The organism is Winslowiella toletana, from assembly GCF_032164335.1.
GTDB classification, from domain to species: domain Bacteria; phylum Pseudomonadota; class Gammaproteobacteria; order Enterobacterales; family Enterobacteriaceae; genus Erwinia; species Erwinia toletana_A.
In genome coordinates, this window is the sequence record NZ_CP134152.1 from 4,664,153 (window position 1) to 4,721,823 (window position 57,671).

51 protein-coding genes and 4 tRNA genes (2 of these 55 running past the window's edge) are annotated in these 57,671 nt (G+C 53.8%); 15 read left to right on the plus strand and 40 right to left on the minus strand.

Annotated features, from left to right (window positions below; all coding sequences use genetic code 11):
- The 3 genes from ubiE to udp all read right to left on the minus strand — a co-directional run.
- Positions 1–241: the start of a bifunctional demethylmenaquinone methyltransferase/2-methoxy-6-polyprenyl-1,4-benzoquinol methylase UbiE gene (gene ubiE / locus RIN69_RS21185; RefSeq protein WP_313854359.1), read on the minus strand. It extends 515 nt beyond the left edge of the window; 241 of the gene's 756 nt are visible here — the first part of the coding sequence; its start codon is at positions 239–241; its stop codon lies off the left edge, out of view.
- 76 nt (positions 242–317) lie between these two features.
- Positions 318–1,853 carry a DNA recombination protein RmuC gene (gene rmuC, locus RIN69_RS21190; protein WP_313854361.1) on the minus strand — a complete coding sequence of 512 codons (1,536 nt, stop codon included), beginning with the start codon at positions 1,851–1,853 and terminating at the stop codon, positions 318–320.
- Between the two features lie 143 nt (positions 1,854–1,996).
- A complete protein-coding gene (udp, locus tag RIN69_RS21195) occupies positions 1,997–2,758 on the minus strand; it encodes a uridine phosphorylase (RefSeq protein WP_313854363.1) in 762 nt (253 codons plus the stop codon).
- Between the two features lie 276 nt (positions 2,759–3,034).
- Here udp and RIN69_RS21200 point away from each other — a divergent pair, with 276 nt between their 5' ends.
- Entirely contained in the window at positions 3,035–3,871 is an 837-nt protein-coding gene (locus tag RIN69_RS21200) for a dienelactone hydrolase family protein (RefSeq protein ID WP_313854365.1), read from the plus strand.
- A 56-nt stretch (positions 3,872–3,927) separates the two neighbouring features.
- Here RIN69_RS21200 and metE read toward each other — a convergent pair whose 3' ends face one another.
- Positions 3,928–6,198, minus strand: coding sequence for a 5-methyltetrahydropteroyltriglutamate--homocysteine S-methyltransferase (gene metE, locus RIN69_RS21205; RefSeq protein WP_313854366.1), 2,271 nt, complete (start codon positions 6,196–6,198; stop codon positions 3,928–3,930).
- 138 nt (positions 6,199–6,336) lie between these two features.
- On the opposite strand from metE, the gene metR reads away from it, so the two are divergent.
- Both metR and RIN69_RS21215 read left to right on the plus strand, forming a co-directional pair.
- Positions 6,337–7,278: an HTH-type transcriptional regulator MetR gene (gene metR, locus RIN69_RS21210; protein WP_313854367.1), complete on the plus strand. Its 942-nt coding sequence runs from the start codon at positions 6,337–6,339 to the stop codon at positions 7,276–7,278.
- A gap of 65 nt (positions 7,279–7,343) precedes the next feature.
- Positions 7,344–7,826 carry a YehS family protein gene (locus RIN69_RS21215; RefSeq protein WP_313854368.1) on the plus strand — a complete coding sequence of 161 codons (483 nt, stop codon included), beginning with the start codon at positions 7,344–7,346 and terminating at the stop codon, positions 7,824–7,826.
- A 43-nt stretch (positions 7,827–7,869) separates the two neighbouring features.
- On the opposite strand, the gene RIN69_RS21220 is transcribed toward RIN69_RS21215, so the two are convergent.
- Positions 7,870–8,733 carry a carboxylate/amino acid/amine transporter gene (locus RIN69_RS21220; protein ID WP_313854370.1) on the minus strand — a complete coding sequence of 288 codons (864 nt, stop codon included), beginning with the start codon at positions 8,731–8,733 and terminating at the stop codon, positions 7,870–7,872.
- A gap of 377 nt (positions 8,734–9,110) precedes the next feature.
- Between RIN69_RS21220 and glpT the strand changes: the two genes are divergently transcribed.
- Positions 9,111–10,460 (plus strand): glycerol-3-phosphate transporter, encoded by a 1,350-nt coding sequence (gene glpT / locus RIN69_RS21225; RefSeq protein ID WP_313854371.1) that lies wholly within the window; start codon positions 9,111–9,113, stop codon positions 10,458–10,460.
- Between the two features lie 81 nt (positions 10,461–10,541).
- Here glpT and yigL read toward each other — a convergent pair whose 3' ends face one another.
- Positions 10,542–11,342, minus strand: coding sequence for a sugar/pyridoxal phosphate phosphatase YigL (gene yigL / locus RIN69_RS21230; protein WP_313854373.1), 801 nt, complete (start codon positions 11,340–11,342; stop codon positions 10,542–10,544).
- A gap of 67 nt (positions 11,343–11,409) precedes the next feature.
- Positions 11,410–12,402 carry a lysophospholipase L2 gene (pldB, locus tag RIN69_RS21235; protein WP_313854375.1) on the minus strand — a complete coding sequence of 331 codons (993 nt, stop codon included), beginning with the start codon at positions 12,400–12,402 and terminating at the stop codon, positions 11,410–11,412.
- 114 nt (positions 12,403–12,516) lie between these two features.
- Here pldB and rhtB point away from each other — a divergent pair, with 114 nt between their 5' ends.
- On the plus strand, positions 12,517–13,140 hold the full coding sequence (gene rhtB, locus RIN69_RS21240) for a homoserine/homoserine lactone efflux protein (RefSeq protein ID WP_313854377.1): 624 nt from the start codon (positions 12,517–12,519) through the stop codon (positions 13,138–13,140).
- 45 nt (positions 13,141–13,185) lie between these two features.
- Here rhtB and rhtC read toward each other — a convergent pair whose 3' ends face one another.
- The 3 genes from rhtC to pldA all read right to left on the minus strand — a co-directional run bounded on the left by rhtC (position 13,186) and on the right by pldA (position 16,658).
- Complete coding sequence (rhtC, locus tag RIN69_RS21245; RefSeq protein ID WP_313854380.1) at positions 13,186–13,809, minus strand: threonine export protein RhtC; 624 nt, start codon at positions 13,807–13,809, stop codon at positions 13,186–13,188.
- A 63-nt stretch (positions 13,810–13,872) separates the two neighbouring features.
- Positions 13,873–15,708: an ATP-dependent DNA helicase RecQ gene (gene recQ / locus RIN69_RS21250; RefSeq protein WP_313854382.1), complete on the minus strand. Its 1,836-nt coding sequence runs from the start codon at positions 15,706–15,708 to the stop codon at positions 13,873–13,875.
- Positions 15,709–15,779: 71 nt separating this feature from the next.
- Entirely contained in the window at positions 15,780–16,658 is an 879-nt protein-coding gene (gene pldA / locus RIN69_RS21255) for a phospholipase A (RefSeq protein WP_313854384.1), read from the minus strand.
- Between the two features lie 179 nt (positions 16,659–16,837).
- Here pldA and RIN69_RS21260 point away from each other — a divergent pair, with 179 nt between their 5' ends.
- Both RIN69_RS21260 and rarD read left to right on the plus strand, forming a co-directional pair.
- Positions 16,838–17,308, plus strand: a complete 471-nt coding sequence (locus tag RIN69_RS21260) for a thioesterase family protein (RefSeq protein ID WP_313854385.1) — start codon at positions 16,838–16,840, stop codon at positions 17,306–17,308.
- A gap of 82 nt (positions 17,309–17,390) precedes the next feature.
- Positions 17,391–18,290 (plus strand): EamA family transporter RarD, encoded by a 900-nt coding sequence (rarD, locus tag RIN69_RS21265; RefSeq protein WP_313854387.1) that lies wholly within the window; start codon positions 17,391–17,393, stop codon positions 18,288–18,290.
- Here rarD and RIN69_RS21270 read toward each other — a convergent pair.
- From RIN69_RS21270 to RIN69_RS21310, 9 genes are all read right to left on the minus strand, one after another.
- On the minus strand, positions 18,270–19,316 hold the full coding sequence (locus RIN69_RS21270) for an AbrB family transcriptional regulator (protein ID WP_313854389.1): 1,047 nt from the start codon (positions 19,314–19,316) through the stop codon (positions 18,270–18,272). The two genes, rarD and RIN69_RS21270, sit on opposite strands and share 21 nt — an antisense overlap.
- Before the next feature lie 122 nt (positions 19,317–19,438).
- Entirely contained in the window at positions 19,439–20,392 is a 954-nt protein-coding gene (gene corA / locus RIN69_RS21275; protein WP_313854390.1) for a magnesium/cobalt transporter CorA, read from the minus strand.
- 296 nt (positions 20,393–20,688) lie between these two features.
- Positions 20,689–22,851, minus strand: coding sequence for a DNA helicase II (uvrD, locus tag RIN69_RS21280; RefSeq protein ID WP_313854392.1), 2,163 nt, complete (start codon positions 22,849–22,851; stop codon positions 20,689–20,691).
- A 57-nt stretch (positions 22,852–22,908) separates the two neighbouring features.
- Positions 22,909–23,625 carry a 5-amino-6-(5-phospho-D-ribitylamino)uracil phosphatase YigB gene (gene yigB / locus RIN69_RS21285; protein WP_313854393.1) on the minus strand — a complete coding sequence of 239 codons (717 nt, stop codon included), beginning with the start codon at positions 23,623–23,625 and terminating at the stop codon, positions 22,909–22,911.
- The gene (gene xerC / locus RIN69_RS21290) at positions 23,625–24,533 is read right to left on the minus strand and encodes a tyrosine recombinase XerC (RefSeq protein WP_313854394.1); all 909 of its coding nucleotides are present in this window, start codon (positions 24,531–24,533) and stop codon (positions 23,625–23,627) included. The genes yigB and xerC overlap by 1 nt, the downstream gene beginning before the upstream one ends.
- The gene (locus RIN69_RS21295) at positions 24,530–25,234 is read right to left on the minus strand and encodes a DUF484 domain-containing protein (protein ID WP_313854395.1); all 705 of its coding nucleotides are present in this window, start codon (positions 25,232–25,234) and stop codon (positions 24,530–24,532) included. The genes xerC and RIN69_RS21295 overlap by 4 nt, the downstream gene beginning before the upstream one ends.
- Positions 25,231–26,055, minus strand: coding sequence for a diaminopimelate epimerase (gene dapF, locus RIN69_RS21300; protein ID WP_313854397.1), 825 nt, complete (start codon positions 26,053–26,055; stop codon positions 25,231–25,233). The genes RIN69_RS21295 and dapF overlap by 4 nt, the downstream gene beginning before the upstream one ends.
- 39 nt (positions 26,056–26,094) lie before the next feature.
- The gene (gene lptM, locus RIN69_RS21305; RefSeq protein ID WP_313854399.1) at positions 26,095–26,310 is read right to left on the minus strand and encodes an LPS translocon maturation chaperone LptM; all 216 of its coding nucleotides are present in this window, start codon (positions 26,308–26,310) and stop codon (positions 26,095–26,097) included.
- A 188-nt stretch (positions 26,311–26,498) separates the two neighbouring features.
- A complete protein-coding gene (locus tag RIN69_RS21310; RefSeq protein WP_313854400.1) occupies positions 26,499–29,051 on the minus strand; it encodes a class I adenylate cyclase in 2,553 nt (850 codons plus the stop codon).
- A 286-nt stretch (positions 29,052–29,337) separates the two neighbouring features.
- Here RIN69_RS21310 and hemC point away from each other — a divergent pair, with 286 nt between their 5' ends.
- Genes hemC through hemY form a run of 4 tightly spaced genes read left to right on the plus strand, consistent with a single transcriptional unit; the run spans position 29,338 to position 33,375 of the window.
- Positions 29,338–30,279, plus strand: a complete 942-nt coding sequence (gene hemC, locus RIN69_RS21315; RefSeq protein ID WP_313854401.1) for a hydroxymethylbilane synthase — start codon at positions 29,338–29,340, stop codon at positions 30,277–30,279.
- A complete protein-coding gene (gene hemD / locus RIN69_RS21320) occupies positions 30,276–31,016 on the plus strand; it encodes a uroporphyrinogen-III synthase (protein ID WP_313854402.1) in 741 nt (246 codons plus the stop codon). Before hemC ends, hemD begins: the two co-directional genes overlap by 4 nt.
- Before the next feature lie 23 nt (positions 31,017–31,039).
- Positions 31,040–32,182, plus strand: a complete 1,143-nt coding sequence (hemX, locus tag RIN69_RS21325) for a uroporphyrinogen-III C-methyltransferase (RefSeq protein ID WP_313854403.1) — start codon at positions 31,040–31,042, stop codon at positions 32,180–32,182.
- Positions 32,183–32,184: 2 nt separating this feature from the next.
- On the plus strand, positions 32,185–33,375 hold the full coding sequence (gene hemY / locus RIN69_RS21330) for a protoheme IX biogenesis protein HemY (protein WP_313854404.1): 1,191 nt from the start codon (positions 32,185–32,187) through the stop codon (positions 33,373–33,375).
- A gap of 622 nt (positions 33,376–33,997) precedes the next feature.
- On the opposite strand, the gene RIN69_RS21335 is transcribed toward hemY, so the two are convergent.
- The 18 genes from RIN69_RS21335 to trxA all read right to left on the minus strand — a co-directional run bounded on the left by RIN69_RS21335 (position 33,998) and on the right by trxA (position 49,755).
- Positions 33,998–34,074, minus strand: a tRNA-Pro gene (locus RIN69_RS21335).
- Between the two features lie 32 nt (positions 34,075–34,106).
- Positions 34,107–34,193 (minus strand) — tRNA-Leu (locus RIN69_RS21340).
- Between the two features lie 15 nt (positions 34,194–34,208).
- Positions 34,209–34,284 (minus strand) — tRNA-His (locus RIN69_RS21345).
- A 77-nt stretch (positions 34,285–34,361) separates the two neighbouring features.
- Positions 34,362–34,438 (minus strand) — tRNA-Arg (locus RIN69_RS21350).
- Between the two features lie 169 nt (positions 34,439–34,607).
- The gene (gene wecG / locus RIN69_RS21355; protein ID WP_313854406.1) at positions 34,608–35,348 is read right to left on the minus strand and encodes a lipopolysaccharide N-acetylmannosaminouronosyltransferase; all 741 of its coding nucleotides are present in this window, start codon (positions 35,346–35,348) and stop codon (positions 34,608–34,610) included.
- Between the two features lie 44 nt (positions 35,349–35,392).
- A complete protein-coding gene (wzyE, locus tag RIN69_RS21360) occupies positions 35,393–36,745 on the minus strand; it encodes an ECA oligosaccharide polymerase (protein WP_313854408.1) in 1,353 nt (450 codons plus the stop codon).
- Positions 36,742–37,815 carry a TDP-N-acetylfucosamine:lipid II N-acetylfucosaminyltransferase gene (locus RIN69_RS21365; protein WP_313854409.1) on the minus strand — a complete coding sequence of 358 codons (1,074 nt, stop codon included), beginning with the start codon at positions 37,813–37,815 and terminating at the stop codon, positions 36,742–36,744. Before RIN69_RS21365 ends, wzyE begins: the two co-directional genes overlap by 4 nt.
- Positions 37,812–39,062, minus strand: coding sequence for a lipid III flippase WzxE (wzxE, locus tag RIN69_RS21370; RefSeq protein ID WP_313854411.1), 1,251 nt, complete (start codon positions 39,060–39,062; stop codon positions 37,812–37,814). Before wzxE ends, RIN69_RS21365 begins: the two co-directional genes overlap by 4 nt.
- Before the next feature lies 1 nt (position 39,063).
- Positions 39,064–40,194, minus strand: a complete 1,131-nt coding sequence (gene rffA, locus RIN69_RS21375; protein ID WP_313854413.1) for a dTDP-4-amino-4,6-dideoxygalactose transaminase — start codon at positions 40,192–40,194, stop codon at positions 39,064–39,066.
- A gap of 4 nt (positions 40,195–40,198) precedes the next feature.
- Positions 40,199–40,891, minus strand: a complete 693-nt coding sequence (rffC, locus tag RIN69_RS21380; protein ID WP_313854415.1) for a dTDP-4-amino-4,6-dideoxy-D-galactose acyltransferase — start codon at positions 40,889–40,891, stop codon at positions 40,199–40,201.
- A complete protein-coding gene (rfbA, locus tag RIN69_RS21385; RefSeq protein ID WP_313854417.1) occupies positions 40,869–41,750 on the minus strand; it encodes a glucose-1-phosphate thymidylyltransferase RfbA in 882 nt (293 codons plus the stop codon). Before rfbA ends, rffC begins: the two co-directional genes overlap by 23 nt.
- A 22-nt stretch (positions 41,751–41,772) precedes the next feature.
- Positions 41,773–42,840 carry a dTDP-glucose 4,6-dehydratase gene (gene rffG / locus RIN69_RS21390; protein WP_313854419.1) on the minus strand — a complete coding sequence of 356 codons (1,068 nt, stop codon included), beginning with the start codon at positions 42,838–42,840 and terminating at the stop codon, positions 41,773–41,775.
- On the minus strand, positions 42,837–44,099 hold the full coding sequence (wecC, locus tag RIN69_RS21395) for a UDP-N-acetyl-D-mannosamine dehydrogenase (protein WP_313854421.1): 1,263 nt from the start codon (positions 44,097–44,099) through the stop codon (positions 42,837–42,839). The genes rffG and wecC overlap by 4 nt, the downstream gene beginning before the upstream one ends.
- On the minus strand, positions 44,096–45,226 hold the full coding sequence (gene wecB, locus RIN69_RS21400) for a non-hydrolyzing UDP-N-acetylglucosamine 2-epimerase (RefSeq protein WP_313854424.1): 1,131 nt from the start codon (positions 45,224–45,226) through the stop codon (positions 44,096–44,098). Before wecB ends, wecC begins: the two co-directional genes overlap by 4 nt.
- A 52-nt stretch (positions 45,227–45,278) precedes the next feature.
- Positions 45,279–46,331 (minus strand): ECA polysaccharide chain length modulation protein, encoded by a 1,053-nt coding sequence (gene wzzE / locus RIN69_RS21405; protein WP_313854426.1) that lies wholly within the window; start codon positions 46,329–46,331, stop codon positions 45,279–45,281.
- A gap of 21 nt (positions 46,332–46,352) precedes the next feature.
- Entirely contained in the window at positions 46,353–47,450 is a 1,098-nt protein-coding gene (gene wecA / locus RIN69_RS21410; RefSeq protein WP_313854428.1) for a UDP-N-acetylglucosamine--undecaprenyl-phosphate N-acetylglucosaminephosphotransferase, read from the minus strand.
- A 349-nt stretch (positions 47,451–47,799) separates the two neighbouring features.
- Positions 47,800–49,059, minus strand: coding sequence for a transcription termination factor Rho (gene rho / locus RIN69_RS21415; RefSeq protein WP_052900533.1), 1,260 nt, complete (start codon positions 49,057–49,059; stop codon positions 47,800–47,802).
- A 363-nt stretch (positions 49,060–49,422) separates the two neighbouring features.
- On the minus strand, positions 49,423–49,755 hold the full coding sequence (gene trxA / locus RIN69_RS21420; RefSeq protein ID WP_313854435.1) for a thioredoxin TrxA: 333 nt from the start codon (positions 49,753–49,755) through the stop codon (positions 49,423–49,425).
- Positions 49,756–49,872: 117 nt separating this feature from the next.
- On the opposite strand from trxA, the gene rhlB reads away from it, so the two are divergent.
- Together rhlB and gppA are read left to right on the plus strand one after the other, a co-directional pair.
- Entirely contained in the window at positions 49,873–51,168 is a 1,296-nt protein-coding gene (gene rhlB / locus RIN69_RS21425; protein ID WP_313854438.1) for an ATP-dependent RNA helicase RhlB, read from the plus strand.
- Between the two features lie 7 nt (positions 51,169–51,175).
- Complete coding sequence (gene gppA / locus RIN69_RS21430) at positions 51,176–52,660, plus strand: guanosine-5'-triphosphate,3'-diphosphate diphosphatase (protein WP_313854439.1); 1,485 nt, start codon at positions 51,176–51,178, stop codon at positions 52,658–52,660.
- A gap of 2 nt (positions 52,661–52,662) precedes the next feature.
- Here gppA and rep read toward each other — a convergent pair whose 3' ends face one another.
- Entirely contained in the window at positions 52,663–54,684 is a 2,022-nt protein-coding gene (gene rep, locus RIN69_RS21435) for a DNA helicase Rep (protein ID WP_313854440.1), read from the minus strand.
- 88 nt (positions 54,685–54,772) lie between these two features.
- On the opposite strand from rep, the gene ppiC reads away from it, so the two are divergent.
- Positions 54,773–55,054 (plus strand): peptidylprolyl isomerase PpiC, encoded by a 282-nt coding sequence (ppiC, locus tag RIN69_RS21440; protein WP_052900528.1) that lies wholly within the window; start codon positions 54,773–54,775, stop codon positions 55,052–55,054.
- A 50-nt stretch (positions 55,055–55,104) separates the two neighbouring features.
- Here ppiC and ilvC read toward each other — a convergent pair whose 3' ends face one another.
- Positions 55,105–56,580: a ketol-acid reductoisomerase gene (ilvC, locus tag RIN69_RS21445; protein WP_313854443.1), complete on the minus strand. Its 1,476-nt coding sequence runs from the start codon at positions 56,578–56,580 to the stop codon at positions 55,105–55,107.
- Between the two features lie 166 nt (positions 56,581–56,746).
- Here ilvC and ilvY point away from each other — a divergent pair, with 166 nt between their 5' ends.
- Positions 56,747–57,628, plus strand: coding sequence for an HTH-type transcriptional activator IlvY (ilvY, locus tag RIN69_RS21450; protein WP_313854445.1), 882 nt, complete (start codon positions 56,747–56,749; stop codon positions 57,626–57,628).
- Positions 57,629–57,651: 23 nt separating this feature from the next.
- Here the strand turns inward: ilvY and ilvA are convergent, their stop codons facing one another.
- Positions 57,652–57,671 carry the end of a threonine ammonia-lyase, biosynthetic gene (gene ilvA / locus RIN69_RS21455; protein ID WP_313854447.1) on the minus strand. Its footprint extends 1,528 nt past the window's final position, so the window shows 20 of its 1,548 coding nt (coding positions 1,529–1,548); the start codon falls outside the window, past its right edge; it ends in the stop codon at positions 57,652–57,654.

The following is a 57,671-nucleotide window of genomic DNA, read 5'->3' on the forward strand; positions in this document are numbered from 1 at the left end:
ATTTCGCCGTCAGATCGCCGGTACCACCCGCCAGGTCTAATACGCGTTGCCCACGGCGCACGCCGCTGCAATCAATGGTAAAACGCTTCCAGATGCGATGGATGCCAAAGGACATCAAATCGTTCATCAGGTCATACTTCGCCGCGACGGAATGGAATACATCTGCAACCATGTCAGCTTTTTCAGTTTTCGCGACCGTACGAAAACCAAAATGTGTGGTTTCCTGTGATTCATCTGCCATTTGTTTTGCCTGCTCCACAATCAAATATCCTCGAAGTGTACCAGAGTAAGGGTAGCCAGGCACGCTGCCCCGGCGTTTATTCATTGATACGGCGCAGCATCTCACTCATCGGTGGCGCGGAGGATTCCTGCTGTTCGTCGTCCGGTTCATCGGCATCATTTTCCGCCGATTCTGGTAAAGCCTGCTCGGCCAGTCGCGGATTTATTGGCCGTTTTACTTCTACTCCCAACTGACGAAAGCTTTCACTTTGGGCAATCAGATTACCGCGCCCTTCCGCCAGCTTTTTCATCGCCGAACGATAGCTATCCTGCGCCTTATCCAGGTTCTGCCCGATGCTGGTCATATCATCGACAAACAGCCGCATTTTGTCATACAGCCGCGCGGCGCGGTCGGCGATACGCTGCGCATTGCGGCTCTGATGTTCGTACCGCCAGAGATTATTGATGGTGCGCAGCGCCACCAGCAGCGTGGTCGGGCTGACCAGCATAATATTTTGCTTCAGCGCCTCGCTAATCAGCTCTGGCTGACGGTCAATCGCCAGCAGAAAGGCGGGCTCTATCGGGATAAACATCAACACATAATCCAGCGAGCGTAAACCAGGCAATTGTTGATAATCTTTTCGGCTTAACAAGCGCAGGTGCGAACGAATCGCGGCGATATGCTCGCCAATCGCCTGTTCACGCGTCACTTCATCTTCGCCGTTAAAGTAACGTTCGTAAGCCACCAGCGTCATTTTGGCATCAATCACCACATCTTTACCCTGCGGTAAACGCACGATGACGTCAGGCTGCATCCGGCTGTTCTGATCGAGCTGCACATTGACCTGGGTCTGGTATTCATAGCCTTCGCGCAGCCCGGAAGCTTCCAGCACCCGGCTCAGCACCACCTCCCCCCAGTTGCCCTGCGTTTTATTGTCGCCTTTCAATGCTTTGGTCAGGTTGATTGCTTCCTGCGCCATTTGCGCATTCAGTTGTTGCAGGTTGCGGATCTCATGGGAAAGCGTGTGACGTTCGCGGGCCTCCTGGCCAAAACTTTCCTGTACCTGACGGCGAAAACCATCAAGCTGCTCGCGCAACGGCGTAATCAGCCCGTTGAGACTCTGACGGTTTTGCTCGTCGACCCGGCGGCCGCTGTTTTCAAAGATGCGATTGGCCAGATTTTCAAACTGTGCGGTCAGCCGCTGCTCGCTGTTGGTCAGCAACCGCTGTTTTTCTTCGGCCGCCATGCGCGTCTCTTCCAGACGGATAGTCACTTCGCGCAGTTCTGCTTCCTGAGCGCTGTTGATTTCCAGCTGGTTACGCAGCTCACGACTCAACTGCTCGCTTTCGCTACGCCAGTGATCAAAGTGATGCTGTTTTTCCTGCGCGGCGGCCAGCGCGCCATGCAGCTGCCGCAGCTCTTTTTCAATCAGCTGCTGTTCCTGCTGCTGCGACTGTATTTGCTGTTGCAGGCGTTGCTGCTCATGCTGCGACTGTTGTAACGACTGCGCTAATAACCGGCGCTCGGTTTCCTGACTGGCCTGCTGCTGACTATAACGAAACCAGGCAATAATCCAGCCCACCAGCAAACCTGCCAGCCCCAGACATACGCCAAAAAGATATTGATTGTCCACTGCTCCTCCTGCACACCGCGTCGAACAGTGAAAAGGTAGAGGCGCACTGTATGAATGTCCAGATAAAAAGCAGGGGGAGATGAAGTGCGGTGCTGGCAGGCAATTCGGGCGGCGGGAATGCCACCCGACGTTCGGGGGATCAACTACAGCAGACGACGCGCCGCTTCAACGACGATTTTTACCGCATCGCTTTCAGTTTGCTTCATGGTAACCGCATCCGGAATCTCTTTCTGCGTGCGGTTAACAATCACGCCGGCAACCATACCGGCACGCAGGCCCTGACTGGCACACATGGTCAGCAGAGTGGCGGATTCCATCTCATAGTTAAGTACGCCCATTTGCTGCCACTCTTCCATCGAACCCTGGTAGCGGCTGACAACGCGACCAGAGAAGGTATCGTAACGCTCCTGGCCCGGATAGAAGGTGTCAGATGACGCAGTAATACCGATATGAGTAGTGGCACCTGCCGCTTTCGCCGCTTCAACCAGTGCGGTAGTACAGGTGAAATCGGCCACCGCCGGAAACTCCATTGGCGCGAAATGCAGACTGGCACCGTCAAGACGCACTGAACCGGTCGTCACCAGCACATCACCAACATTGATGCCAGGCTGAATCGCTCCGGTGGTGCCGACACGCAGGAAAGTGCGCACGCCCAGCTGCGCCAGCTCTTCAACCGCAATAGACGTTGACGGTCCACCAATACCCGTTGAGCAGACTACCACCGGCTTGCCATCCAGCTCGGCGCGGTAGCTGGTAAATTCACGGTGTGAGGCCAGATGGACAGGATTATCCATCAGTGCCGCAATTTTTTTCACCCGCTCAGGGTCGCCAGGCACAATCGCCAGCGTCGCGCCTTGCAGGTCGGCTTTAGTGATACCAAGGTGAAAAACGTCAGACTGGGCCATAACAGACTCCTGAATAAAAAAGTTGGGTACGCTAATGCGCTACTGTAATCCACTGCCCGGCAAAATTATGTGATTTAACTCACCGATGAAAATGAAAATTACATTTAAATACATGAGCATCGTGATTAACCTCACATAAATTCACTCTGTGAGGCTATTTAGTCACATCCGACCCTGCGCTTGATGCCTGCTGAGTGTTAAAGATGAGTGTAAATAGCCACGGTGTAATCCTGGCTATAGTTACCTGATTGCGCTAATGCTTGCATGGAGAGGACGATGAAAACCGAAGATAACATGGCTCAAAAGCCAGGCAATAGTGGCTTCGCTCCTGCGGTTTCGCCTACCGCATCGACCACCATTATTACCGACTCTACTGATATTCTGTCTGGTGAAACCTCAATACCGACGCAGGGCGAAAATATGCCCGCCTTTCACGCCAGGCCAAAAAATGCCACCGCCGCTCTGCCGGTGATTATGGTGGTGCAGGAAATTTTTGGCGTGCATGAGCATATTCGTGATGTCTGTCGCCGGCTGGCAGCAGAAGGTTACCTGGCTGTCGCGCCTGAACTCTATTTCCGCCAGGGCGATGCTGCCGACTATGACGATATCCCCACTTTAATTACCGAGCTGGTCAGTAAAGTCCCGGATGCGCAGGTGCTGGCCGATCTCGATCACGTTGCCAACTGGGCATCACGTCACGGCGGTGATATGCGCAATACTGCCATAACCGGATTCTGCTGGGGTGGCCGCATCAGCTGGCTTTATGCCGCGCATAATCCACAGCTCAAAGCGGCGGTAGCCTGGTATGGCAAGCTGGTCGGTGACAAATCGATAAAACAGCCGAAATATCCTGTCGATATTGCGGTTGATCTTAACGCGCCGGTGCTGGGTTTATACGGTGGCCTGGATGACAGCATTCCGCAGGAGAGCATCGAGGTGATGCGTCAGGCACTGCGCGCCGCGAACGCCGATGCCGAGATCGTGGTATATCCCGATGCCGGACACGCGTTTAATGCCGATTACCGCGACAGTTATCACCAGGAGTCGGCGCAGGATGGCTGGCAACGCATGCTCGCCTGGTTTAAACGCTATGGCGTTGCACCTGCTGCGTAAGCATAAAAAGGGGGCGCCGTGCGCCCCAACCACTTCAACACAACAACACAGTAAACTCAGATGGTAGCGTTACGCAGGTTCTGCGCCGCCTTTACCATGTTCGCCAGCGCCTGACGTGTTTCAGCCCAGCCGCGCGTTTTCAGGCCGCAGTCAGGGTTTACCCACAGGCGCTCAACCGGAACACGCTTCGCGGCTTTCAGCAGCAGCGCTTCCATCCACTCAACGCTGGGTACGTTTGGCGAGTGAATGTCATACACGCCCGGGCCGATTTCGTTCGGATACTCGAACTGCTCAAACGACTCCAGCAACTCCATATCTGAACGCGAGGTTTCAATGGTAATCACGTCAGCATCGAGCGCCGCGATGGAGTCCATAATGTCGTTGAATTCGCAGTAACACATATGGGTGTGAATCTGGGTATCGTCCTGTGCCACCGCAGCATTCAGGCGGAAGGCATCCACTGCCCACTCCAGGTAAGCTGCCCAGTCAGACTGATGCAGCGGCAAACCTTCACGCAGGGCAGGTTCATCAATCTGGATAATGCCGATGCCGGCTTTTTCCAGATCTTCCACTTCATCGCGCAGCGCCAGCGCAATCTGCTTAGCGATGGTTTCACGTGACACATCTTCACGCGGGAATGACCAGCAAAGAATCGTCACCGGGCCGGTCAGCATGCCTTTTACTGGCTTGTCGGTCAGCGACTGAGCATATTTCGCCCACTCAACGGTAATTGCTGCCGGACGGCTGACGTCACCAATAATTACCGGTGGCTTTACGCAGCGTGAACCGTAGCTCTGTACCCAGCCATTCTGCGTAAACACGAAGCCATCAAGATGTTCACCAAAGTATTCCACCATGTCATTGCGCTCGGCTTCACCGTGTACCAGCACGTCCAGCCCCAGACGTTCCTGCTCAACAATCGCCTGCTTTATATGTTCAGAGATACCGGTGCGATAGTTTTTACTGTCCAGTCGGCCCTGCTTAAAGTCGAGACGCAGGCCGCGAATCTCGGTGGTTTGCGGAAATGAGCCGATGGTGGTGGTCGGCCATGCTGGCAGGTTAAAGCGATGACGCTGTGCTTCGGCACGCGCCGGATAGCTGCTGTCGCGCTGGCTGTCTTTTGCGGTGATGGCCGCCAGACGCTGACCAACAGCGTCATTGTGCACGCGGGTTGAATGACGACGGGCGCGAATCGGTGCGCTCCATGCTTCCAGTGAAGCGGCATCGTTGTTATTCAGCGCACGAGTCAACAGTGACAGCTCACTACACTTTTGTAGTGCGAAGGAGAACCAACTTTTCACTTCTTCATCAAGGCGAGTTTCAACACTCAGGTCGATAGGACTATGCAGCAGAGAGCAGGAAGAGCCGATCCACAGCTGTTTACGCTGGCCCACCAGCGGCTGCAACCGCTCAAACCAGCTGCTCAGATCGGCACGCCAGACGTTACGGCCGTTAATGACGCCAACAGAAAGCAGCCACTCAACCGGCAATTTGCTGTTCAGTAGCGCCACATCGTCTTTACCGTGAACCAGATCGACATGCAGCCCGTTTACCGGCAGTTGGCGAATAGTTGTCAGGTTCTGGCTGATGCTGTCGAAATAGGTGGTCAGCAGCAGTTTAGTCTGGCCGTGCAGCGCATCGTAGGCCGGTTTAAAGGCATTGAGCCACTCGTCCGGCAGTTCGAGCACCAGCGCCGGCTCGTCTATCTGCACCCATTCAATATCACGTTTTGCCAGTTCAGCCAGTACCTGCTGGTACACCGGCAGAATGTCTTTCAGCAGGCTCAGGCGGTCAAACTGCTCGCCTTTCACTTTTCCCAGCCACAGGTAAGTGACCGGGCCAAGCAGTACTGGTTTGACTTTATGCCCCAGCGCCAGCGCTTCATCGACTTCATCCAGCAACTGAGTCCAGGTCAGTTTGAACTGCTGCCCTTTAACAAACTCAGGCACCATGTAGTGATAGTTGGTGTTAAACCACTTCGTCATTTCAGCCGCAGCAGCCGGCTCACCGCCTGGCGCACGTCCACGACCCAGGCGAAACAGAGTGTCGAGATCGACAGAGCCGTCTTTGTTCTGATGGCGAGCCGGTACGTTACCCAGCAGCAGGCTGGTGGTCAGTACGTGATCGTACCAGGCAAAATCGCCAACCGGCAGCAGATCTACACCGGCATCTTTCTGTTGCTGCCAGTGACGAGCGCGCAGCTCGCTACCCACAGCCAGTAATTCTTGCTGGGTGCTGTTGCCTGCCCAGTAGCTTTCCTGCGCTTTTTTCAGTTCGCGACGCAGACCGACGCGTGGAAATCCGAGTGTGTGATTCAGAATAGTCATGTCTTTGCCCCTCGTTTAAATGCGTTCCGGCGTCGTCGCCAGAGAAGTTTAGCCGTCCAGATGTTTACACCGCTATAATGTGCAGGTACTGTATTCATCACAAGCGCAAATTGTTCATTATCGATGTGAAGGACTCTCATGATCGAACTCAAACACCTACGGACGCTGCAGGCCTTAAGGAATACTGGCTCACTGGCCGCCGCCGCTGCACAGTTGCATCAAACGCAATCGGCGTTATCACACCAGTTCAGCGATCTGGAGCAGCGCCTCGGCTTTCGCCTGTTCGTACGTAAAAGCCAGCCACTGCGCTTTACCCCGCAGGGTGAGATTCTTTTGCAGCTGGCAGAACAGGTATTGCCACAAATTCAGCAGGCGTTGCAGGCATGCCATGAGCCGCGTCAGACCACGCTGCGTATCGCGATTGAGTGTCACAGCTGCATTCAGTGGCTGACTCCGGCACTGGACAATTTCCGTCAGAGCTGGCCGCAAGTGGCGATGGACTTTAAATCGGGCGTAACATTTGATCCGCAACCGGCGCTGCAGCAAGGCGAACTGGACGTGGTGCTGACCTCAGATATTTTGCCGCGCAGCGGCCTGCACTATTCACCGATGTTTGATTTCGAAGTCAGGCTGATACTGGCTCCCGACCATCCGCTGGCGCAGAATGAGACAATTTCACCTGAAGATCTCGCCAGCGAAGTGCTGATGATCTACCCGGTACAGCGTCAGCGTCTGGATATCTGGCGTCACTTCCTGCAACCAGCGGGGGTCAGCCCGGCACTGAAAAACGTCGATAATACTTTGCTGTTGATTCAGATGGTTGCTGCACGGATGGGCATTGCTGCACTGCCACACTGGGTGGTGGAAAGCTTTGAACATCAGGGGCTGGTTGTCACTAAACCTCTGGGTGACGGCTTGTGGAGCCGCCTGTATGCCGCCGTGCGCGATGGAGAACAGCGTCAGCCAGTAGTGGAAGCATTTATCCGCTCCGCACGCCAGCACGCCTGCGATCATCTGCCGTTTGTTCGTGACGCATCGCGTCCCGGCACGGCATTACCGCTGACGGTCAGCCAGTCCTGATGCAACTTCAGGGGCGAAGTGTATAATGCGGCGCAATGCATTCCTTAACCTGAAGAGATTTCAATATGACCAATAACGATGTGTTACGCAGCGTGCGCTACATGCTGGAAATGAGTGACGCTAAAATGGTCAGTACGCTGGCACTGGCGGAGAGTGAAGTCTCTGTCGAAGAGATGCAGGCTTTCCTGAAAAAGGATGATGAAGCGGGCTTTCGTCCGGTTCCGGACGTGCTGATGGGCTATTTCCTGAACGGATTGATTTTCTCTCTGCGCGGCAAGAGCGAAGAAGCGCCGGTGCCCTCCATCGAACGCAAAATGACGAACAACATTATCCTGAAAAAGCTGCGCGTGGCGTTTAATCTGAAAACCACCGACATCACCGAAATTCTGCAGCTGGCTGACTTTGCCGTATCTCAGGCAGAAATCGGCGCGATCTTCCGTAAACCAGGGCATAAAAACTACCGCGAATGCGGCGACCAGATTTTAAGAAACTTTTTGAAAGGACTGACTAAAAAAATCCGTCCTGCAACGCCTGCCGCGAAAGCCTGACCGCGAGCAGAGTGCCGGAGCGGTTTACCCGCTCCGGTTCCGCTTATCCCTTCACGCCTTTACCCACTATCCAGCGTTTATGTACCCACAGTGAAGCGCAGATCACCGTTGCGCCAATCAGGAAGCTCGGCCAGTGCGGCTGCTGCTGCCAGATGGCGAGGTTAACCAGTAATCCGGCCGGGACATGCATATTGTTCATAATGCCCAGCGTGCCCGCATCTACCTGGGTTGCGCCGTAATTCCACATAAAGTAGCCCAGTCCTGATGCCGCAACGCCCAGCCATACCAGAATGCCCCACTGTAGCGAAGTGGTCGGCAGTTTATTCGGATTACCCCACAGGAACCAGGCGACAATCGCCACGCTGACGGCCCCAATATAGAACCACGAGAACGCCGTATGCTGCGGCATCGGACGCGTCTCTTGCAGGCGCTTGTAGCCAACCATACCGATGGCAAAACAGAGATTCGCCAGCTGCACCAACAGCAATCCAAACCAGAAATGGTCACTGACTTTGTCGTAACGAATAATCGCGGCTCCCGCCACTGCCAGCAGCGCACTCAGCGCATAGCCAGGGCGCACGCCACGCCCGCTGATTAAATCGTAAATCAGCGTGACATACAGCGGCGTCATCACGGTAAACAGCAGGAATTCTGAAACGCTGAGATAGAGATAGGCCTGGAAGCTAATCAGATACATGATGCCCAGCTGCAACATACCGACCGCCATATACAGCAGCAGCGTCGACAGCTGATAACCACGCCAGCGCAGAAATGGCAGAAACACCACCGCCGCCAATACCAGCCGCATCAGCACCGAAAACCAGCTATCAACCTGCCCCGCGAGATACTCACCGATCAGACTGAAAGAAAACGCCCAAAGAATGGTGGTGATAATCAGTAATGCCACAGTAATCACTCATCAGAAAAAAGAGGCGTTATTGTAACGAATTGCTGTCAGGGCGAATCAAGTTTCTGGTTGACGAGTGAACAAATAAACACCAGTCATAATGTTGCATCAGGAAAGCAAACGCTCATCAAACGAAACCGAAAAGTCTGAGACGCAGTTGACCAGAAAGGTGATTGATTATGCCTAAAAGCGTCAGAAAGTTGGCTAATTTGTGACACAACAAGCCGCGACTGTAATAAAACTGCAACATTTGTGTGCTTACTCACAGTCATTAACCATATCAGCCACTATGCTATGCGCGAAATGGAACATTTCCATCTGCGTATCCGCGCAGCGCTTCCGTTAACAATCACTAAAAATGCGCCATCGGAGCTTTTATGTTAAGTATTTTTAAACCTGCGCCACACCAGACCCGCGTCGCAGACCATCATGTCGATCCACTCTATCGCCGCCTGCGTTGGCAGATTTTCTTCGGCATCTTCTTCGGTTATGCCGCCTACTATCTGGTGCGCAAAAACTTCGCACTGGCCATGCCTTATTTGATTGAACAGGGCTTCTCACGCGGTGATTTAGGTTTTGCCCTGTCCGGTATTTCCATCGCCTATGGCTTCTCAAAATTTATCATGGGCTCGGTTTCGGATCGTTCCAACCCACGCGTGTTCCTGCCTGCCGGTCTGATTCTGGCGGCCTGCGTCATGCTGATTATGGGCTTTGTCCCTTGGGCAACCTCCAGCATTATGATCATGTTTGTGCTGCTGTTTATCTGTGGCTGGTTCCAGGGTATGGGCTGGCCGCCATGCGGCCGCACTATGGTTCACTGGTGGTCGCAGAAAGAACGCGGCGGCATCGTCTCAGTATGGAACTGCGCGCATAACGTCGGTGGCGGGATCCCACCTCTGCTGTTCCTGCTGGGTATGGCGTGGTTTAACGACTGGAAAGCGGCGCTGTATATGCCTGCATTTGGCGCGATCTTGATTGCGATTATCGCTTTTGCACTGATGCGTGATACTCCGCAATCCTGCGGATTACCGCCGATTGAAGAGTATAAAAACGACTATCCGCCGGATTACACTGACAAGCATGAAGAAGAGCTGACTGCCAAACAGATCTTTATGCAGTACATTTTGCCGAACAAACTGCTGTGGTATATCGCGCTGGCTAACGTCTTCGTTTATCTGCTGCGCTACGGCATTCTCGACTGGTCCCCGACCTATCTGAAAGAGGTGAAACACTTCTCGTTGGATAAGTCCTCATGGGCCTACTTCCTGTACGAATATGCCGGTATTCCGGGAACGCTGCTGTGCGGCTGGATGTCGGATAAAGTGTTTAAAGGCAATCGCGGCGCTACCGGGGTGTTCTTTATGACGCTGGTGACCATCGCCACTATCATTTACTGGATGAATCCGGCCGGAAATCCCGGTGTGGATATGGCCTGCATGATTGTTATCGGCTTCCTGATATATGGCCCGGTGATGTTGATCGGCCTGCACGCGCTGGAACTGGCACCGAAAAAAGCCGCCGGCACCGCCGCAGGCTTTACCGGACTGTTCGGCTATCTCGGCGGATCGGTCGCGGCCAGTGCCATCGTTGGTTATACCGTTGACTACTTCGGCTGGAACGGTGGCTTTATAATTATGGTGGGCGGCTGCGTGCTGGCAGTCATTCTGCTGCTGCTGACCATGTTAAGTGAAAACAAGCATAAACAGCAGATGAACCAGGCCAGCTAACAGCGACCTGAGGATGAAGCGGGTTCAGCGACAGTAATACACCAAAAACGGATGGCCAGCCTGGCGCTGGCCATTTGCCACTTAGTCCAGCAGCAGTTTACGTAAATAATGCGGCACTGCATCATCAGCATTGCTGCCAATCACTTCCAGCTCCGGCAGCAGATCTTTCAGGCGCTGATGAGCGTTACTCATAATGCAGCCCTTCCCGGCCATCGACAGCATCTCTTTATCGTTCAGCCCGTCACCAAACGAGATGCACTCTTTCAGCGAGTAGCCCAGGGTTTTCGACACCGCTTCCAGCGCATGCCCTTTCGACACGCCACCGGCCATCACTTCGAGGCAGGTTGGGAAGGAGAAGCTGACATTAACCCGATCGCCCCAGCGTGCCAGAATCGCCTGCTCCAGCGGCACGAGTTTATCGGCATCATCACAGGTGAAAAACACTTTACTGATACCATCGGTTTCCAGCATGCCAGGTTCGAACAGGCGATAATTAAATACCGACTCGCAGAAGAAACGCTGCTCTTCCGGACGATGGCGGTTGATAAACCACTCATCATCACGATAGACGTTGGTCAGGATATCCGGCTCGTTATATTGGATAGCGAACAGATCGTTAGCGATATCTGCGTCAAGATTATGGCTGAACACCAGCTCACCGGCGCTGTTATGCACCCTTGCACCGTTAGAGGTGATCATATAAGCGTCGATTTCGAGATTATCGCGCATCTGGGAAACGTCCACATGGTGACGACCAGTGGCAAAGACAAAGTGGACACCGCGTTCGGTGAGTAACTTCAGCGTTTCTTTGGTGTAAGGCGTCAGTCTGTGATCGGGTGACAACAGAGTGCCGTCGAGATCGGATGCGACTACGTGATACATAATTCTTTCAAACCTCTGGTTAAATGAGTAAATCAGGCACGCCTGACGTTAAATCTGAGTCATGTGGCTAAACATGCCGCGCGAAAAACTCCACGATGGCATCTAAGGCTTCAGCGCGCATATCGTCTCGTTCAAATAAGATCTCATGACGCGCGCCTGCAATTACGCGAGGCTTACCCCCCTCGCAGGGATGACCCGCTGCGGTCATTGCCTGACAAAACAGATCCTGCGAGCGGTTATCGACAATTTTTTCGGCCCCGGCCTGCAACAACAGCAGTGGAGTGGTGATATCAGCGGCCTTGCTTAAAATATTTTGTCCGGCCAGCAGCCCTTCCCGCACCCAGTGATAGGTGGGGCCACCAACGCGAATTCCCGGATCGTCAGCATAAAAACGCAGATTGCGTCGATAGCGCTCGCGGCTGTGGGTCAGCTCATTAATGCCAAAAGGACGCGCACGCCACTTGCCGGTTCCCAGCGCGTAGCCATCCCGCAGCTCCGGTCGTTTTTCCGTCCAGTCAAGAATGCGGCTGGCCATCCAGGAGGGCATCGGCAGATAGATGCCAAACATCGGTGAGGATAATACTGCGGCATCAAACGCCTGCGGTTGCCGCGCCAGCAGCAGCGTCAGAACTGCGCCCCCCATCGAGTGGGCCAGCGCATAGCGATGGCGATAGTCACTGTTGGCGATTTCCCGCTGCCAGAGCGCTTCCAGATCGTCAACATAGTGACCAAACTCCGCCACGTGGCCGCGATGCGAGTCCTGTAACAGACGTCCGGATCGGCCCTGCCCGCGATGATCGATAATGATCACATCATAACCACAGTGAAACAGATCGTAGGCCAGTTCAGGGTATTTAACGTAGCTTTCAATGCGTCCCGGCACCAGCAAAATCACTTTATCGTGCTGCGGTGAGGTGAAACGAACATAGCGAATCAGTAAGTTATCAACGCCCTCAAACTCGCGCTCTTCCCGGCGGTGCCAGAAATCGAGCAGCGGTCCGGTGGCGAAAGCGGCAAAGGCCTTCTCACGAGTCGGCCAGTCATTTTTATGCTTCGTCATCGGCAAGAATTCCGCAAAAAATCATCGACACTATGACAAGCTTCGCAGGCCATAGCAGATCATTCCACAATGCCGTATTGTGTCATAAATCTGCGCACTCCGGGAGTTTTACCCATGACCATCGAATGGTGGCTGACTTACCTATTGACTACCAGCATCCTCAGCCTGTCGCCAGGTTCCGGTGCGATTAATACCATGAGTACCGGTATCAGCCACGGCTATCGCGGCGCGGTGGCGTCGATCTCCGGCCTGCAAGTGGGGCTTGCCGTGCATATTATGCTGGTCGGTATTGGCCTGGGTGCGCTGTTTTCTCAGTCGTTACTGGCATTCGAAATTCTCAAATGGGCCGGTGCAGCCTATCTGATCTGGCTCGGTATCCAGCAGTGGCGCTCCGCCGGGGCGATAGATTTAGATGCCGTGGCCAAAGCGATGCCGCGTCGACGCCTGTTTAAACGCGCGGTGTTGGTTAACCTGACGAACCCGAAAAGCATCGTGTTTCTTGCCGCGCTGTTCCCACAATTTATTATCCCGCATCAGCCCCAGGCAATGCAGTACCTGGTGCTGGGGGTGACTACCGTGGTGGTCGATATTATTGTGATGATTGGCTATGCGACATTAGCGACACGGATTGCCGGCTGGATTAAAGGGCCGCAGCAGATGAAATTGCTGAACCGCATTTTTGGTGGGTTGTTTATGGCAGTAGGAGCGTTACTGGCTTCGGCTCGTAAGATTGCTTAGCTCTGTGGGCGGCAAAACATGCCGCCTCTACAGCATAATCCGGGGTTAGCGCGATATAATCAGGTGGATACCAAAGCCAGCAAACAGCACCCCTGCGACACCATCAATCCACTTCGCCAAGCGCTGATAGCCACGGCGCATCGCCGGTAAGGCAAAAATACAGGCCACCAGACTAAACCAGCACAGCGTCTCAATAATAATCAGCATAAACAGCCCCCAGCGCTCACCCGCGCCAACGTCATCACCGACAAACAGTGAGAACACGCTGCCAAAGTAGATCACCGCTTTCGGATTGGAGAGGTTGGTCAGAAAACCTTTCAGGAAGCTGCGTCCTTTCTGCGGCAGCGCCACCTTCACTTCATTCTGTACCGGGTGTTTATGCTGTTTACGCGCCGAGCAAAGTAGCTGCCAACCCATCCACAGCAGGTAAAGCCCGCCGCCCACCATAATAATCTCATGCAGCCATGCCATTTTCTGCAGAATCAGGTGTAATCCCATCAGCGCAACGCCCGCCCATACCACAATACCGAGGGTAATCCCCAGCACACCGAGCATCGCCTCTTTCCGGGAGCGACTGACCGCGGTTTGCGAGACAAAAAAGAAGTCCGGCCCCGGACTCATTAAGGCGATTAAATGCACCAGCGCCACAGTAAGAAATAGCATTATCATGATGTTTTACCTGTTTAAAGAAATGCGAGCACTGCCCGGATGAAAAATCGCCAGTAAGCGAGCTTATTCGTCGTCACCATCGACGTGTTCTCTGATCATCACCATAAACGGCTTACCAAAACGCTCCAGCTTACGCTGCCCGATGCCGTTAACGCTGAGCATTTCAGAAGCCGTCAGCGGCATCTGTTCAGCCATTTCGATAAGCGTGGCATCATTGAATACCACATAAGGCGGGATATTCTCTTCATCCGCAATTGCTTTACGCAGCTTGCGCAGTTTAGCGAACAGCTTGCGATCGTAATTGCCGCCATAGGATTTCTGGCTGCTGTTTTTACTTTTAATGGTGACCAGACGCGGAACCGCCAGCATTAGCGGCTCTTCACCGCGCAGAATCGGGCGCGCCGCTTCGGTAAGCTGTAATGCTGAATGCATGGCGATATTTTGCGTTACCAGTCCGAGGTGTATCAGCTGGCGCAACACGCTGACCCAGTGTTCGGTGGTCTGCTCGCGACCAATACCGTAGACCGGTAATTTATCGTGTTGTAACTCGCGAATACGCTGGTTATTGGAACCGCGCAGTACTTCAACAATATACCCCATGCCAAAACGCTGACCGACACGATAAATGCTCGATAACGCTTTTTGCGCTTCGACCAAGCCATCATAGCGCCGTGGCGGGTCGAGACAGATATCGCAGTTACCGCAGGCTTGCTGACGCCCCTCACCAAAATAGTTTAGCAACACCAGGCGACGACAGGTTTGCGCCTCGGCAAACGCTCCCATCGCATTTAATTTGTGACGTTCAATATCTTTCAGCGGACCTGGCGCTTTCTCTTCCAGGCAGCGGCGCAGCCACGCCATATCGGCCGGATCGTAAAACAACAGCGCTTCCGCCGGTAGCCCGTCGCGTCCGGCGCGTCCGGTCTCCTGATAATAGGATTCGATATTGCGGGGGATATCAAAGTGCACCACAAAGCGCACGTTCGGCTTATTAATACCCATGCCAAATGCCACGGTCGCGACCACAATTTGCAGATCGTCACGCTGAAAAGCTTCTTGAACCTGCGCCCGATGCACATTGTCCATTCCGGCATGATAGGCACCGACGCTCAGACCACGGCTTTGCAGCCGCGCAGCGGTATCTTCCACTTTCGCCCGGCTGTTGCAGTAAATAATGCCGCATTTGCCACGCTGATCCTGCACGTAGCGCATTAGCTGATCGGTTGGCTTGAACTTCTCCACCAGCGTGTAACGAATATTCGGTCGGTCAAAACTGCTGATTTGAATCAGCGGATCGTTTAGCTGCAACAGACGCGCAATATCATTGCGGGTGGTTTCATCGGCAGTGGCGGTCAGCGCCATAACCGGCAGCGTCGGGAATCGCTGGCGCAACTGGCCCAGCGCACCATACTCCGGACGGAAATCGTGGCCCCACTGTGAGATACAGTGTGCTTCGTCTACCGCCAGCATCGCCGGATTCCAGTGGCTCAGATTATCGAGGAAGTTGTCCATCATCAGACGCTCAGGCGCGATATACAGCAGACGAATGCGGCCGGTACGACAACCGGCCATCACTTCCTGCTGCTCTTCACGATTTTGCGTCGAATTCAGGCAGGCCGCCGCAACGCCGTTAGCCAGCAGTTGGTCGACCTGATCTTTCATCAAAGAGATCAGCGGCGAAACCACCAGCGTCAGACCCTCGCGCACCAGCGCAGGGATTTGATAGCAGAGCGATTTACCGCCGCCAGTGGGCATAACCACCAGACAGTCACGCCCGTTCAGCGATGCCTGAATGATGGTTTGCTGGCCAGGACGAAACTGCTGATAACCAAAGGTATCCTGTAATACCTTTGCCGCCAGCGCTTCATCATGCTCGTTGATTACTGCAGCCGTTGACACATCTTCCCCGTTTATCTCGTTATGACATGATTTATGGTATGTGGCGGATCGGTTTTCGCCGATCCGGCGCATCAGAACAGGTCGTTCAGGGTCACACCGACACCGACGCGCGTCTGGCGATGGTTGTAGTCGATTAATGACTCGCCGTAGCCGCTGAACACCTGCGTGTAGAAGCGTACGTGCTGGCTGATTGGATAGCTCCAGCCGAGTTCCGCGCCGCCGTAGCCGCTGTTCCAGTTATAGTTACCCTGTACACTAAATATGCTGTCGCCCATCATATAGCCGAGCTTCAGGCGGTAATAGCCCATGTACTTGGTAATATCCGGGTTATCATCATTGCTTGAGCTTTCCGGTAAACGGTACCACGGCTTTACTTCCGCCATAAAGTTACCGTTTTGCGCCATCAGACGAGCGTATACGCGGTTCCAGCTGCGTGAGGTCGGATCGGAACGACCATTAGACTGATGATTCAGCCCCAGTTCAACATCGCGTAACGTCCAGCCAGCAAAGCGGTAATCGGTCGCCCAGCCGAGAAAAATCTGCGGCTCATAGTTGGTTTCGCGGAAAGGTGACGACGCACCACGATTGGAAAGCTGCCACCAGGAGCGCTGGGTATAAGAGGCCGCCAGTACCGAGTTATCACCAAGGATTCCGCTCCACAGCGGGAAAGCCAGGCTGAGCTGGAATTTAACTTCGTCTTTCTTTGCTTTATCGGCCCAGTCATAAGACTGAATAGCTTCTTTATTCAGATCGCTGGTTACGGTATAGAGTAAATAGTTACCCTCATAAGGATACAGCACGAACGGGTTATCATGGTGCTCCAGCAGGTTAGCAATGATGCTGCCACGAACGGCTGGAGTATCATGAACCTCTTTTATGGTCGCTTCCTGCGCCAGTGCCAGTGCTGGCAGTAATGTGACCGCTGCCGGCAATCCTCGAAGCATACGCATAGTGTTCTCCAATAAAGCGAGCGCTGCAAATAGACGTGTAAAAAGCACGCCATTCTACACAGAAATACCGCCCAACATCAGCGCTGATTTCTCAAACTGGAAAGCCTGCCGACAGAAGCATAAAATACACAAATTATTAACATTTAACCTCTCCATAACTGCATTCGGGAAAGCACAATATGTCGGTTACTCTGTTGACTCAGGACGCAGCGCGTCGTCTGATTGGTGAAATTTTTGTCTATGATATGCCGTTTAATCGCGCACTGGGCCTTGAGCTGGAGCGCCTGGAGCCGGACTACGCCGAGCTTAGTTTTAATAATCAGCAGATGCTGGTCGGCAATGCTGCGCAAAAAATTCTGCACGGTGGGGTGATTGCTTCGGTGCTGGATGTCGCCGCCGGGCTGGTATGCGTCAGCAGTACTTTGACGCGTCACGAGAACATTAACGAAGAGGAATTGCGTCAGCGGCTGTCGCGTATGGGTACGATTGATCTGCGGGTCGACTATCTGCGTCCCGGACGCGGCGAGCGCTTTATCGCCAGCAGCAGCCTGCTGCGCGGCGGGAATAAAGTGGCAGTGGCACGCGTAGAGCTGCATAACGATGCCGGCGTATATATTGCCAGTGCCACGGCGACCTACCTGATCGGCTGATAACTTTATCGGGATCGCGTTCTCGCGTTTCCCTTCAACAATTTCCACATAACTTATTTTTATAAAGGGAAAAACTTCGTTAATGGATGCTCAACAAACGCGCCAGGGCGTGCTTTACGCGCTGGGTGCCTATCTGATCTGGGGCATAGCCCCGGCCTATTTCAAACTGATTCAGCAAGTAGCGCCAGGAGAGATTATGACTCACCGGGTGATCTGGTCCGCGCTATTTATGATTGTATTAATCAGCCTCAGCCGCAACTGGCAGCAGGTCAGAAAGACGTTGTATAACCGCAAGAAAGTCCTGCTGCTGGCGGCCTCTGCTATGCTAATCGGCGGCAACTGGCTGCTGTTTATCTGGGCCGTGAACAATCATCATATGCTGGAAGCCAGCCTTGGTTACTTTATCAATCCGCTGCTAAATGTGATTGTCGGCATGCTGTTTCTGGGTGAGCGCTTTCGTCGAATGCAGTGGCTGGCGGTCGGCTTAGCTGCCTGCGGAGTGGTGGTGCAACTGTGGAAATTCGGCTCGCTGCCGATTATTGCGCTTGGGCTGGCCTTCAGCTTTTCGTTTTATGGCCTGCTGCGCAAAAAGATCGCGGTAGACGCGCAAAGCGGGATGCTGATTGAGACGCTGTGGCTGTTCCCGCTGGCGGCCATCTATCTGTTTGGCATCGCCGACAGTAGCACCAGCCGGTTAACCGACAATTCGCTGTCACTTAATCTGCTGCTGATTGCCGCCGGAGTGATTACTACCATCCCGCTGATGCTGTTTACCGCCGCCGCCACTCGCCTGCGTTTGTCGACCGTCGGCTTTTTTCAGTATCTCGGCCCGACGCTGATGTTTCTGCTGGCAGTGGTATTTTATGGCGAGCAGTTAACGGATGATAAAGTGCTGACCTTTGCCTTTATCTGGGCAGCACTGGCGCTGTTCATCCTCGATGCGGTTTATACCCTGCGCGGTTCACGAATGCGCATAGCGTGAAATAAAACGCGCCATTGCCGGGCCGGTAAGCAGAATGGTGAACAGGCGTAACGTCTGCATCGCCATCACAAACGCAATATCGACCCGGCTACCCGCGGCGATTATCGCGACGGTATCCAGCCCGCCAGGGCTGGTCGCCAGATAAGCGGTCAGCAGATCGACGTGCAGCAATCGCGTCAGCATCCATGCCATTCCGCCACAAAGTAGCATCAGGCCGACTATCGACAGTATCATCTGCGGCAGGGTGCGCAGCGCCAGCAGAAAGATCGGCCGGGTAAAACGCAGCCCGACACTCCAGCCAATCAGCGCATAAGCCAGCGCCAGCAGCCATTCCGGTATCTGTAATGCCATAGTGCCGCTGGCATGCAGCGCGGCACCAAACAGCGCCGGTAATAACAGCGCGCCAGAAGGAATGCGAAATCGTTGGCCGATCCAGGCCCCGCCCAACGCTACAGCAATAGTGCCGACAAAGCGCAGCTCCAGCGCAGGAAACCACTCCAGCGGCGTGGCGCTTTGTGCACTGTCGCCCAGTCCGATTCGTGCCACCACCGCTGCTGCCGTCGCAACAAACAGCACCCGCAGATACTGCATAAATGCCACCAGCCGGGCATCGGCTCCATATTCGCCGGCCATCGCCACCATTGCCGACGCGCCGCCCGGCGACGATCCCCAGGCTCCGGTCGCACCGGGTAAACTACTGAAGCGCACCAGCAGGAAGCCGGATAAACCACTGGCGGCAAGCGTCAGTAACAGTACGACGATCACCACCGGCCAGTCGTCAATCAGCGGTTGCAGAATTGAGGGGGATAAACTTTGTGCAATCATGCAGCCCAGTATCGCCTGCGCCAGGATAAACAGGCGTTTATCGATGCGCAGCGTCGCGCCGGATAAGCCCATCAGCACGCCGATAATCATCGGTCCCAGCAGCAGCGCGGCAGGAACATGGAAGTATTGCAGCGCAAAACCCAGCAGCAGCGAAGCGCTGATCAGAATAAGCCATTGCAGCCTGTGTGACAGCCGTTCCATATTGAGAAAACTTGCGTTAAGAAAAGCAGGGGGTATACGTTACGCGGATGTGAATAGATCTGCCAGTACCGATCTCCTCTCGCCCATCCATGGCGGAGGATTACACTGCCGTGGTGGCCGGTTTACAGCCAGTTTTTACGCTTGAAATAGGCGTAAGGTGCCAGACCGGCCAGAATCATCAGGCTGATTGCGGCGGGATAACCAAAGCTCCATTTCAGCTCCGGCATAAATTCAAAGTTCATGCCGTAGCTTGATGCCACCAGCGTTGGCGGCAGGAAGACCACCGATACCACCGAGAAGATTTTGATAATACGGTTCTGCTCGATATTGATAAAGCCCATCGCCGCCTGCATCAGGAAGTTCACCTTCTGGAACAACGATTCGTTATGCGGTAACAGCGACTCGATATCGCGCAGAATTTCACGCGCCTGCTCCAGCTGAGTTCCCGGCAAACGCGCTTTACGCACCAGGAAATTCAGCGCACGCTGGGTATCCATCAGGCACAAACGCACTTTCCAGCCGATATCTTCCAGTTCTGCCAGCGTCGACAGCGCGCGGTCAAACTCGTCGCCCTGCTGCCCTTCCATAATTACCCGGCTGAGTTTTTCCAGATCGCTGTAGACGTTCTCAATCTCATCCGCCAGCTGTTCGATTTTGGTTTCAAACAGGTCCAGCAGTAGCTCAAAGGCATTGCCATCGACCAGCGTCTGATTACGCGCGCGCATGCGATAGAGGCGAAAAGCCGGCAGTTCACGCTCACGCAGCGTGTAAAGCCGTCCTTCACGAATGGTGAAAGCGACGGTGGAGTTACCGGCATGATCTTCGGCATCTTCATAGAAGAAGAAGGAGTGAATATGCAGACCATCTTCGTCCTCAAAAAAACGCGCCGAGGCTTCGATATCTTCCAGCTCCGGGCGGGTGGCGAGGCTCTGGCCTAGTTCACACTGAACACGATCGCGTTCATCTTCTTCTGGCTCGATCAGATCAACCCATACTGACGACGTCAGCTGGTCAGCGGTATCTTCAAGCTCCAGACGAGATAAACGGCTGTTATCCAGTTTAAATGCGCTCAGCATAGCAGTACTCCCAATTGCAGTAACATATGGGACATAGCGCCAGAACACGGGAAACGTTAACGTTTCAGTCAGTTTTCAAAGCTGACTCATGCGACGGGAAAAAAGAGGAAGTCGCTGACAACCACGAAGGCTACCAGCATTTAAGAGGGTAGCCTTAGGCGTTGCACCTGATAAACAGGTTAATGAGCCAGTATCGACTGGGTGTGTCCAAGGCGAATGTCCTCTTAGGGTAATCGTGGGCGCATGTTACGCTGAGTCGAAAAAGGCGTCAAGCGACCCACTTTACCGCTGGGGTATCAGACGGTTTCCAGCCGGGCATACGCCGCCACCAGCCATTTGATACCCTGTCCCTGGAAGGCGACCTGCAGCCGACTGTGCTCGCCGCTGCCTTCCAGATTGATGATGGTGCCTTCGCCAAACTTGGCGTGGCGCACCCGCTGACCAAGGGAAAATCCGCTGTCGTTTTCCGTCACCGGCGTGCCAAGACGCTGGTGATTAACTGGACGACTGACGCTGGCGCGCAGACGCACTTCATCCACGCACTCCACCGGCAGTTCGCCAATAAAGCGCGAGGGGCGATGGTAGACTTCTTTACCATAAAGCCGACGGGTTTCAGCATAGGTCAGGGTCAGCTTTTGCATTGCGCGCGTAACACCGACATAGGCCAGACGACGCTCCTCTTCCAGCCTGCCACCTTCATCCAGCGACATCTGGCTCGGGAACATCCCCTCTTCCATACCGACGATAAACACCTGGCTAAACTCGAGGCCTTTCGCCGCATGCATGGTCATCAGTTGCACCGCATCCTGCCATTTATCCGCCTGCCCTTCACCCGCTTCCAGCGCGGCATGGGAAAGGAACGCCTGCAGTGGCATCAGATCTTCATCTTCATCCTGGTAGCTGTACTGCCGCGTGGCGTTAACCAGCTCCTCTAAGTTTTCGATGCGCGCCTGGCCTTTCTCACCTTTTTCCTGCTCGTACATTATCCACAGACCTGAGTCTTTAATCACCCGGTCAGTCTGTACATGCAGCGGCATTTCGGCGGTTTCCTGCGCCAGCGAATCCACCAGCTCGCAAAACCGTTGCAGCGCCGACGCGGCACGACCGGCCAGCACTTTTTCCTGCAATAATACGCGCGTCGCCTGCCACAGCGTCAGCTGACGCTCGCGCGAGGTCTGGCGCACCACGTCCAGTGTGCGATCGCCAATACCACGCGTTGGCGTATTGATCACTCGCTCAAAAGCAGCATCATCGTTGCGGTTGGCAATCAGGCGCAGGTAGGCCAGCGCATCTTTGATTTCCTGACGTTCGAAGAAGCGCATGCCGCCGTAAATGCGATACGGCATACTGGTTTGCAGCAGCGCCTCTTCCAGTACGCGTGACTGGGCGTTACTGCGATAGAGAATCGCGCAGTCATTTAACGCCCCACCCTTTTCCATCCACACCTTGATGCGGTTCACCACAAAACGCGCTTCATCCAGCTCGTTAAACGCGCAGTAGAGGGAAATGGGCTCACCGTCGCTGCCGTCGGTCCACAGCTGTTTGCCAAGACGACCACTGTTATTGGCGATCAGGGCATTAGCCGCTTTCAGAATATTGTTTGTCGAGCGATAGTTCTGCTCAAGACGGACGGTTTCTGCGCCGTTAAAGTCGTTGAGAAAGCGCTGAATGTTTTCCACCTGCGCGCCACGCCAGCCGTAAATCGACTGATCGTCATCACCAACGATAATCACTCGCCCGGTTTCACCGGCCAGCATGCGAATCCACGCGTACTGAATATTGTTGGTGTCCTGAAACTCATCGACGAGGATATTGGTAAAGCGTTCGCGATAGTGATTGAGAATATGCGGCTTATTCAGCCACAGCTCATGGGCACGCAGCAGCAGTTCGGCAAAGTCGACCAGTCCGGCGCGGTCGCAGGCTTCCTGATACGCCTGATAAACGCGCAGCCAGGTCTGTTCAATTGGATTACCGTAGCTTTCAATATGCTTAGGCCGCAGACCTTCATCTTTTTTGCCGTTGATGTACCACATCGCCTGACGCGCCGGCCACTGCTTCTCATCAAGATTCATCGCTTTAATCAGGCGTTTCAATAACCGCAGCTGATCTTCACTGTCGAGGATCTGAAAATCCTGCGGCAGATTGGCATCAAGATGATGCGCGCGTAGCAGGCGATGAGCGAGGCCATGGAAAGTACCGATCCACATCCCACCCTGGCTGGTGCCGATCAGCTGTTCGATACGGTGGCGCATCTCTGCCGCCGCCTTATTGGTAAAGGTGACCGCCATAATTGAGTATGGCGAACAGTTCTCTACCGTCAGCAACCAGGCAATGCGGTGCACCAGTACGCGCGTTTTACCGCTACCCGCGCCCGCCAGCACCAGCAAATTGCTGCGTGGCGCCGCGACGGCTTCGCGTTGTTTGTCATTCAAACTGTCCAGCAGTTCAGAAACGTCCATAAGCACCATTCAGGCAGGGAAAACGCCGCAGCGTTTAACTGGATATATTAACAGGTATTATATCAGCGCGGTCAGCGATGCCAACTGCGAAATTTCGAGATGCGGCAGCAGGCGGCTGTCGGCGATTTTCATCAGGTTGCCTTGCCGCAGGTTAATCCAGCAGGCTTGCATACCGCAGCGCACGGAACCGGCGACATCGGTGGTCAGATCGTCACCCACATGCAGAATATTTTCCAGTGGGACATCCAGCTTTTCCGCCGCCAGATGATACATATCGTGATATGGCTTGGCGCGGCCGTGTGGCCCGGCGCGCAGGATAAATTTGAAATAACCCTCAAGGCCGAACAGATGCGGCTCGGCGTTACCGTTGGTCACCGCCGCCAGCGGAAAACGTTCGGCCAGCGCTGCCAGCGTCCGGTGCGTCTCTTCCGGTACGCTGATCTGGCTACGCCAGTGGGCAAAATTGGCCATCACTTCACGCGAGCCTTTATTCGCTTCTGCGGTGCTCAGTCCGACATTCAGCATCGCCCGCTCGACCGCCCGACGTCGCCACTCCGACACATCGTGATAAATTTCCGGCTCCTGCTGGCGCAGTTCATCGCGCAGCGCCTGGTAAGCCTGCTGAGTGAAATCATTCAGGCCGGGATGGTAAGCCTGCAAGAAAGCGTGCGACTCCTTCTGGGTACGGCGAATCACGTCGTGATTGTCGTACAAAGTGTCGTCAAGATCGAAGGTAATGGCTTTAATCGGCCGCAGCGTGCGATAAAAATGCATCAGGATTTTCCTCGTTTAGCACGGGGATGTGCAGCATCGTAAACCGATGCAAGATGTTGAAAGTCGAGGTGGGTATAAATTTGCGTGGTCGACAGATTGGCATGCCCCAGCAGCTCCTGCACCGCACGCAGGTCGCCGCTGGACTCCAGCATATGGGTCGCAAAGGAGTGGCGCAACTTATGCGGATGAATATGACTGTTAACACCCTGCTTCACGCCCCATTCAGCAAAACGTTTCTGCACGTTACGCGCCGAAATTCGCTTGCCCTGGTTGGATAAAAACAGCGCGTCATCGTCTGGCGCAAACAGCTCGCGCAGAGCGAGCCAGTGTTCAATCCAGCTGACCGCCGTGCCGCCAATTGGCAGGCGGCGCTCTTTGCTGCCTTTCCCCACCACCCAGACTTCACCGGAAGCCAGATCCAGGTGTCGGCAGTCAATGCCGACTAATTCAGCAAGACGTAAACCGGCACCGTACATAATTTCCAGCATCGCGCGATCGCGTACCGCCAGCGGATCGTTAAGATCGATATCCAGCAGCTGATTCACTTCATCGACATCAATATTTTTCGGCAAATGCCGCGGCGTACGCGGCGTGGCAATTCCTTTCGCCGGATTCGCCTTCAGCAGCCCCTGACTGACCAGCCAGTCGAGAAAACTGCGCAGCGCTGACAGTCGAAGTGCAAGGCTGGCCGGTTGTAGACCGGCGCGGCGGCTGCGGGCCGCCAGTGAACGCACATGAGCAGCATCCAGTTTTGCCCAGTCCGTAATCTTCATTTCATCCGCCAGCGTCACCAGCACCGTAAGCTGATGAGCGTAGCTTTTTTGCGTCAGCGGGCTAAGTTGCCGCTCGACTTTCAGGTAACGCAGAAAGCCCTCTACGGCGGATTGTAGAGGCGACGCGCTGTTCATGCGCGCTCAATCCAGCGCGACAACAGTTCCGGCAGCATCAGCGCCAGATGTTGTAACAGCAAGGTGCCCATGCCTGACTGATAATGCTGACTGTCGCGGCTGCTGAAAATCAGTACCCCGAGATCGCCGCGCTCGCCCATCAGCGACATCGCCACTGAGCCAATGGCTTTCGCCTGCGGCAACAGCAGCAGTAACTCCGGGCCATTCAGGCCGCCGAGATAGTGCTGCTCTTTACCCAATCGCTGAATACGTACCGCTTCAAACGCCTGCGGCGCAAGCGCCAGCTGGGTAAAATCAGAAGGGGCACCAACACGCCATTTGTCACTGAACAGGCGCACATTGGCACCCGCCAGCCCAAGCTCACGCGCCCAGCGATGCAAACGGTTCAGCATCTCTTGCAGGCTGGGAGCCGTCGCCAGATGCCCCTGCAACGCTAACAGCCGATCAAACAGTTGATGGTTAGCGGTGGCCTGCTCCATCAGTAACGTAATCTCTTCTTCCAGCTGGGCGATATGATTGCGCTGACGCGCCATATGCCATTCGACCAGCGAAACGCTCCCGCGCACAGGATGAGGAACTGCCATCTGCTCGACCTGGCGCGCGTTACGAATAAAGAAATCCGGATTTTGCAGCAGGTAATCACTTACCGCCTGATCGTCCAGCATCACATCGCTGGCGGTCTGTTCCCCGACATTTTTCATAGATGAATAAATCCGTCGTAAACGTGAGTGGCCGGTCCGGTCATAAACAGCGGGTGACCCGGCCCTTTCCAGGCGATATGCAAGCTGCCGCCCGGCAAATCAACGCGGACTTTTTCCGCCAGTAATCCTTGTTGAATACCCACCGCCACCGCAGCACAAGCACCGCTACCGCAGGCCTGTGTCTCACCGGCACCGCGCTCATAAACGCGCAGCCGGATATGCTCACGACTGGCCAGCTCCATAAATCCGACGTTAACCCGCTCCGGGAAGCGCTCATGGCTTTCCAGCACCGGCCCGAGCGTTTCTACCGCAGCGGTTTTCACACTGTCGACCTGAATCACGCAGTGCGGGTTCCCCATCGATACCACACCACACATTACCGTCTGTTCGGCGGCGCGCATCAGATAGATGCTTTCAGCTTTATTGGCGCGGAATGGCACCTGCTGCGGCTCGAAGTTCGGCTCGCCCATATTAACCCGCACCAGCTCGTCGCTGTTGACGCTCAGTACCATACGCCCGGTTTGGGTGCTGACATTGATATCGTTTTTATTGGTTAACCCTTTCAGGCGCACAAAGCGCGCGAAGCAGCGCGCACCGTTGCCACACTGGGCCACTTCGCTGCCGTCAGCATTGAAAATGCGGTAATGAAAATCCAGATCGGGATCGTACGGCGGTTCAACGATCAATAGCTGATCGAAGCCGATCCCCAGATGACGATCCGCCAGACGGCGAATCAGCTCTGGTGAGAAATAGACGTTTTGCGTGACGGCATCAACGACCATAAAGTCATTGCCAAGACCGTGCATTTTGGAGAACTGCATTTTCTGCTCCGCCGGATGCGCCATAGGTTATAGAGTCAGTTACATACTCGGCTGAGTAGTGGTTGGATTCTGATCGCGACCATCCGGCGGAGTAACCGCTGAATTCTGCGTGCTCTGCTGCGCAGGCTGCTGCGTTGCTTGCTGATCCTGCTTTGGCTGCTCCTTCGGTGGGAAGTACAGCGGGCCTTTTAAGCCACAGCCAACCAGGCTCGCTAACGCCAGCGCCATCGCCAGCTGGCATATCGTTTTGTTCATTATCATTCTGCTCATGATTGATGCTTACTGGTTGCTTATCATCGCAGGTGAACTCCGAAAAGCAATAGGAATTGGCGATTCGATGTTGCCGTCGCGGTCGCAATTTCGTCAGAAGATTAGCAGATACCGGCCTGCCGTGTGGTTCAGCCAGTTAACAAAAACAGGAAAGCACGATGGGCGATAGCCGATCAATGCATCTGCATACGCTCAGCGTAATCGGTGTGGTCATTGTCCGGGGCGGTAGCGCATAACTGCGTCAGGGTCTGGCTTCTGAATGGAATCACCTGCAGACGATCGTCAGCTTTAATGATGGTATAGAACTGCGGCAGGTTAAAGTTGATAAAACTTGAGCCGTAGGTAAAGCGGTCGTGTGACGACGAGTAGAAGCGGCTGACATCGCGCACCAGCTCCTCTTTGCTGCCTTCACAGTGGTGATAGATCTCAATGCGATTACTTTCATCAAGAATGTAGATATTGAAGCCGTGGTCGTCGTGGGTGTCTTCAAAGAAGAACTGAATAATCCCTTCGCTGGCATAGCCATTCACTACCGCTGGCAGACGTGTCTGATCGGTTTCTACCTTGATCGACAAGCCATGCAGTTTGTTGTTGGAAATCGCGCCGTAAAACTCGACGGCATTTTCCAGTTTCTGCACCGATACGCCAAGACGCTCAAAGAACAGGCCCCAGGTTTGGCCGGCAACACGCAGCGCTTTAAAACGCCCCGGTTCCTGACGGGTACTGGACAGGCGCAGTTCAATGCATTCCGAAACCAGCTGCTGCACGCGGGTGCGGATTAAACCACGCAGATGCTGGCTGTAGCAGAACACTTCTACTGCATCCGGCGGTGCCGCGTCCTGATGCATTTTACCGAGAATGGTTTTCAGCGCTTCAATCATCGCCTGCTCGCCATTAAAGTGCAGGGTACGCACTTCATTCCACGAGTTGCGGTACAGCAAATCGATACTGCCGACTAAACACTGCTGCTGTTGACCAAAGCTGAATACATCCAGCTTACGGAAATCGAAGTGCACAACCTGATTGCGGAAGGCCGCAGTCGGGTCGTACTCCAGGTTAACGATAATCGCCAGATGACGAATTTCACACGGGCTGTAGAGTGCTTTTGGCGTTGGTGACGGCAAACGCAGCGGGAAGTGGTGTGACACATCGGCCACCAGCTCCTGCAAACGCGCCAAATCGCAGGTCTCATTGCCTTTAATATGCAGACGCGTTTTCTCGGTCAGCAAACCATTAAACCACGCCCACGCCACCAGCTTATTCAGATAGCGGTTATATTCCAGCGGTTGATGGCTGATAATCGATCCCATATCCGGCGACTGATTATACAGATACCAGCCAGCGCGATTGGCGCGGCCATTCGGCACATGGATAAAGGTCAGATGCGACTCGGAGAGATCCGGCGAGATCTGCGGGTTAACCAGCGTCACTTTACCCGGCAATGCTTCGAAAGCGGCATACAGCTTACGGGTCAGCACGCCGATATCCTGCGGGCTGGCGCTGACGCTTAAGTTGTTACGGCGGGCGAAACGAATCAGATTGCGATAGCTCTGCATCATCGCATCCAGCAGTTCGTTATGGGCCTCACGTACCCGCTCGATTTTCCAGTCGGCACGGCTGTCGAGCACTGCCAGACGCGCATTGTCCCAACCCCACTCTTTTACCAGCTGGCTGAGAATTTCACGACGCCAGCCTACATTAGCGCCCTCTTGCGACAGCTTTTCACACACCTTCAGATAGAAACAGCGTCGCACCAGATCGAGACGCGCATGGTCGTCAATACTGGTGAGATAGTGGGTGACGCGTTCCAGCATCATGCAGTAAGGATCAAGGCCAAACGAGACGATTTCGCCATCGTGCAAGCGCTGCTTAATGTCCATCGCCAGCAGTTTGGTGTCCGGGTATTCCCAGGAATAGGCTTCCAGCAGCAGGGTTTTTAACACCGCTTTGTAGGGCGAATCGATACTTTTGTATAACTGCCACAGGCTGGCACCAAAGTACTCTTCCGCCGACAGCGTGCCGAGACCACCAAGATCCAGCCATTCATTTGGCGTCAGTACGCCCTTCGAATAGAGCGACATGACATAGTCATCGTAATGCTCTTCTTCTTCGCCCGGCACCATATTCCACAGAATACGCTTACCGGCCATGCGTACCGCAGTACGATAAAATTCATCCAGCAATAAGATATGCTGAGTCGAGCCGCAATCCTCACCGCCAAGATTGCCACTTTCGTTATGGCGAAAACGGTTTTCATCAATCAGGAAGAAGCTGACTTCGACACCCATCGATGCACACCACTTTTGCAGCAGAGTGCATTTTTTTTGCAGGCGCAGGCGCTCTTCATTATCGAGCCACGACTGGTGACACACCCAGATATCAAGATCGGAAGTGAAGTTCTGGCCCACCGACGAGGTGCTGCCCATTGAGTAAACACCGGTTATTGGTCGTTCACCTTTTACGGGCAATGCGGCAGCAGTGCCAGATTTACCTTCTAAATCATTGAGATAGCTTAACTGGCTTTCATCAGGCGTGAAAAAGCTGATGCCATGTGGAACGTTACCTTCAAGGTAACCCGGCATCAACGGGTGATGATAATGTAATAAGGTTGGCAGCAGACTGTATACCTGCTGGAAAGCAGGGCCCATGGCAGCCAGTGCACGATCGACGCGCAGCTGATTGATGGCATCCAGTCTCTGTTTCAGTGTCTCAATGTAGAGGTACAAGACGTCTCGCCTGATTGTCCCAGTGTTTTAAACAAACCCAGTTTCCGGCATCCGCCGCTTGATTTAGAAGTATTCGGGCGAATAATTGCTGGAAACGTGATCAATCTAACACCTGGCAGATTGACCGTAAAGAAAGTTGCGCTACACACAGTTTAGCACGTTTTACAGTCAATTAACCTTACTCATCTTTAGCTCATCCCTGCCCCACGGTTAAAAACCGTTGAAACTGACAGCATTCCCGTATCAATGATAGGATAATCAATGAACGATCAAAACGGTAAGAAGCATGTTAGACAAAATTTTAAGAATTGCCACCAGGCAAAGTCCGCTCGCTTTATGGCAGGCACATTATGTTCAGCAGCGCCTGATGGCTTGCCATCCGGGGCTTAGCGTTGAGCTGGTCCCCATGGTCACCCGCGGCGATGTGATACTGGATACGCCACTTGCTAAAGTAGGTGGTAAAGGATTATTCGTAAAAGAACTTGAGCTGGCGATGCTGGAAGGCCGTGCCGATATTGCGGTGCACTCGATGAAAGATGTGCCGGTCGACTTCCCGGAAGGGCTGGGGCTGGTCAGCATTTGTGAGCGTGACGATCCGCTGGATGCTTTTGTCTCAAATCATTATGACTCGGTTGATGCGCTGCCGCAGGGCGCGATTGTCGGCACTTCCAGCCTGCGTCGTCAGTGTCAGCTTAGCGCGCGTCGCCCGGATCTGGTGATCCGCTCGCTGCGCGGCAACGTCGGTACCCGCCTGTCTAAACTGGATGCGGGCGACTATGACGCGATTATTCTCGCGGTGGCCGGACTTAAGCGCCTGGCATTAACCGATCGGATTCGCCATGCCATGCCGGCAGAAGAGTCACTGCCAGCCGTCGGTCAGGGCGCGGTCGGAATTGAGTGCCGTCTTGACGATCGGCAGACCATCACCCTGCTGGCAGCGCTGAATGATGACGATACCTCGGTACGCGTCAAAGCTGAACGCGCCATGAATACCCGACTGGAAGGTGGCTGTCAGGTGCCAATCGGCAGCTACGCGGTACTGGAAGGCGACGATCTGTGGCTGCGTGGGCTGGTCGGTTCGCCGGATGGCAAACAGATGATTCGCGGTGAGCGTCGTGGCCCGCGAGCGGATGCCGAAAAAATGGGTATCTCACTGGCTGAAGAGCTGCTGGATAACGGCGCACGCGATATTTTAGCTGAAGTTTATCAGGGAAATCCGCCGGTATGACGATTCTGGTAACCCGTCCATCACCTGCTGCCGAAGAGCTGGTCAGCCGCCTGCGCGCGCTGGGACAGGTTGCCTGGAGCCTGCCACTGATTGAATTTACGCCTGGCCGCGATCTCGACCGGCTGCCACAGCTGCTGAGCCAACTGTCAGCGGGTGACCTGCTGTTTATTTTGTCTCAGCATGCGATTCACTATGCTCAGCCAATAATCAGTCAGCACGAATTAACATGGCCTGCCAGCCTGGACTATTATGCTATAGGTCGCACTACTGCACTGCTGATGCATACCGTCAGCGGCTTGCCGGTGGAGTATCCCCATCAGCGTGAAACCAGTGAAGTGCTGATTCAGCTGCCGGCTTTAATGCAGGTTGCTGGCAAGCGGGCGTTAATTTTACGCGGCAATGGCGGGCGTGAGCTGTTAGCTGAAACGCTAACAGAGCGCGGTGCAGAAGTGACGTTCTGCGAATGCTATCAGCGCTGTGCCAAAGTTTACGATGGCCTGAATGAAGGCCGACGCTGGCGCGATCGCGGCATTGATACGCTGGTTGTGACCAGTGGCGAAATGCTGCAACAACTCTATTCACTGTTCCCCGATATCGATCGTCAGGAATGGTTATTACGCTGTCGACTGGTGGTCGTCAGTGAACGTTTGGCTACCCTGGCCAGGGAGTTTGGCTGGCAGGATATTACGGTAGCCGATGGGGCCGATAACGACGCGCTGCTGCGCTCGTTACAATAAACTTTAAAATGGGATGTGCCACAATGACGGAACAAAAAGATTCCTCCGCCATGGTTGAAGAGACCACCCCAGCGGTAGAAGCAACCACGTCACCGGAAGCAAAACCGCCGCGCAAGCCAAAAAACAGCGGTACGGCGTTGGGTGCCGTGGCGATTGTTATCGCGCTTGCCCTGGGCACTGGGCTTTATATTAATGCTAAACACCAGGCTCAGGCCCAGACGGAGACCAATCAGGCACTGGCCGATCAACTGGCCGCACTGCAACAGCAGGCGAATAATGACAAGCAGCAGCTGAGCGAGCAGCTCAAGATGCAAACTGGCGAATTGCAGGCCGCACGCGATCGGCAAGCCACCAGCGATAAGCAGCTGGATGAGCTACAGGAAAAAGTCACCACGATTTCCGGCAACGATGCGCGTACCTGGCTGCTGGCGCAGGCGGACTACCTGGTGAAACTGGCAGGCCGCAAACTGTGGAGCGATCAGGATGTCACCACCGCCGCTGCGCTGCTGAAAAGTGCCGACGCCAGCCTGGCCGATATGAATGATCCGAGCCTGATCGAAGTGCGTCGCGCGCTGACTCAGGATATCAGTAACCTGTCGGCGGTCAGCCAGGTGGATTACGACGGTATCATTCTGAAGCTTAACCAGCTGTCGAACAGCGTGGATGATTTACGTCTGGCGGATAACGATAACGACGACTCACCTATGGATGCCGATGGCGGCGAGCTATCGTCGTCGCTGCGTGAGTGGCGTCAGAATCTGGTGAAAAGCTGGCACAAATTTATGGATGATTTTATTACCGTCCGCCGCCGGGATAATACGGCGGAGCCGCTGCTGGCACCAAATCAGGAGGTCTATCTGCGTGAAAATATTCGCTCGCGCCTGCTGATTGCCGCACAGGCCGTGCCGCGCCATCAGAATGAGATCTACAAACAGTCGATTGATACCGTCTCAGCCTGGGTTCGCGCCTGGTATGACACCAACGATGCCAGTACCAAAGCCTTCCTGAACCAGCTGGACGAATTAAGCCAGCAGACGATTGCAATGGACGTGCCGGACACGCTGGAGAGCCAACCGATGCTGGATAAACTGATGCAAACGCGAGTGCGCAATCTGCTGGCGCAGCCGTCAGGCGATCAGCAGCAGCAGCAGCAGCAGGGAGAATAAGCATGCTTAAAGTACTTTTGCTTTTTCTTCTGCTGATTGCCGGTGTGGTAATTGGCCCGATGATCGCAGGTCATCAGGGATACGTACTGATTCAGACCGATAACTGGAATATTGAAACCAGCGTGACCGGGCTGGCGATCATCCTGATCCTCGCGCTGCTGGTGATCCTCGCGGTGGAATGGCTGTTGCGCCGCATCTTCCGCACCGGTGCCAAAACGCGTGGCTGGTTCCTCGGTCGCAAACGCAACCGGGCGCACAAACAGACACAGGCTGCGCTGCTGAAGCTGGCGGAAGGCGATTACAAACAGGTTGAAAAACTGCTGTCACGTAATGCTGACCATGCCGAGCAACCGGTGGTGAACTATCTGCTGGCGGCGGAAGCGGCCCAGCAACGCGGTGATGAAATGCGAGCCAATCAGCATCTGGAGCGCGCATCAGAACTGGCGGCAGGCGATCAGCTGCCGGTTGAGATCACCCGTGTGCGTATTCAGCTGGCACGAAATGAAGATCATGCGGCGCGTCACGGCATCGATCGTCTGCTGGAAGTGGCTCCACGCCATCCGGAAGTGCTGCGCCTGGCGGAACAGGCTTATCTGCGCACCGGCGCATGGGGCTCTTTGCTGGATATTCTTCATCCGATGGAGAAAGCGCAGGTCAATGATGAAGCGCACCGCAGCGCGCTGCAACAGCAGGCGTGGTTAGGTTTGATGAATCAGGCGATGGCCGATCAGGGCAGTGAAGGCCTGAAGAGCTGGTGGCAAAATCAGAGCCGTAAAACCCGCCATGAAACGGCATTGCAGGTGGCAATGGCAGATCATCTGATCGAGTGCGACGATCATGACACTGCGCAGGCCATTGTACTGGAAGGACTGAAACGCCAGTATGACGAGCGTCTGGTGCTGTTGATGCCGCGTCTGAAAACCGGCAATCCGGAGCAGCTGGAAAAAGCGCTGCGCCAGCAGATCAAACAACACGGTGCAACGCCTTTGCTGCACAGCACGCTGGGACAGCTACTGATGAAGCATGGTGAGTGGCAACAGGCCAGTGAAGCGTTCCGTGAAGCGCTGAAACAGCGTCCTGATGCTTTTGATTATGCATGGCTGGCTGACAGCCTTGATCGCCAGCATAAGCCGGAAGAAGCGGCAGAGATGCGACGTGACGGGCTACTGCTGACGTTGAAGAATAATCCTTGAGCGCGTAAACGGCGTTAATACCGCCGTTTCGATAGCAGACCCTGAGGGGCGGCGTTTTTCGCCGCCCCTTTTTTTATCCTACTACCCCGGTTTCAGGCAAAAAAAAACACCTGCCAAAATGGCAGGTGTAAATATCAGATCGGTAAGACAACCGATTGGTACCAGACTCAACGTGATGTCCTGTGAATCCAATAAGGTGAAACACGATATTGGCTGGCTGGACAACTGGCACCGTAAAATGGCTCCGCGTCATTCCCAGGTTTATGAAGCATAAGCAAACATAAGAGGTGGAATGAGCATCTACATCGTCAGTATTGCACATTCCGTGCCAGAACTAAAAATTACTTAATAACTGACTAATTTTAATCGTATAAATAATTTTTATGCTGCCAGAACATCCTCTGCAGCTGTTGCTAAATCGCTACAACAGAGCGGATTCTTGTCGCCAAATAACGACATCGAGAGCAAAAAGTAAAAAAAAACATGAATAAACAGTAAGTTAAACGTCTCCGAATTGAGACAATAAAGGTTTTTTATCGCAGAGCCAGGAATATTCCCGGTGGGAAGCGCCGGACGAACGCCAGACGCAAAAAACCCCGCTAAAAAGCGGGGTTTCGAAATATGGTCGGCGAGAGAGGATTCGAACCTCCGACCCACTGGTCCCAAACCAGTTGCGCTACCAAGCTGCGCTACTCGCCGAAATGTACTGCTCACAACTCAAAGATTTTGTGTGGTGCGAAGAGAGGGACTTGAACCCTCACGTCCGTTAAGACACTAACACCTGAAGCTAGCGCGTCTACCAATTCCGCCACCTTCGCATACCTTACAAAATCTGGGGTGGCTAATGGGACTCGAACCCACGACAACTGGAATCACAATCCAGGGCTCTACCAACTGAGCTATAGCCACCACATCTTACTGCCTGTACTACTTAACTACCGGAAACGCGATAATAATACCACCGCAGCTCTTGCGCACAAAGTAAATGGCGCGCCCGACAGGATTCGAACCTGAGACCTCTGCCTCCGGAGGGCAGCGCTCTATCCAGCTGAGCTACGGGCGCGTAGCGCCGTTGCGGATGTGCATACTACGGATGTGAGCCGATACTGTCCAGTGCTTTTTCACAAAAAAAACGCGTTTGCTTACGCTTTGTGCATTCCGTCGAAACAACAGCCGTTTTTAACGCTTTTTGCCGGTTAATTAAGCGTGATTCAGCCAGGCAGATGAAAAAATCACAGCTGACCACGATAATGATAGTTGAGATATTTCAGCAGTCTGAGCTGACGACGTAATCTGCTCGGCTGCAGAATCAGGCGATACAGCCACTCTAAGCCCAGATTCTGCCAAACCTGTGGCGCACGCTTCACGTGACCGGTAAACACGTCGTAGGTGCCCCCCACCCCCATATACAACGCCTCAGGCCAAAACGCTTTGCAATCGCGCATCAGTATTTCCTGCTTTGGCGACCCCATGGCGACGGTGACAATTTTTGCGCCACTGTCGCGAATACGCTGAAACAGCGCCTCGCGGTCGGACGGGGCAAAGTATCCATCCTGACTGCCAACAATATTGACGTTCCACTGGCGACGTAACTTCTCTTCAGTTTGCGCCAAAATCTCCGGCTTGCCGCCAATCAGAAATACCGGTGTTGCTTCACGTCCGGCGCGTTCCATCAGCGCTTCCCATAGATTTGCGCCGGGAACGCGCGTGACCTGCGCCTGTGGATACTTTTTGCGGATAGAACGAACAATACTGATGCCATCGGCGTATTTATATTCTGCGTCATCAATCAGCTTGTGCATGTCGACATCGCTTTCCGCAGTCAGCACCTTCTCTGCATTGATAGCAACCAGCGTACCGGTTTTAAGCCGATCATCGCCATAGAGAAAATCCAGGCATTGCGTCATATCGCGAAAACCATACAGCGACAAACCGCGAATTTGATACTGCGGCGCAGCAGAGGTGACGTTCATTACATTTCCCTTACTTCAAACCGGCGACTGCGCCGGAAGAGAATTTATTGTTGTATTACCGGATGAGCCGCAGCACGCATAAAGCGCTGACGAATCAATCCTGCACGATCAAATAACCAGTAAAGCAGTTTCGCTAACACCACGCAGGCACCGAAAATAATGCAGAAAAACACCACGCGTGAGGCAAAGGCATCAACACCTTCACGGGCCAGTACGATCATGTTAAACACTGCGCCAAAACAGAAGCTTTGCAGGATAGCCGCCTTGTAGCGATTACTGTCCGCCTTGCCCAGTTCGTACAACCAGTCGAACCATTTGATAATCATACCGACCGCCACCGCGCCGAGCGGGATAAATGCCGCGCCGCCCATCACCACCAACGAGCCAAGCAGCGTGGGTGAAATCGCCAGCCCGGAATGGTTGTTCAGCACTTCCCAGGTAAAGTAATTGGCACTGTTCAGCACAATGCCCGGACGATCGGGCCATAGCCAGCTGGGTATAAACACGTAAAAGTCGCGCACAATCGGCGCCAGCCCCTGGAAATCAATCTTGTCGTAGTTTTGCAGCAACAGGCCAAGATTTTCCCACGGCGAAAATGTATCGCGAGTCAGATAGAGGAAGGTATAAAACGCTTCAGCGCCGCTGACGTCGAGGTTATAGCGACGCAGCGCCAGCCAGAACATACCGACAATTCCCATCATCCCGGCGACCACCAGCATCCACAGCGTAATCCAGCCGCGAATAATGCCGATAAACAGGAACAGAGCAAAGGCGATGATGATATTGGCACGCGTGCCACCAACTATCACATAGGTCAGCAAGCCAAATGCCACGGTGCTGACGAGGAAAAACAGCCAGGCGCGCGAGTCTTGCCGCAGGAAGTAGACCACCAGCATCGCCGGGATAAAGAAGTAGAAAAAGCGCTTCAGCGCCACACCGGAAACGTCACTGGAGAAGATCTGACTGTAAGCATGCAGCCTGAACAGCAGGAAACCGTTGTGCATAAAGAACACCGCAACGGTGCCCAGTGCGACCAGCGCCAGCAGCATCCAGGTGAGATGGGTTTCAACACGATTCATGCTGAACACCGGCCGCCGTGGTGGACGATCTGCCGCGCGCAAACGGGTTTTATAGCTGACGTAATAGATGCCATAGAAGCAGCTGGCCGCCAGCATCGCCTGCAGCAAGTTTTCTGCCGGCACCACGTTGACGTCAAACTGGAACACCAGAATGCAGGTCAGCGGAAAACCAAAGTAAAAGGTCAGTAAAAATAGCAGCGAGAAGAAGACGTTAAAGTTGAAGCGTACACGGCGAAACTCACGAAAAGTCAGCGTGAGAATGAATCCGACCGACAGCAAATACACCACCAGCAAACCACTAAACTGCATCAGATTCATACGGCTTCCCCTTCAGCCAGGGTTAACGCCTGTTGCCAGCCGGCAATAAACGCCGGATCGAAAAAGGCGATACGGGGCTTATCCAGCAGGCTTAACTGTCGGCGCGCTTCTTTTACCATTCTCTCATCCAGCAGATCTCCGCTGAACAACACCGGTACTTGCTGCTCGGTTAAGTCCTGCCAGAACGGATTTTCACGGCTCAGCACAAAAGGCACGTTGGCCTGAATCAATAAACACAACGTCCCAATTCCCTGCTGCCGGCGGAATATAAAGTAACCGAGATCGCAGCGGGCAATCAGCTGTAAATAGTCGTTAAACTCCAGCTTATCGGTTAACAGCTGCAAGTTATCAGCGCTGAACAGCGCCTCTGCCGCCTGACGCACGCGGTCGATGTACTGCTGATTATTCGCTGGATAGCCCAGCGGCACCACCACTTTTATTCTGTCACCAAACTGCTGATGCAGTGCCTGTAACGCCTCAATATGGCGATTACTGGCATCGCCCGAGTTGCCTACCAGCACGGTAAAAGGCCGCCCGGTTTCATCGTTTTGCGGTGCCTGAGCCTGCATACGCGTCGGGAAGTAGAGCAACGATGAAGGCGTATCGGGATGGCGCTGATGATAATGGTTAATGTCGCCGCGGGTGGCAAACAGATGGCCGACCCTGCCCTGCGCCCAGCGGCGCATCAGGTAAAACAGCCGGAACTTCAGGCTGGATGACTCTTCATACAGGTCAGCGCCCCAGACATGCCAGTACACCTGCGACGAGGTTATTTTCCCACGCAATATCGCCAGCCACAGCTGCGGATTAAACTGACCGTGCAGGAAAAAGCGCGTCTGCCGCTGCTGCGCCCGCTGGATAACCGCCTGAGCCAGCATTTTTTTACTGGCAAACAGCTCGATATTCAGTGCGCTAAACTCAGCGAACGCACTGCTGTCACGGGCAACCACCATAAAGTGACGAGCATCGGCGCTCGGCTGCCTGACGCTTAAAACATCATTAAAGAAGCGCAGCACCGTAAGGTTGTGATGGGGAATATCCGATCCCAATACGTGAATCAGTTTAGTCATACTCGTCGACGATAAATGATGAAAGCACTGCAACACAGCGCAAAATAAACCACATAGGTTGCCAGATAGGCTTGCGCCGCCCCGGTTGCACCCTGTAGCGGAATCAATAAACGTGAAAATGCCGTGAGTAAAATAAACTGGCTGATTTCAGTTAAAATGTAGAAACGCAGTGACGCTTTGGCGATAACCAGATAGCCGAAGACATAAGAAGCGACTTTCAGCACATCACCAGGCAACTGCCAGGCAAACAGATCGCGCATGCCGCTAAACTCACTGGAAAACAGCAGCCAGATGGCAAAATCACGCAACAGCCAGACGCAGAAACTGACCGCCGCCACCGCCGGAATAACAAAGCGCAGCGCACGAAGAATTTCCGCTGAAATTTCCGCTTTATTTGTCAGCCGTGACAGCGTTGGCAACAGCCAGACGCTAAAAGTAGCGGTAATAAATTGCAGATAGGCATCAGAAATGCTGGTCACCCCCTGCCATAACCCCACCTCTTCCCAGCTGTAGTGCGCCGCCAGCAGGTTACGCATCATCACCCAGGCCACCGGTAAGGTTACCGAGGTGATAAGCGCCATCAGGGTGAATTTACCGAGATTACGCGCCAGTTCACCGTGCCATTGTGGTAGCAGATAGCGCATCGGCAGATGATCGCGTTTTGCCAGCAGCAGCGCCGCAGGCACCACCACCAGCGCCGGAACCAGTGCCAGCCCGACCAGCGCACCGCTATAGCCGCCAACCCTGTAGCAGGCGTAATAGGCCACCACTCCAATCAGACTGCCAAGTATCAACGCCAGCGCGTTGCCGCGCGCATCGCGAAAACCTTTCATGATCGCCAGCGACAGGTTGGCCCAGGCAATGCCCATTTGCAGGAACGCTACAATCCGAATCACCTGCTGATAATCCGCATGGCCAAACAGACCGATACTGATCGGTTTTGCCGCCAGCAGAAAAACAACCGCCAGCAGCGTCGAGAAGCCCAGCACCATGGTCGATGCAGTACCGGTAACCGCCCGCAGCTGCTCAGGTTGCTGCTGATATTCGGCAACGTACTTGGTAATACCGTTAAAGATGCCAGCACCCGCCAGCACCCCCAGTACCGTGATCAGCTGACGGAAGTTACCCGCCTGCCCGACGCCGCTCGGCCCGTACGATACCGCCAGCAGTTTTATCACCAGCAATCCGGCAGCGATTTTTACCAGTGTCGACGCTGCGGTCCACACTGAGGCTTTGGCCAGTGACATATCAGGAAAAGAAGCTCAGCAGCGAGTTAATAACCGTATGCTGGTTATTGTCAGACAAATTGTAAAACAGCGGCAGGCGCAACAGGCGCTCACTTTCCACCGTCGTAAAACGATCTTCGCCAGCAAAACGACCAAAGCGCTTGCCCGCCGGTGACGAATGCAGCGGAATATAGTGAAACACCGCCAGGATTTCCGCTTCTTTCAGCCAGTCAATTAACGCCTGACGCTGCTGCTGGTCGCGCAGTTTAATGTAAAACATATGGGCGTTTTGCTGGCAGTCAGCCGGAACGGCAGGTAGCGTAATGCGTCCGCTGTCAGCCAGCGGCTGCAGCGCATCATAGTAGCGCTGCCACAGGCTGAGGCGCTGTTGGTTAATCTGCGTCGCCGCTTCCAGTTGCGCCCACAGCCAGGCGGCCTGTAAGTCCGACATCAGATAGCTCGAACCGATATCGCGCCAGGTGTACTTATCCACCTGACCGCGGAAGAACTGGCTGCGGTTCGTACCTTTTTCACGAATAATTTCAGCGCGCTCAACCAACGCGGCATCATTAATCAGCGTCGCGCCACCTTCACCGCCAGCAGTGTAATTTTTGGTCTCATGGAAGCTAAAGCAACCAATATGGCCGATGCTGCCAAGCGCTTTACCTTTGTAAGTCGACATCACGCCCTGCGCGGCATCCTCAATCACAAACAGCTTATAGCGTTCCGCCAGCGCCATAATCGCGTCCATTTCACAGGCCACGCCAGCGTAATGCACCGGAACGATAGCCCGTGTTTTTTCGGTGATAGCTGCTTCAATCAGCGTCTCATCGATATTCATGGTGTCCGGGCGCACATCGACAAACACGATGGTGGCACCGCGCAGCACAAAGGCATTGGCAGTCGAAACAAAGGTGTAGCTCGGCATAATCACTTCATCGCCGGGCTGGATATTAATTAATATCGCGGCCATCTCCAGCGAAGCGGTACAGGAGGGCGTCAGCAACACTTTTTTGCTGCCGAAATGCTGCTCCATCCACTGCTGACAGCGGCGGGTAAAGCCGCCATCGCCGCACAGTTTGCCGCTGGTCATGGCTGACTGCATATATTCGATTTCGGTTCCGACTATCGGTGGCGCATTAAATGGAATCATGGGGTTACCTGTATAGCCAGTAAGCGGTGCTCTCAACGCTGGCACCGCTGGCAAGATAGAGCCGCAGTGCGGCGAGATTGCTGAGTTGAGTCGCCACGCGCAAACGCGTCAGTCGACGGGCCTGACACCAGTCCGCTGCCGCCTGTACCAGCCGCTTGCCAACACCTTTACCACGCGCTGGTGGCAGGCTGGCCAGCAGGCCGATACGCGCTTCAGCGTCGCCAAGCTCACGCAGTGAAACAAACCCTTCGATTGACCCCGCCTCATCAACTGCCAGCAGACACTGGTGGTCAAAGCTACCGCGTACCGCATTCTCAATCCACTGCGCATAAAAGCGCCCGCTGTCACCCGGTTGATACCAGGGCGCACGAAAACGGCTCTGTGAGAATGCCTCGCTGGCAACATCACGCAGCTGAGCAATATGTTCGGGGCGTGCAATACGAATGCCAGCTTGTCGTTGAGCACCGCTAATGGTCAGCGCTAAATCGACTTCGCCTTCGACTAACTGAAAGCCCAGCGCGCTCAGGGCATCAATTTCTGCCGTCTGATGGCTATAAAGTTTGGCCTGCACTACATCAAAAGCGGACAGCTGTTCAGGGCCGAGCGGCTGCGTGCCGCTCAGATCCAGCAGGCCACTGTTCAGGGCGAAAAAGTTGTTTTCCCACTCAAGGGGTTTAATACTGGCGAGGACGGGCATGAAGCAGATCCAACAGATATTTGCCATAACCGGTTTTCACCAGCGCCTGTGCGGCACGCCGCACGCCCTCATCATCCAGCCAGCCATTACGCCAGCCAATTTCTTCCAGACAGGCAATTTTAAAGCCCTGACGTTTTTCCACCGTCTGCACAAAGGTGCTGGCTTCAATCAGGCTGTCGTGGGTGCCGGTATCCAGCCAGGCAAAGCCCCGTCCCAGCAGCTCAACCGTCAGTTCACCACGCTCAAGGTACATCTGATTGATTGAGGTGATTTCCAGCTCGCCACGTTCGGATGGTTTGACCTGTTTGGCAAACTCCACGACCTGATTGTCATAGAAATAGAGCCCGGTCACGGCCCAGTTGGATTTCGGCTGTTTCGGCTTCTCTTCCAGCGACAACGCGCGGAAGTTGTCATCGAATTCAACCACGCCAAATCGTTCCGGATCCATCACCTGATAACCAAATACCGTCGCGCCCTGGGTACGCGCTGCAACATTGCGCAGTTTCGGACTAAACCCCTGCCCGAAATAGATATTATCGCCGAGCACCAGACAGCAAGCGTCGTCGCCGATAAACTCCTCACCAATAATAAATGCCTGTGCCAGACCATCAGGATTCGGCTGTTCGGCATAGTGCAGATGAATACCAAACTCGTCGCCGTTACCCAGCAGATTCTGATACTGCGCCTTATCCTGCGGCGTGGTGATAATCATGATTTCGCGAATCCCCGCCAGCATCAGCACGGACAGCGGGTAATAAATCATCGGCTTATCATAGACCGGCAACAGCTGCTTCGAGATTCCCCGGGTGATGGGATGCAGACGCGTACCCGAACCGCCTGCCAGAATGATACCTTTCATCGCCAGCTCCTCACTGTTGCGTCTACCGGGACAAGCCAAGCCGTTCGAGCTTGTAACTGCCATTCAAAATGTTTTGCCACCAGCTTTCGTTAGTTAAAAACCAGCTGACGGTTTTACGCATCCCGCTTTCGAATGTTTCCTGAGGTCGCCAGCCCAGTTCGCGATCGATTTTGCTGGCGTCAATCGCATAGCGTAAATCATGGCCCGGACGGTCGGTAACAAAGGTGATCAAATCACGGTAATGACTGATGCCCGCCGGTTTTTCCGGTGCCAGCTCTTCCAGCAGCGCGCACAGTGTTTCAACCACTTCAATATTACGGCGTTCATTATGCCCACCGATATTGTAGGTCTCGCCAACCCGGCCCTGCGTGACGACCAGATAGAGCGCCCGCGCATGATCTTCAACATACAGCCAGTCACGAATTTGTCCGCCGTTGCCATACACCGGCAGCGCTTTACCCGCCAGCGCGTTGATGATCATCAGTGGAATCAATTTTTCCGGGAAGTGATACGGCCCGTAATTATTCGAGCAGTTGGTGATCACCACCGGCAAACCGTAAGTGCGCAGCCAGGCACGAACCAAATGGTCGCTGCTGGCTTTGCTGGCGGAATAGGGACTGCTTGGCGCGTAAGGTGTGCTTTCAGTAAACAGCGCGTCGCCATCGTGCAGATCGCCAAACACTTCATCGGTCGAGATATGATGGAAGATAAACGCGTCTTTTTTTTCCGCGTCCAGGGCCGACCAGTAGTGGCGCGCCGCTTCTAACAGTTGGTAGGTACCGATAATATTGGTTTCAATAAAGGCCACCGGGCCATCAATTGAACGGTCTACATGGCTTTCAGCAGCCAGGTGCATAATCGCATCCGGCTGATACTGAGCCATAACCCGATCCAGCGCCGCGCGGTCGCATATATCAACCTGTTCGAAGGCAAAACGCGGATCATCAGCAACCGGAGCCAGTGAAGCCAGGTTACCGGCATAGCTGAGTTTATCGACGACCACCACGCTATCATCGGTTGCAGTGAGAATATGCCTCACCACGGCTGAACCGATAAATCCGGCACCGCCGGTTACAAGGATGCGTTTCAACGCCAGACCCCTTTAGTATCAACAATCCACTGCTGGCTAATCTGCGCGCTATCAATCGCTTTAAATTGTTGATGGTCGACTAGCATCACCAGTACATCAGCCTGCTGCAACGCGGTCTCTACCGATACCAGCGTTGCTTCATTTGCCAGTTTGTCCGGAATACTTTCTACATTCGGCTCCACCACCCAGGTTTCACCGGCATTCCAGCCGGCTATCAGATGGGCGACGGTCATCGCCGGGCTTTCACGCAGATCGTCGATATTCGGTTTGAAGGCCAGACCAAAACAGGCCACTTTCAGCTCACTGGCACGCTTGTCGCAGTGTGCCAGGCAATCAGCCACCGTGCGCTTCACCTGATCCAGCACCCAATGCGGTTTCGCATCGTTGACTTCACGAGCGGTACGAATCAGTCGCGCCTGCGTCGGGTTTTGTGCCACGATAAACCACGGATCAACCGCGATGCAGTGCCCCCCGACGCCCGGCCCAGGCTGTAAAATATTGACGCGCGGATGGCGGTTCGCCAGCGCAATCAGTTCCCAGACGTTAATCCCCTGATCGGCACAAATTAGTGATAATTCATTGGCAAAAGCAATGTTAACGTCGCGGAAGCTATTTTCTGTCAGCTTACACATCTCGGCGGTGCGCGCATTGGTGATGACGCACTCCCCTTCAAGAAAGATGTTATACAGTTCGCTGGCACGCGCCGAGCAGACCGGCGACATGCCACCGATTACCCGATCGTTTTTGATCAGTTCTACCATCACCTGACCCGGCAATACGCGCTCCGGACAGTAAGCGATGTTGATATCGGCCTGCTCGCCAGCCTGCTGCGGAAAGGTCAGATCGGGGCGGGCTTCCGCCAGCCACTCAGCCATTTGCTCGGTGGCACCGACCGGCGAGGTGGATTCGAGAATCACCAGGTCGCCCTTTTTCAGCACCTCCGCCAGCGACAGCGCCGCAGCCTGCACGTAACGCATATCCGGCTGATGATCGCCCTTAAATGGCGTAGGCACCGCGATCAAAAAGGCGTCGGCGGCTCTCGGCTCAACTGCCGCCTGCAAATAACCCCCTTCCACTGCACTTTTCACCACGCGGTCAAGATCTGGCTCGACAATATGGATTTCGCCGCGATTTATGGTATCCACTGCACGCTGATTAATATCAATGCCGATAACTTTTTTCTGGTGGGAGGCAAAGGCTGCGGCGGTTGGCAGGCCAATATAGCCCAGACCAATAACTGAAATGGTGTCAAAACTCATAGGGTTACTCGATTATTTTTCAGAGCCTGCACGATGCGCTCGCAGGCATGACCATCACCGTAGGGATTGTGCGCGCGACTCATTGCATGATATTCATCTTCATCGGTCAGCAGGCGGTTTACTTCTGACACAATCCGCTCCACATCGGTGCCGACCAGGCGAACCGTTCCAGCCTCAACCGCTTCAGGTCGCTCCGTCGTTTCACGCATTACCAGCACCGGCTTGCCCAGCGATGGCGCTTCTTCCTGAATGCCACCGGAGTCGGTAAGAATCAGCCATGAACGGTGCATCAGCCAGACAAAGGGCAGATACTCCTGCGGCTCTATCAGCGCGATATTGTCGATATCCTTCAGGATACGATTGACCGGTTCACTGACGTTGGGATTAAGATGAACCGGATAGACAATCTGCACGTCCGGATGCAAACGGGCGATTTCCGCCAGCGCGTGGCAGATACGCTCAAAACCCTCACCGAAGCTCTCGCGGCGATGGCCAGTAACCAGAATCATCTTCTTATCGGCCGATAAAAACGGATAGCGGCTGGCCAGCTTTTCACGGAACGAGTTATCTTTCAGCACCTGGTCACGCACCCAGAACAGCGCGTCGATTACCGTATTGCCGGTGACAAAAACACGCTCTCCGGGTACGTTTTCGCGCAGCAAGTTCTGCCGGGAGTTCTCAGTTGGTGTGAAATGTAAGCTGGCTAAATGTCCGGTAAGTTTGCGGTTGCCCTCTTCTGGCCAGGGAGACCAGAGATCGCCAGTGCGCAGACCGGCTTCGACATGACCGACAGGAATACGGTGATAGAACGCGGCGAGGCTGGCCGCCATGGTGGTAGTGGTATCACCATGTACCAGCACCACATCAGGTTTAAAATCAGCAAAAACTGACTTTAATCCTTCCAGAATACGGCAGGTAATTTCGGTCAGCCCCTGCTCGGGACGCATAATATTCAGATCGTAATCCGGCGTCAGCGAAAACAAGCGCAACACCTGGTCCAGCATCTCCCGATGCTGGGCGGTGACGCAGAGACGCGAGTCAATTTGCGGATCCTGAGATAAAGCATGGACCAGCGGCGCCATTTTAATGGCTTCCGGGCGCGTGCCGAAAACAGTCAATACTTTCACTGTAGCTCTCTTAATTCGTCTGCCGTTAGTACGGAATCAGGTAAGCGCGCAATTAAGCGCGTGGTCGACGTACCAGCGCAACGCCTGCGCCAATTAGCGCACCCACTGCACCCCACATAATCATTAAGAACAGGCGACGCGGACTGTCGCGCTTAACAGGCTCCTCAGGCGTCCGCAGATAGCGATACGTCTGGAATTTGGCATCCAGCGTTGGGCCCACATCCAGCGTCGACAGCATCGCCCGGTTTTGATCGTAATCCAGATCGTAGCTTGGGCCGCTGGCCTCAAGATTTTCTAAACGCGCCTGCAACATTGGACGTCCCAGCAGGAACAGTTCGGAATCGGGTAGTTGCTCAGAAGGGGTATCGGTTTTGGTCTGATTAATTCCTTGCTGCTGGGCAATTTTCAGCCCCTGCTGCACCGCATTAACCTGGCGATCGTAAATCGCCTTTGCCACCGCTTCCTGACGTTTCACCTGCGCTTTTAACTGAATAGTTCGCGCCGCCCAGGCCCCACTCAGCTCTTCATTAAGATGGCGCGCTGAACGCTGGCTGGCGAAGGCGACATACTGACGCAGCAGGTTGTTGGCATCTGCCGCAGTTTCAGCCACCAGCTTGACGCTATCACTAATATTTTTCGTCGCATCGGCGGCAGTAAACTGAATATTGTTGACCATTTCATCCAGCAAAGCCGCATCATTTTTGTTGTTACCACTTTTACGATGCTGGTAATAATCGGTCTGCAGCCAGAAGTCGCGGCGCGTGTCATAAGCTGACAACTGCATCACGAATTCCTGATAGGCGTCATCCATCACCGTCGGTTGCGGCGCAACCGCCATCGAACTGGTACGCGCATCAAGATTACGCAGGAACTGTTGCTGGGAGTAGTAACCACCCAGCATATTGACCGTCGGGCGGTCAGTAATCGCGGTAGTGCTCCACTCTTGCTTCACTAACAGTGAATAGATAAAGGCGACAGCGATAAACAGTAACGCCAGACCGATAATCCATGGTTTTCCTCGCCATAACGTGCAGCAAAGACCGCGAATATCTAACTCATTATCCACAGTGGCCGAGCGTGACATATTTTCAGGTTCTGTTTTCATGGCGTCCTTTACCTGGTTTATTCAGGAAATTTTCTTATTGGCACTCGAGTTGCGCATTCTGCGCTTCATACGTTTGATAAAACGAGCCACTCTCCAGGCGCGCTTAATGCAGTAGCCATACAACGCAAATGCAAGCAAGAAGAGTGCCAACATCACCCATTCAGGAATAAATTTGAGATACTCGCCCATCACGCCAATGCCAGCCAACAGCGCGGCTGCCAGCGTGATCAGAACAAAAGCCTGACGAGAGGTAAAACCCGCACGCATGATCAGATGATGAATATGCTGGCGATCGGCAGAGAATGGACTCATCCCCTTACGCAGCCGGCGGTACATGATGGCAATCATGTCCATCAAGGGAATGGCGATCAGCCACAGTGCGGTCACCGGAGTAATCGGGTGTGTCTCGCCCTGAGTTGTTTCCAGTAAAATCCAGATAATGGTGAAACCAATCAGCGTACTGCCTGCGTCACCCATAAACACTTTATAGCGTCTGCCAAAGGTGCCGAGATTAAGCATGATATAGGGCACGATGGCAGCAATCATCGCGAAGCACCACATTGCCAGACTGAGCTGCCCGTCGATAAACAGGATGATGCCGATAGCGGCAAAGGTGACGCACGACAGGCCGCCAAGCAGACCGTCAATGCCGTCTACCATGTTAAAGGCGTTAATCGCCGCCCATACGGCAAACAGCGTCAGCACATAACCAAATGGCCCGACGACCAGCTCCCAGGAGCCAAAGATATGGCCAAGGCTTAGCAGGTAGAGATTACCGTAATACATCATCACAACCGCAATCAGCGCCTGTACCGAGGCGCGCAGCTTCACGCTAATATCATAGCGATCGTCCAGCGCACCGATCAGCACCAACACGCCAGCGCAGCTCAGATAGAGCCAGGCATGCGGAACGTAATAATTGGTGATTGAAAAGGTAAAGCAAATCCCTGCGTAGACTGAAATACCACCAACAAGTGGGATCACACCCTGATGGCGCTTGCGGTAGTTTGGCTTGTCCACCAGTCCAATTTTTTTAGCTACTTTTCGCGCAAAAAACAGAAATACCAGTGAAAACAAAAATATTGAAGCAAGCTCAGTACTCATCGTGAGTAAATTCACATTAACAGCTCTCAGCAAAGAATCTCAGGTCGACCTGCATTATGTATGCAAAAATCATACCCGATTCTGAAATCCTGCAATGGCGAAGGGCAAATACTTTAACGCCATCCTTACCATCATTTTATATGCGGGCCCGGTGCCCATTTGAATAGTTAACCGCTATTCCCGTGAACAATCCATCAGCGAATACTGAAAGAAAGCGCAAAAGAATAAGGGCTAATAGTCATTCAAATTACGATTGAATCTAATACGCTGCTGCCTGACTAATCAGACTGGCACACATATCGTATAGCCCATAAACGAAAAACGCCACGTCTGAGCGTGGCGATTTGCGGGATTTTTCTGTTTTTCAGGAGCGCTTCATCATATCGAAGAATTCGTCGTTGGTTTTCGTCATCGCCAACTTATTGATGAGGAACTCCATCGCATCGATCTCACCCATCGGGTGAATAATCTTACGCAGGATCCACATTTTCTGCAGCTCTTCCTGGGAAGTCAGCAGCTCTTCTTTACGGGTACCCGAGCGATTATAGTCAATAGCCGGGAAGACGCGTTTTTCAGCAATTTTACGGGCGAGATGCAGCTCCATGTTACCGGTGCCTTTAAACTCTTCGTAAATCACTTCATCCATCTTCGAACCGGTATCAACCAGTGCGGTCGCGATGATGGTCAGGCTTCCGCCCTCTTCCACGTTACGCGCAGCACCGAAGAAACGCTTCGGACGATGCAGGGCGTTAGCATCCACACCACCGGTTAACACTTTACCGGAAGCCGGTACAACGGTGTTATAAGCACGCGCCAGACGGGTAATGGAGTCAAGCAGGATGATCACATCTTTCTTGTGTTCAACCAGACGCTTGGCTTTCTCGATAACCATCTCGGCAACCTGCACGTGACGTGAAGCCGGCTCATCAAAGGTGGAAGCAATCACTTCACCCTTAACCAGACGCTGCATTTCGGTCACTTCTTCCGGACGTTCGTCGATCAGCAATACCATCAGCACACAATCAGGGTGATTGTAGGCAATGCTCTGCGCGATGTTCTGCAGCAGCATGGTTTTACCCGCTTTAGGCGGTGCGACGATCAAACCACGCTGGCCACGACCGATTGGCGAAGCCAGGTCGAGTACACGTGCGGTTAAATCTTCGGTAGAACCATTACCACGCTCCATACGCAGACGAGAGTTAGCGTGCAGCGGCGTTAAGTTCTCAAACAGAATTTTGCTACGCGCGTTTTCTGGTTTGTCGTAGTTAACCTCATTAACTTTCAGCAGTGCAAAGTAACGCTCGCCCTCTTTTGGCGGACGAATTTTGCCTGAAATGGTATCACCAGTGCGGAGGTTAAAACGGCGGATTTGGCTGGGAGAAACGTAGATATCATCGGGACCGGCGAGGTAGGAGCTGTCTCCAGAACGGAGGAAACCAAATCCGTCCTGCAATATCTCCAATACGCCATCGCCGAAGATATCTTCGCCGCTTTTTGCATGCTGCTTAAGGATGGCGAAAATGATGTCCTGTTTGCGCATGCGGGCCAGGTTTTCCAGCCCCATATTTTCGCCGAGAGTTATCAGATCAGAAACCGGCGTATTTTTTAATTCGGTAAGATTCATAATGGTGGGTTCTTAAACTCGGGGTAAATCTCGAAATGATTGTCGTGAATGGTATGGCAATATCGTCCATGCCTGTTATATGGCACTGTTTCCGTTGTCCGCTCGGCGATCATTTGCAGGAAAATGCTGATCTGAAAACGAGGAGACGGTTGGAACGCGATGCCGGAAATTATTGATGCTAGCCGTCAGATTGCTGAATGCCTGAAAATTTCGGTGCGAAATACAGTATTCAACAAGGGAAAATCTAAGATTCAAACTACAGGTAAGTAAGTTTGCAATGCAGTAAAAGTAAGTTAGCACGCTTAAAGCCGGGCGTCTAGCGGTCTGCGTAAAATTAAGAAGACCGCCAGAGCCGACCAGGGTTTAGCCCAGATTTGCGTTCAGGAACTCTTTCAGTTGGCCTTTAGACAGTGCGCCAACTTTAGTTGCTGCCACTTCACCGTTTTTGAATAACAACAGTGTCGGGATGCCGCGAATACCGTACTTAGGCGCAGTGCCTGGGTTTTCATCGATATTCAGCTTCGCGATAGTCAGCTTACCTTCGTACTCGTCAGCGACTTCATCCAGAATCGGTGCAATCATTTTGCATGGGCCACACCACTCTGCCCAGAAATCAACCAGCGTTAAACCTTCGGCTTTCAGGACGTCGGTTTCGAAGCTGTCATCGGTCAGGTGAACAATTTTATCGCTGCTCATGTCTTACTCCACAAGATTATGCCTGGCTGGTTGGCGTAAAATCTGCCAACTTAGGTTGACTTTATTTCACCGGATACGCTTTCGTAAAGCAATAGTAAGCTGATATTCTACCACACTATGAGCAAAACACACTTAACCGAACAGAAGTTTTCCGACTTCGCCCTGCACCCTCAGGTGATTGAAGCCCTTGAAAGTAAAGGGTTTCATAACTGCACGCCTATCCAGGCGCTCGCATTACCTTTCACGCTCGAAGGGCGTGATGTAGCAGGTCAGGCGCAAACCGGTACCGGCAAAACGATGGCGTTTCTGACGTCAACGTTCCATCATCTTCTTTCTCACCCGGCTGCTGAAGGTCGCCAGGTGAATCAACCGCGCGCGCTAATCATGGCTCCAACGCGTGAACTGGCCGTGCAAATCCATGCTGATGCTGAACCTCTGACTAAGTCTACCGGCCTGAAATTAGGACTGGCTTACGGCGGTGATGGTTACGATAAACAGCTTAAAGTGCTGGAAAGCGGTGTGGACGTGCTGATTGGCACCACTGGTCGTCTGATCGACTATGCCAAGCAGAACCATATCAACCTCGGCGCCATTCAGGTCGTGGTACTCGATGAAGCCGATCGCATGTTCGATCTTGGTTTTATTAAAGACATCCGCTGGTTATTCCGCCGTATGCCGGCCACCAATCAGCGTCTTAATATGCTGTTCTCCGCCACGCTCTCCTGGCGCGTTCGTGAGCTAGCTTTCGAACATATGAACAACGCAGAGTACATTGAAGTCGAGCCAGAGCAGAAAACCGGCCACCGCATTCAGGAAGAGCTGTTCTACCCTTCTAACGAAGAGAAGATGCGTTTATTACAGACGCTGCTGGAAGAAGAGTGGCCAGATCGCGCGATCGTGTTTGCCAACACCAAACACCGCTGTGAAGACGTCTGGGGCCACCTGGCTGCTGACGGGCATCGCGTTGGTTTGCTGACCGGCGATGTGGCGCAGAAAAAACGCCTGCGTATTCTTGAAGATTTCACCAAAGGTGATGTAGACATTCTGGTCGCAACCGACGTTGCCGCGCGTGGTTTGCATATCCCTGCCGTGACTCACGTGTTTAACTACGACTTGCCCGACGATCGCGAAGACTACGTGCACCGCATCGGCCGTACCGGTCGTGCTGGCGCCAGCGGTCACTCGATTAGCCTCGCTTGTGAAGAGTACGCACTCAACCTGCCGGCAATCGAAGAGTATATCGGCCACAGCATTCCGGTCAGTAAATACAACAGCGATGCGCTGATGACCGATTTGCCACCGCCGAAGCGCTTAACGCGTAATCGCTCAGGCAATGGTCCGCGCCGGGGTGGTAACAACAACAATCGTCGTGGTAGTGCGCCGCGCAACAATAACCGTAAACGTTCGAGTTAAGTCAGCCATGCTAAGCACCTCGTCACTCTATGCTGCAATAGACCTCGGGTCGAACAGCTTTCATATGTTAGTGGTGCGCGAGGTGGCGGGCAATATCCAGACCGTTGCGCGTATAAAGCGTAAAGTGCGTCTCGCTGCGGGCCTCGACCCGAAAAATCATCTGTCGGATGAAGCGATGGCGCGCGGCTGGCAGTGTCTGAAACTGTTCTCCGAGCAGTTGCAGGACATTCCGCCAGAGCAGATTCGCGTGGTGGCAACCGCCACGCTGCGTCTGGCAGCCAACGCGGATGCCTTTCTGCATACCGCCGGGGAAATTCTCGGTTGCCCGATTAACGTTATCACCGGCGAAGAAGAGGCGCGCCTGATTTATCAGGGTGTTGCTCACACTACCGGTGGTTCCGATCGGCGTTTAGTGGTGGATATTGGCGGTGGTAGTACCGAACTGGTCACCGGCAGTGGTTCACAAGCGACCTCGCTGTTCAGTTTATCGATGGGTTGTGTCACCTGGCTGGAACGCTACTTCACCGATCGCCATTTGGGCAAGGCGAACTTTGAGCAGGCCGAACAGGCAGCACGTGCCATGATTCAACCCATAACCGATACCTTGCGAAGCCACGGCTGGCAAGTCTGTGTCGGTGCTTCCGGCACCGTTCAGGCATTGCAGGAGATTATGGTGGCGCAGGGAATGGACGAGCGCATCACTCTCAGTAAACTGCAGCAGCTAAAACAGCGCGCTATTCAGTGCGGTAAACTGGAAGAGCTTGAAATTGAAGGGCTTACGCTGGAACGTGCGCTGGTGTTTCCGAGTGGCTTATCGATTCTGATCGCCATTTTTCAGGAGCTGAATATTGAAAGCATGTTGCTGGCAGGCGGCGCACTGCGCGAAGGCCTGGTGTATGGCATGCTGCATCTGCCTGTTGACCGCGATATCCGCAGCCGCACGCTGCAAAATGTTCAGCGCCGTTTTGCCATTGATGCCGAGCAGGCAGAGCGCGTGCGTCAGCTGGCGCAAACTTTTTCCCGCCAGGTGAACCAGCAGTGGAAGCTGGATGATCGATGTCGGGAGCTGCTGGAAAGTGCCAGCCTGATCCACGAAATTGGCCTCAGCGTCGATTTCAAACAGGCACCGCAACATGCTGCCTATTTAGTTCGTCATCTTGACCTGCCCGGCTATACTCCCGCTCAGAAAAAACTGCTGGCAACTTTGCTACAAAATCAGGGAAACAGCATCGATCTGGCGCTATTAAGCCAACAAAATGCCGTACCGCCGCGTATGGCAGAGCGTATGTGCCGATTGTTGCGACTGGCGATTATTTTTGCCAGCCGACGTCGTGATGATGCCCTGCCAGCGGTACGATTGCAGGCTGATGATGACACTTTGCATCTGACCTTACCCGCTGGCTGGCTGGAGGCGCATCCCTTACGCGCTGAATTGCTCGAGCAGGAAAGTCACTGGCAGAGTTATGTTCACTGGCCGCTAACGATTTCCTGAGACTAGCCGCCTTTCGCCTTATCAATCATCGCACGTAAATTGGCTACCCGACTCTGGCCAGTTTGCATGCGTTCTTGCGCGCTGACCACTTTACGTTCGCTTTCCCATTTCAGATCGTCCTGCGGCAGTTCCAGCAGAAAACGGCTCGGCTCTGGCCGCACCATTTCGCCATACTGACGGCGCTCGCGGCACAAAGTAAAGGTCAGCTCTTTCTGCGCGCGGGTGATACCAACATAGGCCAGACGGCGCTCTTCCTCGACGTTATCTTCATCAATACTGCTCTGATGCGGCAGCAGCCCCTCTTCCATACCAACCAGATAAACGTACGGGAACTCCAGGCCTTTAGAGGCGTGCAATGTCATCAGCTGAACCTGATCAAGCTCTTCATCGCTTTCGCCACGCTCCATCATGTCGCGCAGCGTAAAGCGCGTCACCACCTGAGTTAAACTCATCGGCTCGTCTATATCGCTGCCTTCCAGCATTTCCGACATCCACTGGAACAGGGTATTGACGTTTTTCATGCGCATTTCAGCCGCTTTAGGACTGGCCGAGGTTTCAAATAGCCAGCTTTCATAGTCGATACCGCGAATCAAATCCCGCACCGCCTCAATCGGCTCACGCTCTGCCAGACGGGCAATTTCCTGTAACCAGCCGGTGAAACGCTGCAAGGATTCAAGACCCCGCCCGGTTAACGTCTGGCTAAGCCCCATATCAAAGCTGGCGCTTAACAGGCTCTTGTTGCGCAGCATCGCCCACTCTCCCAGCTTCTGCAGCGTCGCCGGGCCAATTTCGCGCCGTGGCGTGTTCACAATGCGCAGAAAAGCACTGTCGTCATCAGCATTAGTAAGAATGCGCAGATAGGCCAGCAGGTCCTTAATTTCCGGACGCGAGAAAAATGAGGTGCCGCCCGAGATACGATAAGGGATCCGGTTCTGCATCAGCATTTTTTCAAATACCCGCGACTGGTGATTGCCGCGATAAAGAATGGCGTAATCTTTATACTGCGTTTTATTAATAAAGTGATGGGCGATCAGCTCGCCGGTGACACGCTCCGCCTCATGCTCTTCATGGTTGGCCGTCACCACTTTCAACTCTGCACCGTAGCCCAGTTCGGAAAACAGTCGCTTTTCAAACACGTGCGGGTTGTTGGCAATCAGGATATTAGCCGCTTTCAGAATACGCTCGGAGGAACGATAGTTCTGCTCCAGCTTGATCACCTGCAATGCCGGGAAATCTTCTTTCAGCAATACCAGATTTTGCGGCCGCGCACCGCGCCAGGAGTAAATCGACTGGTCGTCGTCGCCCACGACGGTAAAACGCGCGCGCGATCCCACCAGCAGCTTGACCAGTTCGTACTGGCTGGTGTTGGTATCCTGATATTCATCCACCAGCAGGTAGCGAATACGCTGTTGCCAGCGCTCACGCACCTCTTCATTACGTTGCAGCAGCAAGGTCGGCAGCAAAATCAGATCGTCAAAATCCAGCACATTGCAGGACTTCAGGTGACGATCGTATAACGCATAACAATGCGCAAAGATTTTATCTCGCTCACCGCTGACCTGCGCCGCAGCGCGTGGAGGATCGATCAGATCGTTTTTCCAGTTGGAGATGGTCGAGATCAGCTGTTGCAGCAGATTTTTATCATTCTCCAGCCACTCTTCCGTCAGATCTTTTAACAGCGCCAGCTGATCCTGATCGTCAAACAGCGAGAAGTTGGATTTCATTCCCAGCGCCGCATACTCGCGTTTAATAATTTCCAGCCCCAGCGTATGGAATGTGGAAATCATCAGCCCGCGCGCTTCTTTGCGGCCAAGGGTTTGCGCCACACGCTCTTTCATTTCGCGCGAGGCTTTATTGGTAAAAGTCACCGCCGCAATATGGCGCGCCTGGTAACCGCATTCACGGATCAGATGGGCAATCTTATTGGTTATCACCCGCGTCTTGCCGGAACCCGCTCCCGCCAGCACCAGACAAGGTCCGGTGACAAATTCTACCGCTTGTTGTTGGCCAGGATTCAGACGCATAGGGGAAGTCACTCAATGAAATTGCGGAGGGAAGAAATAATAGCGTGGTAGTATAGCGAGCGGAAACCCTAAGACTCAAGGTACGATAATGGCAAAAACCGCGGCAGCATTGCATATCCTTGTTAAGGAAGAGAAACAGGCTCTGGATATTCTGGAGCAACTGAAAAATGGCGGCGACTTCGAGAAGCTGGCGAAGAAGCACTCCACCTGCCCGTCAGGCAAAAAAGGCGGACATTTAGGTGAGTTCAAGCAAGGGGCGATGGTTCCTGCTTTTGATAAAGTGGTGTTCTCCTGCCCGCTGCTGGAACCTTACGGTCCCCTGCACACGCAGTTCGGTTACCACATCATTAAAGTGTTGTACCGCAATTAAAAAAGGCGCCCGAGGGCGCCTTGTAAAGGCGGCGTTTACGCCGCCCTGATTTAGCCCGCTACCGCAATACGTTTCATATCGGTCATATAGCCACGCAGTTTGCGGCCAACTGATTCGATTGGATGATTGCGAATCGCTTCGTTAACATCACGCAGCTGTGCGTTATCCACTGTCGTGGTAGCCACTGCTTTGCCCAGATCGCCAGCCTGCAATGTGGTCATAAACTCTTTCAGCAGTGGCACTGCTGCATAAGAGAACAGGTAGTTACCATATTCTGCGGTATCAGAGATAACCACGTTCATTTCATACAGACGCTTACGTGCAATGGTGTTGGCAATCAGCGGCAGTTCATGCAGTGATTCATAGTAAGCAGACTCTTCAATGATGCCCGCATCAACCATGGTTTCGAATGCCAGTTCAACACCCGCTTTGACCATCGCAATCATCAGCACGCCCTGATCGAAGTAGTCCTGCTCAGCAATCTTACCGTCGAACTGTGGAGCGATTTCAAATGCCGTTTTACCGGTCTCTTCACGCCAGCCCAGCAGTTTCTTATCGTCGTTGGCCCAGTCTGCCATCATGCCGGAGGAGAATTCACCGGAAATGATGTCATCCATATGTTTCTGGAACAGCGGCGCCATAATCTCTTTCAGCTGCTCAGACAGTGCGAAAGCACGCAGTTTCGCCGGGTTAGACAGGCGATCCATCATCAGGGTGATACCGCCCTGCTTCAGCGCTTCGGTCACGGTTTCCCAGCCAAACTGAATCAGTTTTTCTGCGTAAGCCGGGTCTGTGCCCTCTGCTACCAGCTTGTCGAAGCACAGCAGTGAACCGGCCTGCAGCATGCCGCACAGGATGGTCTGCTCGCCCATCAGGTCAGATTTCACTTCAGCAACGAAAGAAGACTCCAGAACGCCGGCACGGTGGCCGCCGGTGGCCGCAGCCCAGGCTTTAGCAATCGCCATGCCTTCGCCTTTAGGATCGTTTTCCGGGTGAACCGCGATCAGCGTAGGGACGCCGAAACCACGTTTGTACTCTTCACGCACTTCGGTGCCCGGACATTTTGGCGCAACCATCACTACGGTGATGTCTTTGCGAACCTGCTCACCCACTTCAACGATGTTAAAGCCGTGAGAATAGCCCAGTGCTGCGCCATCTTTCATCAGTGGCTGAACCGCCTGAACCACCGCCGAGTGCTGCTTGTCCGGAGTCAGGTTAACCACCAGGTCGGCCTGTGGGATCAGATCTTCGTAAGTTCCTACTTTGAAACCGTTTTCGGTCGCTTTCCGCCATGATGCGCGTTTCTCTGCAATCGCTTCTGCGCGCAGAGCGTAAGCCACATCCAGACCAGAATCGCGCATGTTCAGACCCTGGTTCAGGCCCTGAGCACCACAACCAACGATGACGACTTTTTTACCTTTCAGGTAGCTTGCTTCATCAGCAAATTCATCACGCGTCATAAAGCGACATTTACCTAATTGCGCTAACTGGTTGCGCAGGTTCAAAGTATTGAAATAGTTAGCCATGGGTACTCCGTATGAGGTTGTGTTTATCATTTATTCTGGTGGCGTGGCGGTTATTTGCCTCACCGTTAATTGTCCCCATCATATGACAGGAAATGCATTGCTTAAATTGATATATTAACAACGTGACATTGCAAGAACTGCAACGCAAAAACGAGGCCCGCATCGCATGGATTTACGTGACCTGAAACTCTTCCTGCATCTGGCGGAAAGCCGCCATTTTGGCCGCTCGGCGCGCGCCATGCACGTCAGCCCTTCAACGCTGTCGCGCCAGATTCAGCGTCTGGAAGAGGATCTTGGCCAGGCGCTGTTTTTACGTGATAACCGTACTGTTACGCTGACCGATGCCGGTGAACGCCTGCGCCAGTTCGCCCAGCATACTTTGTTGCAATATCAGCAACTGCGCCACGCTATCGGTCAGAACGGCCCGTCGCTTAGCGGTGAAATGCGGCTGTTTTGCTCGGTTACCGCCGCCTACAGCCATTTGCCACCGATTCTTGACCGCTTCCGTGCTGAACATCCACTGGTTGAAATTAAGCTGACAACCGGTGACGCCGCCGATGCAGTGGAGAAGGTCCAGTCTGCCGAAGCGGATCTGGCCATTGCCGGACGCCCGGAAACCTTACCGGGGAGTATCGACTTTACGCCGCTCGGCTATATTCCGCTGGTATTAATCGCACCGGCGCTGTCTTGTCCGGTGCGCAGTCAGGCGACTCAGGAGGAGCCTGACTGGTCGCAGATTCCATTTATCCTGCCGGAACAAGGCCCGGCGCGTCGGCGTATCGACTTATGGTTCCGCCGCCAACGCATTGCCAATCCGCTGATTTACGCCACGGTATCCGGGCATGAGGCGATTGTGTCGATGGTGGCACTGGGCTGCGGTATTGCGTTGCTGCCGGACGTGGTGCTGGAGAACAGCCCTGAACCGGTACGTAATCGCGTGCTGGTGCTGGAGAATATCGAATCAGTTGCACCGTTCGAACTGGGCGTTTGCGTTCAAAAAAAGCGGCTCAATGAGCCGCTTATCGATGCATTCTGGAGCCTGCTGTAGGAGAGCCGTTCACAACTCCCGCGTTATTTTCCGGCCAGGAAGA

Bases quoted from the DNA above. Each gene is read 5' to 3' on its own strand.
- udp (WP_313854363.1), bottom strand. From the start codon at position 2,758: ATGGCCCAGTCTGACGTTTTTCACCTTGGTATCACTAAAGCCGACCTG.
- metE (WP_313854366.1), bottom strand. From the start codon at position 6,198: ATGACTATTCTGAATCACACACTCGGATTTCCACGCGTCGGTCTGCGT.
- hemC (WP_313854401.1), top strand. From the start codon at position 29,338: ATGTTAGACAAAATTTTAAGAATTGCCACCAGGCAAAGTCCGCTCGCT.
- rarD (WP_313854387.1), top strand. From the start codon at position 17,391: ATGGATGCTCAACAAACGCGCCAGGGCGTGCTTTACGCGCTGGGTGCC.
- ilvC (WP_313854443.1), bottom strand. From the start codon at position 56,580: ATGGCTAACTATTTCAATACTTTGAACCTGCGCAACCAGTTAGCGCAA.
- corA (WP_313854390.1), bottom strand. From the start codon at position 20,392: ATGCTGAGCGCATTTAAACTGGATAACAGCCGTTTATCTCGTCTGGAG.
- RIN69_RS21270 (WP_313854389.1), bottom strand. From the start codon at position 19,316: ATGGAACGGCTGTCACACAGGCTGCAATGGCTTATTCTGATCAGCGCT.
- hemX (WP_313854403.1), top strand. From the start codon at position 31,040: ATGACGGAACAAAAAGATTCCTCCGCCATGGTTGAAGAGACCACCCCA.
- trxA (WP_313854435.1), bottom strand. From the start codon at position 49,755: ATGAGCAGCGATAAAATTGTTCACCTGACCGATGACAGCTTCGAAACC.
- xerC (WP_313854394.1), bottom strand. From the start codon at position 24,533: ATGAACAGCGCGTCGCCTCTACAATCCGCCGTAGAGGGCTTTCTGCGT.
- rho (WP_052900533.1), bottom strand. From the start codon at position 49,059: ATGAATCTTACCGAATTAAAAAATACGCCGGTTTCTGATCTGATAACT.
- yigL (WP_313854373.1), bottom strand. From the start codon at position 11,342: ATGTATCACGTAGTCGCATCCGATCTCGACGGCACTCTGTTGTCACCC.
- wecC (WP_313854421.1), bottom strand. From the start codon at position 44,099: ATGAGTTTTGACACCATTTCAGTTATTGGTCTGGGCTATATTGGCCTG.
- ppiC (WP_052900528.1), top strand. From the start codon at position 54,773: ATGGCAAAAACCGCGGCAGCATTGCATATCCTTGTTAAGGAAGAGAAA.
- pldB (WP_313854375.1), bottom strand. From the start codon at position 12,402: ATGACGAAGCATAAAAATGACTGGCCGACTCGTGAGAAGGCCTTTGCC.
- rffA (WP_313854413.1), bottom strand. From the start codon at position 40,194: ATGATTCCATTTAATGCGCCACCGATAGTCGGAACCGAAATCGAATAT.
- dapF (WP_313854397.1), bottom strand. From the start codon at position 26,055: ATGCAGTTCTCCAAAATGCACGGTCTTGGCAATGACTTTATGGTCGTT.
- wzzE (WP_313854426.1), bottom strand. From the start codon at position 46,331: ATGAAAACAGAACCTGAAAATATGTCACGCTCGGCCACTGTGGATAAT.
- gppA (WP_313854439.1), top strand. From the start codon at position 51,176: ATGCTAAGCACCTCGTCACTCTATGCTGCAATAGACCTCGGGTCGAAC.
- RIN69_RS21260 (WP_313854385.1), top strand. From the start codon at position 16,838: ATGTCGGTTACTCTGTTGACTCAGGACGCAGCGCGTCGTCTGATTGGT.
- hemD (WP_313854402.1), top strand. From the start codon at position 30,276: ATGACGATTCTGGTAACCCGTCCATCACCTGCTGCCGAAGAGCTGGTC.
- uvrD (WP_313854392.1), bottom strand. From the start codon at position 22,851: ATGGACGTTTCTGAACTGCTGGACAGTTTGAATGACAAACAACGCGAA.
- yigB (WP_313854393.1), bottom strand. From the start codon at position 23,625: ATGCATTTTTATCGCACGCTGCGGCCGATTAAAGCCATTACCTTCGAT.
- pldA (WP_313854384.1), bottom strand. From the start codon at position 16,658: ATGCGTATGCTTCGAGGATTGCCGGCAGCGGTCACATTACTGCCAGCA.
- metR (WP_313854367.1), top strand. From the start codon at position 6,337: ATGATCGAACTCAAACACCTACGGACGCTGCAGGCCTTAAGGAATACT.
- rhlB (WP_313854438.1), top strand. From the start codon at position 49,873: ATGAGCAAAACACACTTAACCGAACAGAAGTTTTCCGACTTCGCCCTG.
- wecG (WP_313854406.1), bottom strand. From the start codon at position 35,348: ATGAACGTCACCTCTGCTGCGCCGCAGTATCAAATTCGCGGTTTGTCG.
- hemY (WP_313854404.1), top strand. From the start codon at position 32,185: ATGCTTAAAGTACTTTTGCTTTTTCTTCTGCTGATTGCCGGTGTGGTA.
- glpT (WP_313854371.1), top strand. From the start codon at position 9,111: ATGTTAAGTATTTTTAAACCTGCGCCACACCAGACCCGCGTCGCAGAC.
- rhtB (WP_313854377.1), top strand. From the start codon at position 12,517: ATGACCATCGAATGGTGGCTGACTTACCTATTGACTACCAGCATCCTC.
- RIN69_RS21200 (WP_313854365.1), top strand. From the start codon at position 3,035: ATGAAAACCGAAGATAACATGGCTCAAAAGCCAGGCAATAGTGGCTTC.
- RIN69_RS21215 (WP_313854368.1), top strand. From the start codon at position 7,344: ATGACCAATAACGATGTGTTACGCAGCGTGCGCTACATGCTGGAAATG.
- rffC (WP_313854415.1), bottom strand. From the start codon at position 40,891: ATGCCCGTCCTCGCCAGTATTAAACCCCTTGAGTGGGAAAACAACTTT.
- RIN69_RS21295 (WP_313854395.1), bottom strand. From the start codon at position 25,234: ATGAAAAATGTCGGGGAACAGACCGCCAGCGATGTGATGCTGGACGAT.
- rep (WP_313854440.1), bottom strand. From the start codon at position 54,684: ATGCGTCTGAATCCTGGCCAACAACAAGCGGTAGAATTTGTCACCGGA.
- ilvY (WP_313854445.1), top strand. From the start codon at position 56,747: ATGGATTTACGTGACCTGAAACTCTTCCTGCATCTGGCGGAAAGCCGC.
- lptM (WP_313854399.1), bottom strand. From the start codon at position 26,310: ATGAACAAAACGATATGCCAGCTGGCGATGGCGCTGGCGTTAGCGAGC.
- wzyE (WP_313854408.1), bottom strand. From the start codon at position 36,745: ATGAATCTGATGCAGTTTAGTGGTTTGCTGGTGGTGTATTTGCTGTCG.
- RIN69_RS21365 (WP_313854409.1), bottom strand. From the start codon at position 37,815: ATGACTAAACTGATTCACGTATTGGGATCGGATATTCCCCATCACAAC.
- wzxE (WP_313854411.1), bottom strand. From the start codon at position 39,062: ATGTCACTGGCCAAAGCCTCAGTGTGGACCGCAGCGTCGACACTGGTA.
- rfbA (WP_313854417.1), bottom strand. From the start codon at position 41,750: ATGAAAGGTATCATTCTGGCAGGCGGTTCGGGTACGCGTCTGCATCCC.
- rhtC (WP_313854380.1), bottom strand. From the start codon at position 13,809: ATGATAATGCTATTTCTTACTGTGGCGCTGGTGCATTTAATCGCCTTA.